Consider the following 57,671-nt stretch of genomic DNA (forward strand, 5'->3'; position numbering starts at 1 on the left):
CAGGTGGAGTCGTTGTCGCCTGCGGTGCTGGAGTGGCTGAGGTAGCAGGTGGAGTTGTTGTCGCCTGCGGTGCTGGAGTGGCTGAGGTAGCAGGTGGAGTTGTTGTCGCCTGCGGTGCTGGAGTGGCTGAGGTAGCAGGTGGAGTCGTTGTCGCCTGCGGTGCTGGAGTGGCTGGTGTTGATGAGGCGGCTGGTTTAGAGCGCTGCTGCTGATAAAAGTTGAGAACTCTTTGAGTATAAGCCGTCGTTGGTGCGTTGTTGTAACGGGTAGCATCGCCCGTCATCCACCAAGAAGCTGTGCGCTGCACGGCAAGGGCTTCGTTATTACCACTGGCTTGATACTGCTGGCGCAGGACATCGCCCATCACGCAAACAAGAATGCTGCGGGCTGTGACGGGGCTAGCTTCAAAGTCGGCAGGGGTGAGTTCTCGCCCAATGCATTGTCTAGACCAACGGGGTATATTAGCGGCTTTGATTTGCCAATCGCTGTAGAGTCCATCGTCTTCTCTCCCGGTTTGGGGAGCAGCCAGCCGCAGGGCTTCTACTAGTGATGCCACTTGAGGGTTGGAAATTTGCGCTGACGCTGGCAAAGGAAATAGTCCCAGGCTGAGGACTACTCCACCGATCAGCAGCTTTTTGGTTTGTTTAAGGATGTTAAAACTCATTGGCATTACATTAAGTTAAAGTCTGTTTGCTCTCCAAGGACTTTACACTCTTGCTTCAACCTGAACTTCCGTCTAAGGAGTGTCGCGCCATCTTCAATAATCTTTCAACCCATTAACAGCATGGATTGACAGCGTTGACTACGGCACATCTTTTTGACTAATTATTTATGAAGAAATCGGTGCTCCGTCTTGGCGATCGCCAATCGCTAATTACTGCTGAGGAACTGCCTTTTCCACGGTGGGATGGGTGCTAATGCCATCCACTCCGCTAACGCCGACTCCTAAAGTAAGCTGCAAGGGCGTTTGTGAAGGGTAGGCTTTCACAACTTGTCGATAGACGGAGTAGTTGGTTGGTCGGGTGACTCTCTCACCATCTTTTGTGAAGGTAATCTGATAATCTACAGAGCGCAATAATTCCGGTCTGGTGGCTTTCTCGTTGAACTTTTTTCGTTGTTCCACCTCATCAACAGTTGGACGTGGAGGCGAAATGGGCCACCACAATCCCTGGTCATCGGGGCCGATTACCCTACCTTCGGGTTTTTCGCCGTTGCGGTTTAGTAGAGACGCGGAGGCAAATTCTTCAAAGCGAGGCTGCTTAGCGGTTGCAGGGTTAATGCCATACTGAACCTGCCAGGTTACGGTTGTCCGGGCTGTGGCTTCATACTGGTTTGTTGTGGTGGTTTGGCAACCAGACAGCACCACGACCATAAAAAAGCTCGTTAGGATTGAAAAGATTTGGCGATGTCGCGAGTAACGATCGAAAGACACAAGGGAAAAGTAAAGATAAAACAATGCAGCTAGCTCCGCTCTATCCTATCGTTTACCGAATTCTTCAGCCCAGTTTTCCTAGCTGTCTCTGGACGGGGGCAACAAATTCACGGGCGATCGCGCTGACCTTTGATGATGGCCCTCATCCTCAATACACGCCCCAATTGTTACCTGTACTAGAGCGTTATGGAATTCAGGCGAGTTTTTTCTGGTTGGGGTCTTGTGTCGAGCGATCGCCTAGTATAGCCAAACAAGTCTATCAGCAAGGTCACTGGATCGGGATACATGGTTACTCCCATCACAACTTCGCTTTCCTGAATCCCGCAGAACTCAAGCAGAGTTTGACAAAAACTCAAGCCGCGATCGCTTCTGCTTGCCAACTCAACCCAGAGTTGGTTCGCGATGTTCGCCCTCCCAACGGTTTATTTACCCCCCAAACCTTAAAGTACTTGCACTCTTGGAACTACCGTCCTGTGATGTGGAGTGTTGTTCCTGAAGACTGGGAACGTCCTGGCATCTCTGTCGTCATCCAGCGAGTGTTAGAGCAAGTTCAAAATGGCTCGATTGTTGTTCTGCATGATGGCTACTATGGAGGACAGGATGTCGCCCAAACAGCAGCGCAACTGATCCCATTACTGTTGCAGCGAGGCTACCATTTTGTGAGCGTGGAGCAACTCTGGCAGCAAAGTCTGAGCCGTGGTGTGGGCAATTAATTTAGAGAAACACCCTTGATGTCCCAGTTCAATCGAGTAGAGAGTGCTTTTTCGGGCTTGCACCGAGGACAACATCAAGGCTTTTTGATTTCAGTTAGTATCAGCAAGTTTCATGCTGAACTATTGTGAAGAATCTATCTGAGCCAAAAAAATTTCGCTAACCTGATAAACAAGGGAGGTTCAGTAATATAGTACCCGTGTACTATTATCGATCTGAAATCTCTGTTGTAATTTTTTCGCCCATTAGCTGTCATAAGCCGAGAGAATTCATTAAAATAGCTGAGTATAATCCTCTCAGATTTCTGGTACAAGCAAATTCAGACTCAGACTAAGTTTAGAGAAGATTTATTCAGCCACAGACAACGCTGCGTTTTTAACTGGGATCAGGTGCCATCTTGACATGGCTAGCCTTGTCGATCTTCCATGACACTCTAATCCAGTTAAATTCAGGATGTTGCCAAGTGCGGTTGATATTAAAATCTCTGCCTAAACACTCACTGAGTCATGCCTGTACTGCACAAATTCGATCGAGCAATGGAGTTGGACATGGGTTTATTGATCTCAATAGCAGAAAGTTCAGATCAAAGCCACCTAAAGTGAATTTTTGACCCTAGACAATTTCACTGATTAAATTACGTGCATTTTTTGTAAGAGAGGCTACAATCGGAAAAGTTTGCGACATAGTCAGTCTTAAACAATTACCGATCACGCTTTTACTGAAGGTTGAGTTTAAGAATAGAACTCGGATCTAATTTTCCAGTTCACCTCCTATATCAAGGAATTGGTGGTGCAGGAAAGTGTCTCACTGGCTAGGCTATCTTAAGTAGATCAACTAATACCATCTACTATTTTTTTTTACTGAAGGAGCATGAGGAAAACGGCATGACCCAGGCTAACGACGTACTCTCAACACTGACTCAGCCCGAAAGCGAGTTGGAACTCTTAATAGAGGAGGACGCGAACCCAGACGAGCTTGCGGATGTTCAAGCAGAGGAGGACGATAGTCAACCTGGCAAGACACGTACTACTCGTCGTAGAGCGCAAACCAAAAAAAAGCACTATACAGAAGATTCAATCCGCCTCTACTTACAAGAGATTGGTCGCATCCGCTTGTTGCGTGCTGATGAAGAAATTGAACTCGCTCGGAAAATCGCGGATCTATTGGAGCTAGAACGCATTCGTGATCGCTTGGTCGATCAGCTAGAGAGGGAGCCGCAAGATAGCGAATGGGCAACCGAAGTTAACATGGCGCTACCAGCTTTTCGTCATCGCCTCTACCTGGGTCGGCGGGCAAAAGACAAAATGGTGCAATCCAACCTGCGACTGGTTGTCTCCATTGCCAAAAAGTACATGAATCGGGGACTCTCCTTTCAAGACCTGATTCAAGAAGGTAGCTTGGGTTTGATCCGCGCCGCCGAAAAATTTGACCACGAAAAAGGTTACAAATTCTCCACTTATGCTACTTGGTGGATTCGTCAGGCAATTACCCGCGCTATTGCTGACCAGTCTCGTACCATCCGCCTCCCGGTTCACCTCTACGAAACGATTTCGCGGATCAAGAAAACCACCAAAATTTTGTCTCAGGAAATGGGTCGCAAGCCCACTGAAGAAGAAATCGCAGACCGCATGGAAATGACCATTGAGAAACTGCGCTTCATCGCCAAATCTGCTCAATTGCCCATTTCCCTGGAAACCCCCATCGGTAAAGAAGAAGATTCCCGCCTCGGAGACTTTATCGAAGCCGACGGCGAAACCCCCGAAGACCAAGTTTCTAAAAATCTCCTCCGGGAAGACTTAGAGAGCGTCCTCGATACCCTTAGCCCTCGCGAACGCGATGTTCTACGGCTGCGTTACGGCTTGGATGATGGACGGATGAAGACACTAGAAGAAATCGGTCAAATCTTCAATGTCACCCGCGAACGGATTCGCCAAATCGAAGCCAAAGCGCTTCGCAAACTGCGCCATCCTAACCGCAACAGCATTCTCAAAGAATATATTCGCTAACACCTCAACCTCCGGCGTTTAGCAACAATTTCCCAAAAGCAAAGAGCAACATTTAAGTTTGTTCTTTGCTTTTTTTGGGATGAATGTATTAGAAAAAAGCCAAAACAATTGGCTTATCGCTTTATTTATGGAGTGACAAAAATCCTAGATTAGTGAACATCTAGAGTTTAAAGTGTATAGCTAGCTATACGCCCCTACCAAAAGATTCAGGAATGATTAGGACGGCTAGAATACTTTTCCTTCTTCTCCCTAGTCCCAGCGCCCCCTAACTAAGTCTCTACTGGCTTGCCTAAGGCTTGGGTTCTAGACGGTTTTTGCTGCGGCTGTAGGGGAATTTCAATGATAAACTCTGTCCCTTGACCGAGTTGACTGTTGCAGTACAAACGACCGTTGTGTTTTTCAGTCACTATTTGATAACTAATTGATAATCCTAATCCGGTGCCAATGCCAAGGGGTTTAGTGGTAAAGAAAGGGTCAAAAAGTTGGGAGCATGTCGTTTCACTCATCCCCGAACCATTATCAGCGATCGCGATCGTGACTTGATTATCCTCTCTTACTTCAGTAGAAATCCGAATCTGACCAGGATGCACTTCAGTGTCTTTCAACAACCGTCCTTTGTAGCATTCATCAATGGCATCAATGGCGTTGGATAGCAAATTCATAAACACCTGATTGAGTTGCCCCGCATAGCACTCCACTAATGGTAATTTGCCGTATTGTTTGACAATCTCGATCGCCGGATGGTCGCCTTTGGCTTTGATACGATTGGCAAGAATCATCAGTGTTGACTCAATCCCCTCGTGAATATCAACCGCTTTCATTTCGGCTTCATCGAGGCGAGAGAAGTTGCGGAGACTGCGGACAATTTCGCGAATGCGTTCGGCACCGACTTTCATTGAAGTCAGCATTTTTGGCAAGTCTTCGACGAGGAATTCTAGATCGATCTCTTCTACTTCGTTTAAAATCTCTGGCGTGGGATTGGGAAAGTGTTGTTGATACAGTGCCAGCAACCCCAATAAATCTTGTGTGTATTCGTTCGTGTGCGTTAAATTGCCGTAGATGAAATTAACAGGGTTGTTGATTTCATGGGCTACTCCTGCTACAAGCTGACCTAAGCTCGACATTTTCTCATTTTGTACGAGCTGAGTTTGTGCTTGTTTGAGTTGGTGTAGCGTTTGCTGAAGCTGTGTCGTTTGGGATTGAGCCGTTGCGGTGGCTTCCTGAGAGCCGGAATACAGTTCGGCTTGATTAATACCGATCGCCAATTGGTCAACTACCGCTTGCAACAGTTCCACTTCACTATCAGTCCAAGGGCGAGAGGAGTGGCTGTGACCGCAACTGAGCACGCCAATTTCACCCGAACGAGTTTGAATCGGCAAACAAAGCAGCGAAATGTATCCAGCAGTTTGTAAAAATTCCTGCAAACTTGGCTCAGTGCAAGAGAGGTGATCATCAATGCGGAGCACTTCTCCACGCAAAAGCTGCTGACTTACCGGATCGGTTTCGGTAGTCGGGTAGGAACCAAGCGTGCTAGGGATAGCTGAAGTTCTAGCTTCCTGAATTATCTCCCAGGTGGGAGGAGCGCTCTGCTTTACGTACCAAGCGAAGGTACAGCGGTCGATTTGCAACAAGTCACGAATTTCGCTGACAGCCGTTTCTAAGATCGTCTCTACATCAAGGGTGTTACGAATTTGGCTAGAGAGGCGGTTTAATAAAGCTTCCCGTTCGGCTAAGGCTCTAAATCGCGCTTCTGAGTGCCGCAGTGCTTCCTCTGCGGCGACGCGATCGCTAATATCAGTATGAACTCCCACCCATTCCCGAATACTGCCATCTGGCTCTAATACAGGCACCGCACGAACGCTCATATCCCTGTACTCGCCATCGTGGCGTCGCAAGCGATGTTCGATCTGGCAAGAGGTGCGACTAGCAACAGCAGCCGACCACACCTTTAATATATAAGGTTGATCCTCTGGGTGAACGGCATTTAACCATCCCCACACCTTCAACTCCTCAAACGTTTGTCCAGTGAAGGCGCTCCAATCTGGCTGTTCGGTAACAAATTCCCCTTCTGAGTTAGTGTCCCAAATGATCTGAGACGTTGCCTCAACCAGCGAACGATATCGCTCCTCCGAGTGTCGCAGCGTCTGCTCTGCCTGTTTAAGGGCGGTAATAACATTTGATGTACCGATAATCTTGATGATTCTCCCTTGCTTATCCCGTATGGGATTGAGGGTAGTAAGTGCCCAGACTTCTCCGATTGGAGAGGAGAGGCACTCTTCGTAGGTAATTGCCCTGCCAGCCTTGAGACACTCCACATAATGTTGCCGCATTTGAGTGCCTGTTGCGCTGTCAAATATTTCTTCCGGGGTTTTGCCGGAAATTTCCCAAGATTTAATACCAATACTCTTATCGGTGACTGGGTTCCAACCCGCAAAGCGGAAGTCGCCATCCTCTGTGACGTTGACAACGAAAATACTTTGTTCGACGCCATCGTAGATGGAGCGTAAAAACTGTTCACTCTCTCGAAGGTCGGCTTCTGCTTGTTTGCTCGCGGTGATATCATGAGCAACGGCATAAATCATTTGCCGATCTATGGAAGACGCTGAATTCCAGGCCAGCCATTTATAAGAGCCGTCTTTGCAGCGGTAGCGATTCTCAAAGCTAATGCCTTCAGCACCCGTAGATAGTGCTTGGGCTTCTTGTAGAGTTTTTTCTCGGTCATCGGGATGAACAAATTCAATGAACGGAGAGGCTTTCAGTTCCGTTTGCGTCCATCCGAGGGTTTTTTCCCAAGCTGGGTTAAGTTGCTTAAAGTAGCCATCAAAGCTAGCGATCGCTAGCATATCTAAAGAAAGTTGGAAAAAGCTATCTCGCTGTTGTTCGGCTTGAATGCGATCGCTAATATCCAGGAGCAAGCCACCCCACATAATGTTGCCGTTGGCTTGCCTTTCTGGTCGGGAACGACCTTGCAACCATTTGAGGCGTCCCGATGGCGTAATCATTCGCCACTCATGACTCCAAGGCTGTAACGTTTGAGCAGAAACAATAATGCTCTGCTCTAGTTCTCGTCGGTCATCCGGATGCATCACGCTAAATAGGCACTCCGCATCCTGCTTAACAGCGTCTGGCTCTAATTCGCATAGCTCAACACAAGCCTGGCTGACATAGGAGAAATAGTGACGACCATCCGGACACAGCACATACTGATAAATCATCCCCGGTATGTTGGCTGCTAGTTGCTGAAATCGCATTTCGCTTTGTTGCCATGCTTCTTCAGCTTGCTGACGCTCGGCAATTTCCGCCCGCAGTTGCTGGTTTGTTGTCACCAGTTCAATTGTTTGTTGTTGTACCAGTTCTTCTAGCGCGATCGCTTCGCTGTAAATAATCATGCCGCCAATTTCCCCCTCGGCTTGTTTCCAAGGATGAATCTCCCACCGCACGCGCTTTTGCGAGCCTCGGATCAAAGCCTCGACCGTTTGCCGTTCTATCGCTCCGGCTAAACACCGTTGGCAGATATTTTGCCAATCATCAGGAAGGTTAGCAAAGACCTCATAATCACCAGACGCGACTTCTAGAAGCGATCGCCCGATAATTTCTATCTCATTCAGCTCATAATCAAGCAACCAGCGACGATTTACCAGCATGTAGTGCATCTGGCGGTCAAACATCGCTACCCCTGATGGGATACGCTCAATTAAGAGCTGTAATAGCTCAGAATTATTCAAGATCTGCATGAGCTAGAAATTGACAATTTATGAACACCGAAAAAGCCAGCCTAAAAGCATTCTAACGATCCCAACGCTACATTTAGGACGTTGAGAATACGGAAGTTTGAGGGTTGCTGTTGTCAAGGGGAAGTCTGTGTGTGATTTCAATTTACCAGCAGTATCTTGTCAGCTACCTCACACCCATCAGTCTTCATGATATCTTTGCAACCAAAAACAATTCTTAGATGTCCAACAACAGACTACTGACTGTCACCTACTAAAAAAAGCTGGGATTCTTATAAGAACTCCCAGCAACATGAATTGAGGTTGTCAGATTAATTTGAGGTTTCGCGACAGAGAAGTTAAATCAAGCCCCAGAAGTGTAGTACACCCTGACCGCTAACATATTCGATAATCAGAGCCGCAACAAAGCCGATCATTGCCAAGCGACCATTCCAGTTTTCCGCTTGAGGGGTAAAGCCAAACTTAACGTCGTTACGGTTTTCAGTTTGCATAATTCTTATTTTCTGAGGTTACATTTTGTAAATTTACCTGTAAATTAATGTAACTGGAAATTAGCAAAACTGCAACAATCTGTACCGACGCGGTTCATGGGTTCTGCTTAGACTAAGATGGATTCCTTTCACGGCACACTCTGCCGCACCTCAGAGCGCCCTGTAATCCTAGTTATTGGAGAAGGCAACGCGGCGATTGCCCGTCGTGAAGGGGTAAGATTTTCGGAATTATTCACATCAAGGGGATGTCATGATCGCCTCCCGGCTGCCAGAGCGACTAGATAGTTACTACCACCACATCAAGACAGTCATTTTGAGTCGTCAAAACCCGATTACGGGGCTTTTGCCCGCTAGTACCGCAGTTAATGCCCACGGCGACTATACCGATGCCTGGATGCGGGACAACGTTTACAGCATTTTGGCAGTCTGGGGACTAGCATTGGCGTACCGCAAGCTAGATGCTGATAGCGGACGCCTGTTTGAGTTGGAACAAAGCGTGGTCAAGCTGATGCGAGGGCTGTTGTTCTGCATCATGCGACAAGCGCCGAAAGTCGAGCGATTCAAACAAACTCAATCCCTGATGGATGCCCTACACGCCAAGTACAACACCCACACGGGCGATGTGGTTGTGGGGGATGACGAATGGGGACACCTGCAACTGGATGCGACCTCGCTGTTTTTGTTGATGCTGGCGCAGATGACGGCATCGGGGTTGCACATCGTTTACACGATTGATGAAGTTAACTTTGTCCAAAACCTCGTTTATTACATTGGTAGGGCGTATCGGACGCCGGACTATGGAATTTGGGAACGGGGTAACAAAGCCAATCACGGCAATCCGGAACTCAACGCCAGTTCTGTAGGTATGGCAAAAGCCGCACTAGAAGCGATGAACGGGCTAGATTTATTTGGGGTGCGGGGTTCCCAAGCCTCGGTGATTCATGTTTTACCTGATGAAATTGCGCGATCGCGAATTACCCTCGAATCCTTACTTCCTCGTGAATCTAGCTCTAAAGAAACCGACGCCGCCCTCTTGAGCGTGATTGGTTTTCCAGCGTTCGCGGTCGAAAACACAGAACTAGTGGAACGCACCCGCCAAAAAATCATTGATAAGTTGCAGGGAAAATATGGCTGCAAACGCTTTTTGCGGGATGGGCATCAAACGGTTCTAGAAAATACAACTCGCCTGCATTACGAACCTTGGGAACTGCAAAAGTTTGAGCATATTGAGTCAGAATGGCCCTTGTTTTTCACTTATTTGATGTTAGACGGACTATTTCGAGGAGACATCAAACACGTTGAAAAATATCATCAGTTGTTAAAAGATTTACTAATCGAGCGTGATGGGATTGGGCTACTTCCAGAATTGTATTATGTGCCTGAGGAAAATATTGAGGCAGAACGCAAATCTCCCCACAGCCAGCTGCGTCTTCCCAATGAAAATGTCCCCTTAGTCTGGGCGCAGAGTTTGTATCTTCTAGGTCAATTGCTGAATGAGGGCTTACTGGCACCAGGAGATATTGACCCATTGGGGCGGCATTTAGGGGTGGGGCGTCATCAAGACCCGATGGTGCAAATTGCCCTAATCGCAGAAGATGAAAAGCTTCAGGCACAACTGGGGGCTTACGGAATCGCTACACAGACGCTGGCGCAGGTAGAGCCACTGCAAGTACGTCAGGCAACCGAACTGTCTGCGGCGTATGCCCAAATTGGGCGCAATGACGCACTGAATTTAACGGGACGCCCAGTGCGACGCCTGCGGAGTTTGATGACTTCGCGCATCTTTCGGATTCAGGGAGAGGCGATGGTCTTCTTGCCATCGTTTTTAGACCAGCAGCAGTTTTACCTGACGCTGGATTACCATTTTTTGGTGGATCAGATTAAGAGCGAACTGGCTTATATTCAGCGTCACTGGTGGGAGTTAGGGCGTCCGACGATGACGTTGTTGTTAACTAAGACGATGTTGGAGATGGGGTCTGAGAAGACGGATGATGGTGGGATGGATGAAGATGCACCGATGCAAGTCTTAATCCAGGAAATGAAGAGCGGTATCTGTAATGGTGTGTCGGTGAAGCTGGGGCGTCTTAATCAACTGATGCTGAAGGCAGGAACGGAACGGATTGATTTTTTGCATGATTTTGAACTGACGCGATCGCCGATTAATACCACCACCAACCCTGACTATTATCTCCATAGCCATTCCCATAAAAATGGCCCCTTAAGCCATAGCCAGGAGTTTCTCTTAGAGTGCGAAACGAATCTGCAATTTTTGCTCGATAGCCTCCGGGATTCTCAGAATCTCTACGAGCAAATCGAGTTACTGCGGACGCTGCGACGGTTGCAAGGATGGCATTTTGATACCGGATTTGGCGGGCCAGGAAAACCTGTCACTGTCACCGATTTGCTGAATGAGGTGTACGTTAAAGCGGCAAGTGAAGGGCCATCGCCTTACTGGACTGTTGTGCGTCTAGCGGCGGGTTTACTAAATAAAGTAGACATCGGTTTGTCAGACGCTGTCACCGATATTTTGATCCGTGGGAAGCAAATTACCGTGGGAAAGGCTTACAGCGAGGCATCACTGATTAAAAAGCCAATGCCCCACTTGGAGATTCAGGCGAAGATCGATGAGTTTTGTGGAGAAGATATTCGCGATCGCGTCCTCACCCAAGAAATTCTCATTTACCTGGGCTTATTGATTAAAGCTCAACCAAAGCTATTTCAAGGACTGCTGACTCTGCGCGTAGGGTATATGATTCTCCTGATCACCAGTGAACTGGCAACAGAGTTAGGCATCACCCAGGATGAAGCTTACGAACAGCTCATGTCTTCTAGTCCAGTTGAAGTCAAAAGGCGCTTACGTTCCTGTTTAGCAGGCTACGACGACATTCACCAAAAGCTGCGGCAGCAAGAAGCCTTGCACCTCAAGCAGCCGAAACAAGCTATTGATTGGGCAACCGTCACAGACAGCTCGGAACGGGAAGATCTCCCCGTAGCAGGGAGTTGGGTCAAAAAGCGGCAACTTGACGGCACAGCGGGTCGAGTTCCCAAATACTTCTACCCCAGCGTCTGGCAAGTGATGAAACACTGTAAAGGTTTGATTATTGGCGACAAATTAGAACGCCGCAATCGCCTGGATAGTCAACTGCTGCTTTCGGAGATGACTCCTGGTGAGAAGAACTTTGCCCTACGCGTCGAGCATTTGCTCAACAAAATTCAGGCTCCAGAATATCGGCAAGTGAACATCGAAGCCTTGATGGAACTTGCCGCCGTTGTTGAACGCAACCCCGAACTCCAGATTGAAGAATACATTGTACTAGATGTACTCGTTGGTCATGCTGTGCGACTAACATGGCTAGAGCGTTTCCCCGAACACACCAACCATTACGACGAGTACAAAGCCGCCGCGTGGCGTTCCTTCTACAATACCTCGCCCCAAGAGTGTGCCAGCTTCATCCTCAAAGCCTTCCGCTTCCTCACCCAGTTTGAACCAGAACGGGCGGCTTAGAGTCGGTGAGTCCTGAGTCCTGAGTCCTGAGTAGGAAAGAAAGTATGAAGTATGAAGGGTGAAGTATGAAGGGTGAAGTATGAAAGGTAAGAGGTTCTTCCCTGCACCCGTTCGGCTGAGCGTTCGACTGCCCTTCGGCAGGCTCAGGAACCGCGCTCACGCCGAAGTCTCACGTCGAAGCCTGCACCCCTGCACCCCTGCACCCCTGCACCCCTGCACCCCTGCTCCCCTACTCACTGACTCTTTTCCCAACTGCCATTAGCATGTTTCAAGCGACGCGTTGCCGACTTGCCCTTTGGTATACCGGAGTAACGGCTGTATTGCTTTTATTCTTTGCCACAGGTGTTTATGTATATGTCCGTAGCACCCTGATTGAGCGGGTGGATGACACATTGAAGCATGTGGTGGAAGTAGTAGAGCGATCGCTGATTATTCAACCCACCCCAGGTTCTGATGTTCCCTATCGCGTTAATATCGAAGCCAGCTTTCGAGACAACACCAACACTGTAGATGACGACCACATCGACCTGGAATGGTTTAGCCCCAATGGCGAGCTGCTGTGGTCAACCTTATCAGAACCCCTGGATATTCCCCTCAACCTCAACCCGATGGGAAAAACCGTGCATCTTGCCGCCGATCACCTGTTGCGCCAGGTAACCGAGCGCGTGGAAACTGAGCGTCACGTTCTGGGTTATCTGCGGGTGAGCCATCCTTGGTTTGAAGTCACAAAGCCTATCCAGCAATTAATTATTGACTTAACATTAGGCACCCTAATCATGGTGCTGTCGGTGGCGGCAATTGGCTGGTTCCTGTCGGGAATCGCGATGGAGCCTGTGCGGAAGTCTTACCAAAGCCTGAAGCAATTCACGGCGGATGCTTCTCACGAACTGAGAAACCCGATTGCAATGATCCAAATGAACGTGCAGATGGCGCTGTCCTACCCAGATTTAGACACGCATCTTCAGCGGCAACAGTTGAAGGTGATTGAACGACTGACTCAACGTTTAGGGCGCTTAGTCAATGACTTACTGTTTCTAGCGCGTTCCGATAGCGGTATGGTACAACTCCAGCAGCAATCTGTACCTCTAGATGCCTTACTGATGGAGGTGATTGAAGAACAGCAGCTAGTGGCGGCAGAGAAGGGTATATCCCTCTCGCTGAATCTGCTAGAGACGCCGACGAGTAACGAACTACATAAGTCAGACAATGCCTTCACTCTTCTAGGAGACTGGGATCAATTAGCACGTCTATTTACCAACCTGGTCAGTAATGCGGTGCAATATACTCCCACCTCAAAGGAAGCCTCTGTGCAGGTGGAATTGCAACAAACCGAACGCCTTGGCACCGTCGGCGGACGACATCCTCAGTCTTTACTGCAAGTGCAGGTGCGGGATACAGGAAGTGGTATTTCTGAGGAGGCGCTCTCTCACATCTTTGACCGTTTCTACCGCGTAGACCTCGCCCGCACTCACGATACTGCTGCTGGTTCAGGATTAGGGTTAGCGATCGCCAAAGCCATTGTCGAAAATCATCACGGTAGCATCCAGGTTGCCAGCGTTCTCAATCAAGGCTCCACTGTCACCGTTAGCTTGCCCGCCTATCAAGGAAGTTTGAAGATGGAGTCCTGAGTCGGGGAGAAAGTATGAAGGGTGAAGTATGAAGTATGAAGGGTAAGAGGTAAGAGATTCTCTTCATCTCCCCTGCACCCCTGCACCCCTGCACCCCATCTCCTCATCTATCTACCTTCAGAATGCCACTTGTGACAGATGCAGGGGCTTGCAACACAACCTAATTTAATAAAAGGCTGGAACATTCAGCGACATCTAGCTACTCGCTGTCAATGAAGTTTAGTCACCACTACAGCTGTAGCCTACTTGGGTCAATTGTGCATTGAAACCGTGGTCACCGCTGCTCCAGCCGTAATCACTGTATCCCAAAATTGAAATTTTTAGGAGACGAATATGCCAATTGCCTTAAGAGAAGATGTCACCTATATCATGTTAAAAAAAATTCATGAAGGTGATGACCAAGGTAAGCACCCAGTAGGGTTTACAAAATCCGACTTTGTGGGTCGTAATCTTTCACAGTCAGACCTGTTGGGTCATCTTGATTACCTTAATCAAAAACAGTACATCGACGCTGAGTTTACCGGGAACGCCTACGCCAACCAGGAAGATGTTCCTAGCGTCATTGATTCCGAAGAGGTAGACTTTCGCGTCGCTAATAGCTTTGGAGCAGAAGACGGCCCATTACCCCATTTAATCACCTTTAAACGGGCAAAACTGACCGATAAAGGTCTAAAAATGCTGGAGAAAATGGAAGCCAATCCTCCTAAGGCGCTAGAAAAAGGGCCAGTAGTCCCAATTGCTACCAAGGACATGCCTTTCCTAGAAAAGGTGATGCTGAAAGCAGAGCTAGAGGATATTTTTGACGCCAGAGACCTCACCGAACTAGTCTTCCGCACTATGCGCGACTTGATGACCACAGAAGCGCAAGACCACGTTGCTGAGGAATTAAAAGGAGAGGAATCTCTACCTACAGACGACAAAGCTTTACAAAACGACCTTGTGGACCTTTGGAAAGATACGAACCCAATTGTCGCGTGGCTCAGTCGAGTTCGCCCCCCATTTGATGGTCCTGCTCCCTTTGTTATTGACGACGATCTCTTTGTTTTTCGAGTTGAACAAGAAGGAGGAGCCCCTCCGGGAGTCAGCGGCGAGAAAATTGTTAACGCCGTCTTTTCAGCAACTAAGGACGAACTGTCTGAAGAGCGAATTCAGGAAGTTGCTGGGTTTCTCCCCGGTAGAGTCAAAACTATGTGGGAGCAAGCCTAAACTTGCAAAAATGCGGATGTAAATTTTTCAGGCGACTACTGCTGAAAAACTAACTTTTGCTGTCCGACGTTCATAATTATAAGCGTCGGACAGAATAACAATTTAAAAAAAGGAGAAATAAGATGCCTTTTATAGACACAGTAATGCAGAAGGGACATTTAGAAAATGCCTTTGATGCTAAACAGGTTAGTGAACTGGTGTTTCGGACAATGCGGGATTTGATGACCAGGGAAGCATCGGAGCGAGTGGCAGCAGAGCTTCCTGAGGAAGAAGTTCCCACAAAAGATAAACCTATTCAAGATAAGTTAACCGATTTGTGGCAAGATACCGACCCGGTTGCTGGTTTTATGAGCAAAGTTAGAGAACCGCAGAAGTTTGATGCTGATTCTTTTCTATTCCGGATTCGACAAGAAGCCGATTTACCTCAAGGAGTGGACGTAGAAACAGCCGTTTCAGCAGTTTTTAGTGCCACTAAAGAGAAACTCTCACTAGAGCGCAATGAGGAAATAGCCACTTGGTTACCGGACAAAATCAAACAAATGTGGGAAGCCGCATAAAGGTCAGTCAATTTATACCTTGGCAATAATGCGCTCGCGTCCTTCAGCTTTGGCTTGATAAAGGAAGTCGTCAGCTATAGCAATCAAATCTATCGGTGAAGTATCGCCGGAAGGAACAATGCGCTGGCGACGCCTAAACTAACAGTGACGTACTGGCTGACGGAGGATTGGGTATGGGCAATTTTCAAGCCTCGAACGATCCGATGAATTGCCTCAGCCACTTGTATCGCCCCAGCTTTATCTGTATTGGGCAAAATTATGGCGAACTCTTCTCCTCAATTTCTTGTAGATTCAGGGATTGGCGGATGCGATCGCCAATCACCCCAATTAGCTGTTCTTTCTGAAATTGCTGCCGTAGTGCTAAGTCCTTTAGCTTCTGCTCAGTAATGTCTGTAAACGTCGCCACCGCACAACGCTAATGTGGGGGCGTTAACCAAACCCTGGGCGTCAGCGCTGGCGGTTCGCCCCTACCAGAGGTATCGAACTCCTCACTTAAGTGCCTGCACGACGATAGATAATTTGTGCCAGCTCGTTCCGTAAGAGCGCCTCTTGTTGGGTATCGCCTAATGCTGTGGCAAGAGCGATCGCCCGTTCGTAGAAATTCCGAGCATCCACGGTATTTCCTGATGCCCGATACAATTGGGCATACATGCGGAGGGTAATTAATTCTTGACGCCGATTTTCCTGTTCCTGTGCTAGAGCAATGCGTTGATCGAGGGTTCTAAAAGCTAAGAGATATTGTCCCTGAGCGCTATAGGAACCGAAAAGACCGTTCAAGGCGCGAAATTTATTGGCAGGGTCGCGGCTGTTTTGGGCTAGCCTCAAGGCGAAGCGATAGGAAGCGAGGGCGTCTCTGTGGCGATTTAGCGCCCGGTAAGCATCTCCCAAGTTATTGCGAGTATTTGCCTCTCCCAAGGGATCACCTGTGCGACGTCGCAGTGTCAGCGCGGCTTCGTAGCGTTTGATCGCTTGCTGGTAGTCTCCCGCACCAGCGGCGACTAAACCAAGGTTACTCAGACTTAGTCCTTCCCCGGTATCGCTGTCAATGCTCCGGGCGATCGCCAGTGCTTCGCCAAAGGTTCTGGCGGCTGCCTCAAAACTCTCGCTCTGCAACAACACTGTCCCCAGATTATTCAAGGCATAAATCTGCCCCAGGAAGTCTTGGCGGGAACGAGCGACTCCTAAGCGCCGCCGTAGGGCATTTTCTGCCTCAAGGTAGCGCCCTAACTGGGCATAGGTAAGCCCCAGGTAGTCGTAGGTTAAACCAATGCCTTCATAGTCTTCTGCTTGCTGATAAAGCAAGAGTGCTTGCGTCCAGTAGTCAATCGCTTTCTCTAGATTGCCTTTCTGCGCTGCCTGTCCGCCAAAGCGCAACAAGAGGTCAGCTTCACTTCTCACTTCCCCAAGCGTGTCGTTGTAGCGGCGGATATCGAGTTGTTCGTCGAGACCGAGCGCACCTAGACTAGCAGGATTGAGCTGACCAAAGGCACCCGTGTCAGTCAGTATGACTGGTGCGAGTGCTAGTACGGCTGACAGCCACCATCTTTTCATCAAACCCTCCCCTAGGCTTTACAAAAACCAACTCAAATGATGCCCACAACGTCTAGCTGTGAAACCTTAGACCCGCCGTAACTCAAGTTACTTGACTTAAGTCTACTGGCTTAGAGTCGGCATCGCATACCTCTGAGATTGTGGTTCAGAAGTTACTTCCTTACCGAGATAGATCGCGCAGATATCTTCTGGTAAAGCGGCTTCTAGGAGTTGATAGCCTTGCTGCAAGTAAATCCGCACTTCGGCGGGAGCGATCGCTTCTCCTTCTGCCTGTAGATAAGCGGCAATGCGGGTTTCGCTCCAGTGGAATGTTTGCGCCATTACCACCATTAACCGAATTTCAGGCGGCAGTTGTTCCAATGCCTGTTCTAGGTAACACCAAAACGGTGGCGAGGAGGCTTGCAGGTTGTATTGAATCGATTCAACGGGAGGAAGTTCGAGTTGGTTGATGCAGTAAGCCGTTATATTAATCAACCAATTTTGGAAGGAATTTGTCCCGGATGCCATTTCTGCACGTAAGTCTAAACCTCGCAGTTCGTAGTAGATATGACGCCAGGTGAGAGCAAACAGGTAATCGGCTTGTACAGGCGATCGCGCTGAATGCTGAATTAAGGTATAAACAATCGGGCTATAGCGACAGAAAATCGCTGTGAAGTACTTCCCCTGCTCTGGATAGTGCTGAAACAGGGTTAGCAATTCCTGGTCACTGTGAGGAAACAGTGACTTGACCATCGGATGACTGGATTCAGGAAAATGCGGGATTTGCACTGGTTTTAATATTACGAGCTGGAATTAAGAAAATTAAAGTAGATACTTCCCTTAATGTCTACTAGTAGCATCAGTCACAAATTGCTGGTGAGTGTCCTACAGAGCGCTGCAATTTTACTATAGTTGTGCGTAGCTACTTGTGTTCCCAAGTCAGCGATCGCTTTAACTTGGTTAAAATAAGTAGCATCACTCTGGCAGGTAGGCGTGGTTTAATCTTACCTGCAACTGGACATCGGTTATACACACTTTGTCAGTTCATGATTTTATCAATTAGTATCAACACTTTGCTTCCTTCATCCTTGACCCTGGGCGCGTTTTTCCCCGCTTTAGATAGTCTCCTTTCTACTCAAGGCATCATGGTGATGCTGCTAGCCGCCTATGCGGGTGCTATGTGGATGTTTCTCACTAGCGCCCCAAAAGTCCATACCGTCATGGTGACGGATTTGGAAGTGGCGCGGCAATTCTATGAAGGATTGTTGGATTTGTCAGCCGCCGAAGTCCCCTTGCACTACTACTACAACTACGAGCAAACCTTAGGAGTAACGGGTATCGATCCGTTGTATATGTCAGCAGGAATGGGAACCACCAGCGCCACCAAGCTCAATGGTTCAGATGGATTGTGGTATCAGCTTAAAAAGAGCACCCAACTACACGTCATTTCGGGGGCAAGCTTTGGTAGCAAAAATCGCCATCGCCATGTATGTTTTGATCGCGAATGTCTTGAACAGGTGCTGATGCGCGTGCAGATGCGGCAATTGAAGTACAAAGTCCGCTCTCAAAAACCCTTTAATTTCCTAGTGAAGGATATTGAAGGGCGCGTAATTGAGATGGTGGAGGTTTCGGGTTAGGGATTGGGGAAATTCATCGATCTTTCGAGCTTTTATAGAAAGAGATCCCCCCAACTCCCCTTAAAAAGAGGGGCTTTTCATAAGCCGAGGATATTGTAGGGGCGCTCTTGCTTTCATTGGTGTCAACTTAAGCCCATTTTACGAGCTTCTTCCCTTAGTCCAAGCGCCGTTAGCTATATCACCCGATCGCATCCGTACTTTTCCCGGATGTGGGTATTAAAGTATTGACCAACTGAGGTAGCAATTTTTAGCTCGTGATGGATTTTTTCCGGGACATCGTGATATTTGTAGATGCTGCCGTTGGTAAATTCTACTTGCAGGGTTTGGGTATTTTGGTCATAGTCGAAAGACTTCAGCACCTGGCTAGAGTTTTTCAGTAAGGGGAAAGCGATCGCATCCCGAATACTGGCACAATCCGTTAGTAGCATCACCAAGCGATCAATGCCAATTCCCAAACCGCCCGTTGGTGGCATTCCATACTCCAGCGCCGTCAAAAAGTCTTCATCCACGCCTTGCGCTTCCAAATCCCCGGCGGCTTTCCGCGCCGCTTGCGCTTCTAAACGTTCGCGTTGATCGATGGGATCAGTCAACTCAGAAAAGCTATTTGCCAGTTCTCGCCCGACAACAAATAACTCAAATCGCTCGACTAATCCCGGCTTTGAGCGGTGCGGCTTGGCAAGGGGCGAAATTTCTACCGGGAAATCTAACACAAACGTCGGCTGAATCAAAGTTGCTTCGCATTTTTGCTCAAAGGCTTCATTTAGCAACTTTCCGAGGGATTGGCATTCCTCAACATTGGCAATCCCCGCTCCTTTTGCTGCGGATATTGCCTCTTCCAGGGTTTTGAACGAATTGAAATCTAACCCCGTTTGTTCTTTCACCAACTCGTGCATCGTCACGCGCCGCCAAGGGGAAGTGAGGTTAATCTCCTCACCCTGGTAGGTCACTTGTAGCGTTCCCAACACCTGTTGCGCGGTGGTGGTAATAATGCCCTCCGTCAGCGCCATCATGTCGTTGTAGTCGGCGTAAGCCTGGTAAACCTCAATTGAGGTAAATTCTGGGTTGTGGCGCGTAGAGATGCCTTCATTGCGGAAAATCCGTCCTAGTTCAAATACCTTTTCAAACCCACCGACGATTAGCCGCTTCAGGTGGAGTTCTGTGGCGATTCGCAGGTACAACTCCATTTCTAAGGTGTTGTGGTAGGTAATAAACGGACGTGCATCTGCACCCCCGGCTTCTCCTTGAAGTACGGGGGTTTCAATTTCGATGAAGTCTTGCTCTTCTAGGTAACGGCGAATCGCGGCGGTAATTTTGGCACGGCGGCGGAAGGTTTCCCGGACGGTAGGGTTAACAATTAAGTCAACGTAGCGCTGGCGATAGCGCTTTTCGGTATCGGTTAGACCATGCCATTTATCCGGTAAGGGTAAAAGAGATTTTGTCAGCATGGCGTATTGGCTGACGTAAACGGAGAGTTCGCCTTTTTCCGTGCGCTTAATTGTCCCCTTGACGCCGATAATGTCCCCAATATCGGTAAGCTGCTTGAGGTGGTTAAAGGCATCGGGAACGTCTGCCATGCCTTCTGTAATTTTTTTCTTTTCTAGATAAAGCTGAATTGTGCCTGTTTCGTCTTGCAGGCTAAAGAATGCCAGTTTTCCGAACACTCGCCGTGCTAAGATGCGCCCCGCGATCGCTACTTCAAAATCTACTTCTTCGCCAGCAGACAAATCAGCAAATTTCTCTTGGAGTGGGGCGGTATGGTGGGTAGATTCCCAGCGATAGGCATAAGGGTTAAACCCTAGCTGCTTAAGCTGTGCGACTTTTTCTAAGCGTGTGGCACGAATTTCTTCTAAAGGGGACTGATCGGCAGACATAGCGACGAATAACTATAAAAATTGCGTAGACAGAGTTTTAAGACATGGCTCTACCGGATTGTTTTAGGTAGAGGCACGCAAAGTTAAATTATAGAAACGATTTGGCGATCGCAGGTGTTTCGGCAAGTCACCTCACGAGCCTAAACTGAGATTTGCACGCCTGAGGTGACAGTATGGATCAACTAGACCGCTTGATCAAAATGGCAGAAGATGAGCTGACGGAGTACAGCACCGATGCCCGCAAAATGGAAAAACTCCGCCGCAAAATTGGTCTATCTGTCCCCATAGCAGAACAGCGTCGTTGTCGTGAAGCTTTGGCTGTGCAACTTCCCAAAAGTGGCTTTCGCCAAATCCTGGAGGAACAGCGCCAAGCGGTGGCTTTGCCGTTTTGGGGGCTGGCGGGATTAGGGTTATTAGCCGGGGTTTCTCTATCGCAAAGCTTAGGCTATGTCGCCGCCGTCATCGGAACTGTAAGCGCCTATCGCCTCCAGAAATGGGGCTGGGAGTTGCAAGCAAAACGCCTGCTGCTCAATACGCTGGAGGATATTGAAGCCCGGATAACACAACCGCAGCCTGAGTCCTGAGTTAGTTGGAGTTTAGCCGCTTAGAGATTTGGCTAGCGATCCCGCTGATTAGCGCTCCTGCCATGAGAATGCCGATAGCAGGGGTAAAGACGGGTTGCCAAAGGCGATACCAGAGATCGAGTCCTAAAGGAACGCCCAGGGAATGACCGATAACGGCGATCGCTAACCAAAAAAAACTCAACAGCACTAGGAAAAAATCGATCGCCAAAAGTTGGTTGAGCCACTCGGTCAGTTTGTCTTTCATTGTGCGATCGCTAACTAATTTTAGGTACCCTCGAATAGTTTTCGTTACTTTTATCACTTATGCGATCGCCTAGAGACAATTTTTAACACTATTCGTTTGTAACGGTGAGAGTACGAGGCTGACCTTGCCACAAGGAAACGGTAACAATTTTTGCTCCTTCCTCTTCTAAGTCTTCAATGTACCCTGAACGCCTCAGTTCCGCTTCGTCATTGCTTTCAAAAGGGCCAAAATAGTAGGTACAGTGAGGCATTTCTGTCATCACTTTTAGCCACCAAGGTTGAGCGGGGCGAGGGCGATAAGAGCTGATGAGCAGGCTGAAGAAAACCAAGTAAACGCAGAACAAAAAAACTCCAACCATGAGAGAAATCCGCGATTGTAGGAATGGACTGATTCCCTCGGTATCTTTTATGAATGGAAGTGCCTAAACGTCTCATTCATAAAAACTCCGTCAGGCAAAGCGGGCATTTTTTTCAGAGGCTGTCTTGGCAATTGGTAAGTTAGGAAAATTTTTATCTTTTGTTCCTTAAACTCCAAATGTTGAAGAATTTTTAAGATCGAGGTGAATTGACTTTTTGTAGTACAACGGCAACAATGTTGAGCGATCGATGACCCGTGCTCCGTCAATATATAGTTAATGGTAAGACTCTCTCTCGAAAAGTTGCCAGTTAAAATTTTTAGAGTTCACTAACGCAGGGCTTGCTAGAGAGTCAATACAAGGCGCGTCACTTACCCCCCCATAACGTTTATGCAGAGATTCTGCCGCCAACGTCCAGCCATCACCAGCAGCCTAAAAGCCTGTAGTGTTACCCTTCTGTGTGCGTTTGTCGCTGGTTGTTCTTCCTCGTCAGCGCCCAATACTACCGCACAATTTATTTCTCGACTGACTTCAGGGAATCGCCCTGTCGTCTCGGAAGCCCCAGCGACTTGTGAGCTTGCCGTTGATCCCTTCTCTGAGGCAATCAACCAGGCGATGAACGCGGCGATTCTCGCCCAGTCTGCCGAATCTGATCGCCAGTGGAATGCCGTCTCATTAGAGTGGATTCAAGCGATTGAGAGGATGCAGGCGGTTCCTTTTAATAGCCCGAAGAAAGCCTTTGCCCAGAAAAAAGTAACAGAGTACCTGAAAAACTTACAAGTTGCTCAACAGAAAACGAGTACAACGCGATCGCAACTTCCCTTCAACAGTTTTGACAACGCCCTCCTAGATGAGCAGTTGCTGCTGTACTTATCCTACGTTGAGGCGGTAGGAGCACCGGATATCCTCATCGTCGGCAGTTCCCGCGCCTTGTTAGGCGTTGATCCTAGTCAGCTACAGCAATCGTTAGCCGCCAAAGGCAACGCGGGTTTAAAAATCTTTAACTTCGGCGTTAATGGAGCAACAGCGCAATTTGTTGACTTACTAATCCGACAAGTTTTAACACCAGAACAACTGCCCCAAATGATTGTATTGGCAGATGGCGTGCGGGCATTTAATAGCGGACGACCGGATAAAACCTACAGCGCCCTCGTTAGCTCTCCCGGCTATAAGAGTGTTGCTACAGGTAGCCGTCCGAAGCTACCGCCCCAAGAATTAGCACCGGGTGCTACTTGCGGAAAAACACGCCCAGAGGAAGCTGTGATTGTCCCAACGGACGAGGCTAAGAATTCCCAGCCTTTACAGGTAGCCCAAGCCGCTGAAGCTGAGGATACCGCCACTACTTCCCCTCTCCCTCCCGAGCGCTGGCTGATCCGCCAGGTTACCATTGCTCAGGCAAATACTCAGGCAAACACCAGTTACCAAGGCTCTGCAATTGACGCTAACGGCTTCCTGACGGTAGAAGAGCGCTTTTCCCCAACGGAGTACTACCAGCAAAAGCCACGGGTTGCAGGGCGGTACGATGCGGACTACCAACCCTTTAGTATGGCAGGTCAGCAAGCAACGGCTCTCAAGCGGCTACAAGCCTTTGCACGGGAAAAGCAAATTCCGCTTGTAGTGGTTAACCTACCCGTTACCAAAGATTATCTAGATACGGTGCGCCGCAGCCGTGAACAGCAGTTTCGGCAATTTATGCAGCAACGCGCTAGTCAAGAAGGATTTATCTTCGTTGACATGGGCGATCGCTTTCTCAATCAAAATGAATACTTTACTGACCCCAGCCACCTCAACCGCTACGGAGCCGCAGCGGTTTCCAGCCAGCTAGCGGCAGAAAGTAGAATTCCCTGGCCGATTTCAAGACCACAGTAAGAATGCTGTACTGAGAAGTTAGTGGAGGGTTACACTTAAGCTAACCCTCTCTAAAATTTGCTGCGTAGGCAGTTTCAATCCCTAATAGGGATTAGTAGAAGTTTAAACCTGTGATCGCTAGCTGTCGATCGGATCTCGTAGGTGGTTTTCCTATGTGATCTAGAAAGCGACCATCTAGATCTTGAGCAGGCAGAGGGTTTACCCTATCAACACTAAAGGGCGTAAGTCTTTAATGTTTAAGCCTTGCAGCAATCTAAGTCTATACTCACTTCAGCCCTCCCTGTTTTTCAAGGGACTACGGAGGCAGCAGTTTGCTTAAATACCTTGGGGCGCGATTGGTTATAGTCTCAGGGAGTCTATAAGCTTCATTTCCTCTAGCTCATCCTGTAGTATAGGTTATCCCTCAGAGGGTGTCTAGTGTTTATGTTTCAATCCCTAATAGGGATTATTGGTATTTGAAACTAGGTTAGTATGTTACTGCCTAAGGTATAAGCCAGAGTACTCTGTTTCAATCCCTAATAGGGATTATTGGTATTTGAAACGAAAAAGCAAAAAGAGGAGGTTAAAAAAAGCGTAGTTTCAATCCCTAATAGGGATTATTGGTATTTGAAACGAAAATGCAAGTCTGGGTTTAAATCTGAGAAAAGAAGTTTCAATCCCTAATAGGGATTATTGGTATTTGAAACTTTCATCTACTCTCCTTTAGCAGCTTGGAGGAAATAGTTTCAATCCCTAATAGGGATTATTGGTATTTGAAACAGTTGCTAACAAAATGCGTTCGACAATTGTTACTGTTTCAATCCCTAATAGGGATTATTGGTATTTGAAACCTTGAGTGATTGTGTTTTGGTAGCTACTGAGCAACGTTTCAATCCCTAATAGGGATTATTGGTATTTGAAACTCAGTTGGTGAATGTGAACGAGCGATTCCTTGATTTGTTTCAATCCCTAATAGGGATTATTGGTATTTGAAACATAAGTGGTTTTGCCGATCGGATAAAAGAGGCTGGTTCAAGTTTCAATCCCTAATAGGGATTATTGGTATTTGAAACCTTGGTGGTGCTGGACGACTTGATTAAATCCCCGTTTCAATCCCTAATAGGGATTATTGGTATTTGAAACTCATTCTTTGAAAGAAACCCCTCGCTAGTCTGGAGTTTCAATCCCTAATAGGGATTATTGGTATTTGAAACCCGATCCACGTAAACGTGAGTAATTGGATACAGGCGACACGTTTCAATCCCTAATAGGGATTATTGGTATTTGAAACCTGCTCTTTCCCTAAACCGCGCCGCGCTTCCAAAAGAGAAGATGTTTCAATCCCTAATAGGGATTATTGGTATTTGAAACACTTATAGATTGGTGATCTATGGTTCCCACCGTTACCGTTTCAATCCCTAATAGGGATTATTGGTATTTGAAACCACTTCAGCTAATATGCTGGATGCTACCAGAAGCAGGTTTCAATCCCTAATAGGGATTATTGGTATTTGAAACTGGCTGGAAATAAGCCAGGAAGCCTTACGGGAATCCCAGAAGCAGGTTTCAATCCCTAATAGGGATTATTGGTATTTGAAACGGATGTAATTGGGGATGATGATGATAGCTATTCATGTTTCAATCCCTAATAGGGATTATTGGTATTTGAAACGATTCAATGCTTAAGGGTAGTAGAACGAACTTAAACGTTTCAATCCCTAATAGGGATTATTGGTATTTGAAACTGTAGGTAATAGGGTTTATACGATTTAGTTAAATGTTTCAATCCCTAATAGGGATTATTGGTATTTGAAACTAGCTTGCTTTTGTTTCAATGCTAATAGATAGTCTTGTTTCAATCCCTAATAGGGATTATTGGTATTTGAAACGCAGCACAACCAAGCCGGGGGGATGTTTGAATGGTTTCAATCCCTAATAGGGATTATTGGTATTTGAAACTCAATCCGTTGACCGCTAAAGTAACCAATTTAAATGTTTCAATCCCTAATAGGGATTATTGGTATTTGAAACCTTATCTAAAGTTATTAGTACGGTGCCAGGATATTTATTAGTTTCAATCCCTAATAGGGATTATTGGTATTTGAAACTAATATTTTGATGGTGAGTAGTTATCTTCCTAGTTTCAATCCCTAATAGGGATTATTGGTATTTGAAACAGGGAAATAAGCCCTACTTCTCCCCCCTCCTCCAAGTTTCAATCCCTAATAGGGATTATTGGTATTTGAAACCTGTGGTTCCTTTTGGAATCTCCTTTGCTCTCAAGATTGCCGGTTTCAATCCCTAATAGGGATTATTGGTATTTGAAACGATTCTCAGCGGTCTGTAACCTGCTGGGCAAGGGGTTTCAATCCCTAATAGGGATTATTGGTATTTGAAACACCAGTTGCAAGAGATTTTTAAAGCTTCCTTCTCTGGTTTCAATCCCTAATAGGGATTATTGGTATTTGAAACGTCCGGGTCTTTGCCCCGGCATAGCAATCGCTCTGTTTCAATCCCTAATAGGGATTATTGGTATTTGAAACCATTTAGGTCTTTGTGAAGAAGTAAGGCATCATCATCCAGCGAGTTTCAATCCCTAATAGGGATTATTGGTATTTGAAACGTCGCCAGTCGCAACCATTGACGACGCAGCAGCTCGTTTCAATCCCTAATAGGGATTATTGGTATTTGAAACCGGATAGCCTTTTCCGCTTCACTCACCCAGCTAGGGTTTCAATCCCTAATAGGGATTATTGGTATTTGAAACTCGCTGAGTCCAACCGAAGCGTTGCCTCAAGCATTGCTAAAAGTGCGTTTCAATCCCTAATAGGGATTATTGGTATTTGAAACCTCGGATCTCTGGGGGCAAATCTCGAAGGATGGCGTTTCAATCCCTAATAGGGATTATTGGTATTTGAAACCCGCGTTCACCCGGAGCAATGCCCGTAAATATTTGGTTTCAATCCCTAATAGGGATTATTGGTATTTGAAACCTGAGCTGGATTGTGGGTAAGCAGTACTCCCAGTGTTTCAATCCCTAATAGGGATTATTGGTATTTGAAACCTACAGACTGATCGACTGACCTAGCTCCCTTCAGGTTTCAATCCCTAATAGGGATTATTGGTATTTGAAACAGGCGATCGCTTAGAACTTTTAGTAGCCAGCCTCATTCAAGGTTTCAATCCCTAATAGGGATTATTGGTATTTGAAACTATTTCCTCCAAGCTGCTAAGGGGGAATGATGAAGTTTCAATCCCTAATAGGGATTATTGGTATTTGAAACCGCCTACATTAAAGGCATCTATAAGGTACTTTTCATGTTTCAATCCCTAATAGGGATTATTGGTATTTGAAACCTGACTTGGCGGCAAGTGCTTCTTGCACCTAAATAGTTTCAATCCCTAATAGGGATTATTGGTATTTGAAACTATCCCTCAACAACATTGGCGAATTGAGAAATATTGTTTCAATCCCTAATAGGGATTATTGGTATTTGAAACGCAGAGTGTCATCCAGCATTCCATAGAGCCTGTCTCCTAGTGTTTCAATCCCTAATAGGGATTATTGGTATTTGAAACGGCGGTTGATCAATTCCTGTCCCCTCTCTCTTGAAGTTTCAATCCCTAATAGGGATTATTGGTATTTGAAACAACTGTCTGTTCTCGCTTTTGGCGGGCAGTATTTTCTTTGGTTTCAATCCCTAATAGGGATTATTGGTATTTGAAACCCAACGCATCGTGTTACTAGGTGGTGGTACACCTCGACCTGTTTCAATCCCTAATAGGGATTATTGGTATTTGAAACTGCGGCAGCCTGAAAAGCTTGGTGTATTTAGTTTTCGAGGTGCAGTTGCGCGAATGGAAAATATTATAGCATTTGAGGGAGGGAAGCGCCAAAAACCTGAAAAAGACTCTTGGCGAAAATCACCTTCAGACAAGGGTTTCAGCCACGGCGCGGATCGGTTTTGAGGTAGATAGGGGTGAAATCCTTGTAGCAGGAGGGATAGAGGCAGATCAAAACGCGATCGCCTCCCAACACCTACCCATCCGCGCTCGGAACCGTTCAAACTCACAAGATCAAAGCCGAAACATTCTGAGGTTGGTAGTCAGTTCCTAGCTTATTTGCACAAAAGCCCATATCAACCGTTTGATTTGGCTCAAGAACTCGTCCCCAATCTGGCGGAGTCACCACATACTGCGATCCTTGGGGAGCAAAACTGCCATTCCAACTGTTATTGATCGCCGCCTGATTCATCCGGAACTTCAGTTGCCAGTTTTCTGCCTTGGTATTACCTTGATTAGTCACGCGCATACTAACGCAAAAGCCACTTTGCCAATCTGACTGAATATTAGTCTCTGTTTTCAACTTCAGTCGAGAAGGTGCAGATTGGTTAACCCTAAACCGTTCAGGGCGGCGAGGTGTCTCAGAAGTACTCGGTTGAACCCTAACAGAGGGTTGAGGTGAGGGAGTACGAGGAGAACCCAATTCAGATGAAGGTTTTGCCAGCCGAGTATCTCTGCTAACCGACGGTTGAGATGAGGGAGTACGAGGAGAACTTTCCAGCGCACTTTGCCGAGGTAACAAAGTACTGAGAAGTTCTTGCTTCGGTTGCTCGACATTAAGCCAATCCTCTTGCAAAATGCCCCCCGTATCACCACTATTGGGATTCCAACTCCAGTAAGTAAAGCTGAGTTTTTCGCGATTGATGAAATTTACTAACTTTCGCTGCCAAATGCCCTCTTTAGAAGTGCTGTCTACCTGACGCCCTCCAAACTCCCCAATTAAAACAGGGGCAATCTTTTGCCTAGCAATGTAGTTAAATCCAATTTCCCACCGTCTTTCAAGATTGTTAGGAAAACTGGCTTCAGAAAACCAAGGTTGATCGAAAACCCCAGGCCCATATTCATGGGGAGAATAAACTAGCTTATTCTTAACAGACAACCGTACAGGATAGCGCTTTACCCCTTCTAAATTACCGCCCATCCAATGAATGGGTAATTTTTGTCCGGGGACATTATTTTCCACCCCTTCCACCACAATCAACCAATTGGGATTGATCGACAAAATCGCATTACCAGCCCGTTCTGCTGCCAGTCGCCAATCGGTTTGGCGATCGCCAGTACCCCAACTAGCTCGCCCATGGGGTTCATTTTTCAAATCTGCCCCAATCACATTCGCCTGATTTTTATAGCGAGTGGCGAGCATTTTCCAGGCATCAATCCAATCTGCCTCACTAAACCCATCACCATACCAAAGCTCAGGAATGCGTTTGTTGTTGAGCTGATGACTGTCGAGCAGAACTAACAACCCCTGCCGTTGAGCCTCCTGAACAATCAAATCCATCACCTCTAGAGGCGTTTTCCCCTCTAGCTCGTTGTTGCTGCCAATGCTGAAGTCAATCCCAGTCACCTCTTTCTCTTTGAGAGCTTGCACCGAGTAGGGTAGCCGGATGATGTTGTAGCCCAAGCTTTTAATTTGCGACAACATCTCCTTGTAATCTCTCGCCCATAACCCGTGGGGGGCGTGGTTTTCTGTCTCTATCCCGAACCAGTTTACCCCTCTGAGCAAGATAGGTTTCCCGGAAGCATCGACAATTTGGGAACCGCGAGTAGAAAGGGGAACCGGAATGGTTAAAGCCGCCTCTGCTCTGTTTACTGAGTGGTGAGAGTGCAACAACAACGCCGTCAAACCCAACAATAAAGCCAGACTGAACCCGCGCCAAAATTTTCTCAACTTCACAGGCTGAAGTGAAATGGCTCTGATATAACGCGGGTTTGTCCTCTGCGCTGTCTTCGCCGCCGCACTGAAGTGCTGACTACGAACCCTTAAATCAGTACTCTTTGGCTTAGGTGCAGTTTGGCGCGAAAAAATTGTTCGCCTTCGCCTATAGAGTCTGAGAACCGTCAGTCTTAATGCCTGATAGACAAAGTTCAGTAACTGCAAGCTCTGTTGGAAAAACTTAGCCATCTGCATTGGTTTTTTTTAAAGTTCAAAGAAGTAGGTTCGACTCCGCCCGCGTCCAAGGGGATGAGGTAAATCTGTCAAGTTTCTACCCCTTAGGCACTTCTTCATTCATATATAACTCGACCAAGCTGATAGAAGCGCTAAACAATCAAGCCCTCTGTATCCTTAATCAAAATGCTCAAATAGCTGTAATAGAAAGCATTCTGGTATTACTGCTACTCAGTATATTCACCGATTGCTCAGTAAAATTTACTAAAACTTTATACTTTTTCGAGCTTCTTCACTAATCCTATAAGGAAATTTACTGTATATCTGGTTAAGTTTAATCAAGGAGCACCTGTTCAGTAATGCTGCTGGTTAGCTAAAAGCTATCGCTTCTCAAGTTTATTCAATCCTCGTCTATCTTGTGGAGGTTTCAGTCATGACGGTTTCCCCTCTCAAACGGTTTATTTTACCCTCAGTAGTGCTTTCTGGTGCAATCTTTTCTTTGTTAACTTTGCCCTTGACGGTAATTGGTTCTGAGGACGTAGTTATCCAACTTCGGGAGGAACCGATGTTTCATGGCAAGGTTCGGGATGTGGCGGCTCCTTACTTGGGCTTTGCTACAGCACTGTCCTTGGGAGTTGCAGTTGGCAGTGTAGCGATCACAGGATGGCGTGAGTCTAGCCGCAAGTCAGCTCAGATTGACGAAGAATTGTCTACACTTCAAGACAATTTAAAGAAAAAGGAAGGACAAATTGAGGAGCTAAAACTGTCAGAAATGCAGCTACAAGCTTCTGGATTGAACTTCTTTGTAGATGATGAAGTTTCTGACAGCCCCCAGCCAAAAGTTTCTGCTATCAAGGCTACCGAAATCACAGATGCGCCTTGCCAGCAACAAAACAGAAATATCCAGTCAAACGCCCCTGTTAAGGCTACCGAAAGCAAGGTTGAACCAGAATCCGTAGGATATCATCTAGACCGTTGGTCTTTTACCCCTAGGGAACAAAAGCCTGCCATGGCTTATGCGATCGCTGATGAAACAACTTATTCCACGGCTGGCAAATCTTTAGCCGTCAGTGAAAGAAATGGCAGGAAAGAGCAGCCCTTGATGCAGATTCAAGAGCTACAAAGTCAATTTGAACAAATGATGTCTCAACTCCAGAGCCTGCAAACGGTTCTGCAAGACCCGGATGAATCCACCCCTCTCCAAGAGGAAGTAGAAAGTCCTCATCCTATTCTAGAGGAGATTCATCATCGCTTATTAGTTCTAGAATCTCAGCGGCAACAACACCAAGCAGTTTCCCAATCTTCACCAGAGCAACCTGAAAAAAAATCTTCAAGAAGCCGCAGAAGAGCCCCTAGAAAAACGGCTTAACCCCTTTTATCTAAAATGCTCAGGTATGGGAGCGTTGCTATAGGGATTTCTTTACAAAGTCCGAGTCTTAACGTAAAAACTCTGAAGATGAAAGGGGAGCGTTGGTCTGAGTTTCGCTAGCCGGTGGCAAGTTAGCCGGTTGAGCGTTCGGTGGTTCCTCCTTAATCAGGAAGCGATCGCCCCAGCCCCCATTTTCATCCTCTGCTCCTAAAACTGGAGGTGTGGTTTTTCCGGTCGGAAGTGGAATCAAGAGAGTTTTTGTTGCTTGTATATATTGATCATCGGTTGTAAATCGGACGAGTTCGCCAGAGGGATTGGCGAGTAGTGTTTCTAGCTTTTGTGCTAAAGCAGGAGACTGAATTGCGGGTTCGACCAGAGCGACAAAGGTCACCTCTGTCTCTGGGTTCACAGAAACTCCCATCTCAGACTGATTGAGTTGCCAAGCTTCTTGAAACTGACCATTGGGTGCAATTTGCCAGAGATTCAACGTAGCTTGCCAGTTTCCCTGCTCTACCTTGACAATTTGTCGAGCCAGGATAGAATAAGTTGCGTTTTGTTGAAAAACCCCATCCGGCGTTGAACCAGGACGAAGCGAGCGAGTCGCTGCTACGGCAATCAGACTTTGCTCAGGTAGATTAGTACTTCCAGCAACCAGATAAGCCCCAGGACGGCTTGATGGTTGCACTTGCATGTTCAACTCAACTTTCGGCGATCGCTCTTGGGTGCATCCAGTAATAAGAATTAGAACTAAAATCAGACAAACGCCTACTGTCCGTAAATATACGAACCTACGGGTCAATCTCTGAGGGAAAGTTAGTGGACAAAATAGATTTGGCATGGGTGAATGATCAAAATAGCGACGAACGGCTGAGGGATAAACTCGAACGATCTGATAGCGGTTGGGGCAATTTAAACTCAGGATATTCGTCAATATATCAAGCCAAGCTTAGTGATGCATCCAATCTTTCTTGATTTTCGCCGCTCTACCGTCTCAGACTCGCGACGGTTTGCTAGCTCGCTTTCAGTGGGGTCAGTATTGGTTCTCTTGGTCATGGAGTTGTTGGCAAGCCAACCCACCCCAGCTAATCCGCCGCCACAACCCCAAAATTCTGAGCCGATTCCGGCATCAGCATTGGCACAACGCCGTCCGGAGACGCCTCAAGCCTTCGTTCCCAGACCGTCAGAACGGCAGATACCAACGCCTTCAACCTTCCAATCCATTGAGCAAGTTGAAGACGCCTTAATCCAACAGATGTCAGGCAATGCGGCGGTGGCTCCGGCTGCTCGTACTACTGCGTCCAGCCCGGTCTTTACTCCTCCTAGCCCAGCGCAAACCTTCTCCGGACGCGAGGGGGGTATTCCGGCATTGCCTCCTAATCCAACCGGGGCGATCGCTGAACCCCCACTTTTAGTGACAACGGGAAGCAATTCTGACGTAGGTTTAGGGTTATTAGCCCCAAGACAGCAGGAGTGCCTAGGGACGAGTTGCGATCGCCTCCAACCCTCGACAGCGCAACGGGGAACCCTCACCCCAACCATTCCCACTCTCCCTCCTAGCAATTCCTCCCCTAGTGGTAACTTTGCTGCGCCAGCGCTGACTCCTTCTATAGGGAATCCTTCCGCTCAGTTCCCGACTATCGACCCACCAGCGGCGGTACCGTCACAACAGGAACCCCTGCAGCGCAGTACGGCTTTGAACGAGCCAAGCTTGCAGTTACAAGGCGTCTATTTGCTCCAGGGCGATGATTCTTCGGCACGAGCTAGGCTAGCAGCCGTTTACCCCCTGACCCCCCGCGTTTTAGCGGGTGCCACCCTGGATTTAACCGATGGCACTGCCTTTGATGATTCTCGCGGACAGGGACTGCAACTGAACGAACTGTATTTAGCAACCTCGCTGCAAGATTTGCCGAATCTCCGCTTTGTCATCGGACAAATCGATTTAACGTCTTACTTCGATCGCAATAGCTTTGCCAAAGACGGAGCCACGCATTTCTTCAATCCCGTGTTTCAGACTAATCCTGCCCTCAGCGCCACGGGAATTGCTCCTCGTACAGGTGCCTTAGTTAACTGGACTCTGACCGATAACATTGAGGCGAAGGCGGCGGTTTATTCTTCCGCGCGGAATATTGGCGGCTTCACCTTAGATGGATTTGCTGGGGAAGTGGGCATCAGGTACGGTAACGCCATTATTCGTGGCACCTATGCCGCCAGCCGCGATGCCGGACTCAACGATGGATTCCAGGGAATATTTCAACTCCCCAGGGGAGATGATCGTTTTGGCATTTTGGAATCTGACCGAGAGGAATCCTATGGTGTGAATGCGGAAGTATTTGTTCCTAATCTCAATTTAGGGTTATTTGGTCGCTACGGTCGGTACGAAAATCAAGCCTTAGGTTTAGGGGGAGATACGTTTAATTTCGGGGTTAGCTTTTTAGACTTATTTACCCCAGAAGATCGGCTAGGTATCGCTTATGGTCGCGCGTTGTCTAACGAGCAACTGCGGCAACAAGCAGGAATTGAGCGACCGGATGTATTAGAGGTATTTTACGATTTTCGCTTTTTATCTAACCTCCGGCTCGGTTTTTCAGTTCAGCAACGCAATGACTTTTCCGAGACAGTCTTAGGTGTTCGAGTTAAAACTGAGTTTGATGTAACTCCAACTAATAGAGAGTTTCGATAATGCAACAGGATTACTCTATTGGCACTGGCGTTCGGCGAGAACACAAGACTCGCCCTGGATGGCGGCGTTGGATTGCGGTTGTAAGTTTGGGGTTTTTGTGGGAACCAATGCTCTGCCCGGTGGTGGTTCCCGCCGCTTACGCCCAAACTGTACCCGCAGACATCCAGCGTGCCTATACGCTTTTGGGTCGAGGCTGGATTGATGATGCGATCGCTGCCTTTGAGCAAGCCGTGCGGCGTTACCCTCAGTCGATACCCGCCGCTACAGGATTGGCGATCGCTTACCGACGGGCGGGACAAGATGAAAACGCCTGGAAGGCTTATCAACAGTTAATCACCCTCGAGCCAGACAACCAACTGGCACTAAAAACCGTGGGATTTTTGGGTGCTTATCGCTCAGAGTGGCAACCTAAGGGCATTGAGGCACTCACCACTTTATTAAATTTGAATCCTGGTGACACCGAAGCCCGCGCCCAACGCGCCTTACTTTACGGTTACCAAGGAAGATTTTCGGAAGCGCTGGCAGACTATCAGGTGGCGCTACAAAGTAATCCCACTCCTAATGTTTTGCTAGGGGCAGCCCAGACTTACACCTACAGCGGCGACTACCAAAGAGGACTGGAACTATTTAATCGCTATCGGGCGACAGGGCAAGCGATTGATGGGTTTGCCGCGATCGCCTATTCTCGTGCTTTACGGGAAACCGGGACTCCCGCCGTTGCCGTACAGGTTCTAGAAAGTCAGTTACAAGCTTCTAACTCAACCACATTAGATGAGCGCGGGATTCAGACGCGGGCGGAATTATCCAGAGCTTATCTAGCGAATGAACAACCCGCCCAAGCCTTAGCAATTCTCGACCCCTTGAGAAGTAGAGCCGAGGCAATTTTACCGTTAGCGCGATCGCTCAATGAAATTGGTCGTCGTGCCAACCAACCCACCCTCTCCGCAGAAGCCGCCGACCTCTACAAACTGGCACTAGACCAGTCCTCCAATCCCTCCCCCCAGTTAGTTCGAGAAGTAGCGGATGTGTTGAGTGGCGTTCCTGCAGAGCAGGAATTTGCCCTGCAACTGTATCAACAACTAGCGAGAAGCCAACCGGATGATAGCAGTCTGTTGGTGCAGCAATTAGCGCTAGAAAATCAACTCGGTCTCATCTCGCAAACTGACCTCAGACAGCGCTTGCAGACCGCCTTGCAAACGCTCCCCACCGATTTCTTGCAACAGCGGCGAATCGCTCAATCGTTGCTCCGAGTAGACCCTCCCATTCCAGAACTGCTGCCGATTTACCAAAATCTGCTGGCTACAGGCGTAAATGAACCGTTCTTAAACTTCCGAATTGCTCAAATCTACATCCAGAATAACCAGTTAGCGGCGGCAAGAGGTGCCTTAGCCGCTTACAACGCCACCAGCGAGGGCGTTGACGACCAAGCCCCAGAGTTGCTAATTGCAGACATTGAGCGTCGCGAGGGCAACTTAGAAGCTAGCGCCCAACGTTATCAAGGATTGATTGCTAGTAGCCCCACCGATCCAGACATTCTCAGTGGAGCCTTGCAGGGACTGGCGGGAGTCCGCATCGCTCAAGGTCGTCCTGACGCGGCGCTGGATCTGTATGACCAGCTCATTGCCCTCAACCCTCAAGACTCCACCCTGCAACTGGGACGAGCAAGTCTTGCCTACCAAGCTAGACGCATTACCCAGTCAGAGGCGGAGGCAATTCTCAACAACTGGCTAGTCACCCAACCTGCAACCAGCGCCCCTCCGGAACTATTTAGCTTAGTGGCTACCCTCCCCGCCAATTCACGACTGGAGCCTCTGTATAACACCCTGCTTGAGATTGACCCCACTAATATCCCGGTACAACTGCGATTAGTTCAGGCGATCGCTACCCGTAACCCAGCCGAGGCAAGGGCGCGAGTGGCGCGGTTGATTGCCAACGATCCAGACAACCTCGGTGCCTACTTCGTACAAGGAGAATTAGCGCAAGCCACGGGCGATTTGGAACTGGCTGACCGGGCTTACCAGAGGATTTTGACTCAGGAGCCGGATAATACTGGAGCCTTAGCCGCTTTAGGGGGCGTTCGCTTTCGACAGCGGCGCTTCGACCAGGCGGAGGAACTGTATTCCCAAGCTCTGGCGGTCAATCCGGATGATGTGGGAGTGCGCCGCGCTTTAGCCGGACTGTCGGCGGCACAAGACCGACCACTAGCGGCACTACAGCAACTGGAAGTGCTACAACTCGAACAAGTCGCCAACGGGACATCCGACAGCGAATTGTCTCAGCAAATGCAACAGCTACAAGAGGGCTTTCTCAGACGCAGAGGCTTTCAGCCGAGTTGGGAACGCTACTAGCTAAAGGATGAACCGATGAATAGAAGTCGCTGGAATCTATTGAAAATTACCGCCGGGTGTAAATTCTTATTCATCTTTCCCGCTTATACTTTCATCCTGTTTTCTCTGGCGGGCTGTTTTTCCGACTCCCAGGTGAGACAGCCAGAAACCCCACCAGAAAGCACTCCAGTTGCTACCGTCTCTCCTGTGGTAAGTCGCACCCCGTCGCTGCCTTCAGCAACGGAAAACCAGGAACTGCTCCAGCAAAGTTGGGAGGTTTACAAACAGCGCTTTATTCAAGACGATGGGCGAGTCATCGATCGGGAAGCTAGCGATCGCTCGATTTCCGAAGCCCAAGCCTACGCCATGCTCCGCGCCGTGTTAATTGATGACCCAACGACCTTTGCCAAAACCCTCGACTGGGCAGAGAAGAATCTCCGGCGTCAGGAGGCAAATGGACAACCCGGCGATCGCTTGTGGGCATGGAAGTGGGGACGCGACAAAACGGGGAAGTGGGGAGTTATCGACCGAAATTTTGCCAGTGATGCTGATATCGATGCGATTACCGCCCTGATTTTTGCGGCTCGTCGCTGGAATCGTCCGGAATACCTGGAGTTAGCTCGCGGCAAGCTACAAGATTTGTGGGAGTACTCTACAGTGACTACGGCTAATGGCAGGCGCTATTTGCTACCAGGGCCACAGGAGGCGTTTGTGAAGCCGCCCTTGGTGAAGCTTAACCCCTCCTACCTTGCCCCCTACGCCTTCCGCCTATTTGCTCAAGTCGATGGCGACCACGACTGGATGAGTTTGGTAGACAGCAGTTACTACGTGCTAGAAAATGCTGCTCAGATTTCCGCTGTGAAGTTGCCGAGTGATTGGGTTGCCCTAGATACCGAAACGGGTCTATTCCAGAGCGTACCCCAATCCAGCCCGCTGCACTCGCAGTATGGCTTTGATGCTTACCGCGTTTGGTGGCGAGTCGCTTTAGATGCTGCCTGGTTTGAGTCTCCGGAAGCTTTGCAGTTTTTGCGCCAGCACTTGGGCGATTTGCAGGAGCGCTGGCGCAGCGAAGGAAAAATTCCCGCTCAGATCAATTTACAAGGGCAACCAACCGTTGATTATGAATCTACTTCGCAATATGCCATGCTTTATGCTGCCTTGCGCTTAATCGACTCGGAAACAGCCGAACAGATCCGACAACGCAAACTGCTAACGTCCTACAAAGAGGGGGTTTGGGATAATGACATGGCTTACTACGTTCAGAATCTTGCTTGGTTGGGGTTATTGCCTCCTACTACCGTGACGGCACAGCTTTTAGACCCGGACGAACGCTAGCGATCGCGCGCACAATCTTTCAATTAATAGTGCAATTTTCTGACCCTCGCCAGATAATGCACAGCAAACTCAATCCAGCTAAACCAGACGAATTAGTGTATGCAACGCTTTCTTCGCTACTTGTTCCGCCATCTACCTTCCTCTGGAAAACGACAACGCCGCCATCAAAGCAAGACTGCCGCAGGCATTTTTCAGCGCCGTTTGCTGGTGTTGCTGCTGGCGATCGCTTGTACTTGCACGGTGATTGGGTTGGCTCCCGCTCTCGTTCAGGCTCAAAGCGAAAACGAGATTAAACAGTTAGAAGACCAGCAAATTAAAGAGTTCTCTTTACCGAGTCCGCCGCCCAAAGCTCCCGTTTACAAACCCCGTCCGGCGGCTCCCTCTGCTCCTGCCAAATCAGCATCGCCGCCTCGAAGACGACAACCCGCCGCTCGTCCCGCCGCTCGTCCCGCCGCTCCTCCCCCCGCCGCTGCACCGCCAAGGCAACAGCGTCGGCAAAGCTCACCCCCCGTAGCGTCCCCTGCTCCTAGACCCGCTCCTCAGCCTGTTCGCCCTGCCAGAGCAACGCCGCCAGAGGAGCCGAATCGTGTTGTTGAGGATGACACCACACCGACCAGTCAGTACGTCCTAGAGTTTAATCGCAGTCCGGTTGTGGGTGAGCGCTTCCGCTTGGAGGGCTTCTACTCCCAAGCTCGGCTAGGGTTTACTCGCCCCCGTAATTGGGATGTGCAATCGGCTAAAGCCTTAATTCGCTATCAGCACTCGCCAGCGTTGTTAGCGAGTCGCTCTAATCTGACAGTGATGATGAATGGTGCCAGCATTGGCAGCATCCCCCTCAACCGCAAGCAGTCTCAAATCGGCAGCGCCCTATTCAATATTCCCCCAGAGCGGATTCGGGATTTCAATAACATTTCGCTAATCGCTCAACAGCACAACGCCCAAGACTGCAAAGATGAGAACGCCAGCGATCCTACCTTATGGACTGAGATACTTCCCGATTCCAAAGTAGTTTTTGAATACCAGCCACAACCTGTTGCCCTAAACTTCAGCCGCTATCCCTATCCCTTCTTTGACGACCTCAGCTTAGATCCCAATCAAATCGCCTTTCTAGAACCGCAGAAGATCAGCGATTCTTGGCTAACGGCATCGGCTCGTTACAGTGCAGCGTTAGGTAGGCTGGCGGATTATCGTCCCGTCAATACCCGCTTAGTCACCGACTTCGACGAGGTAGACGGGAACGAGCGCTTAGCAATTATTGGGACGCCAGAGGAGCAACCTGCCCTCCAGTCCTTGGAACTGCCCTTTGAAATTAGTGGCGGTCGCGTTCTTGATGGCAATCTTGCACCTTTACCCCCAGATGTTGGGGTGTTGATGGTGACTACCACCGAGGATAGCGGCTCTCCCGTGCTAGTGGCGACGGGGAACGGGCCGGAGGGTGTAGCTAAAGCCGTACAGTTTTTGATTCAGCCTCAAGATCGAAAACTCGGTACTAGTCAAGGGATATTGGTGACGCAAGTTAGCGATGTGCCAACCCCAGCGCCTCAGCAGTGGCCCGGTTATCTACCGCAGGAGAAGAGTTTTAAACTCAGCGACTTAAAAACGTCCAATGACGCGCAGCCGTTTAAGGATATAACCGTTCGCGGTTCTAATGCTCCCCCCGTTGACATTGACTTCCGCGCTTTGCCCAACAATGATTTTAAACGCGGCAGTTCGATGAATCTGCGTTACAGCTACGGACCGCAAGTCAATCCCCGAACCTCGGCGGTAGAAGTACTACTGGATGGCGTGTTCATTGGTGGGGCGCGATTGAGCGAGGAAGCCGGAGCGACGCGCAAATCCCTAAAGGTGAATTTGCCGGAAAACTTGATTCAGCCTAACTCCAAACTGCAAGTTGCCTTCCGTCTCAACCCCAGAGAACCGGCTGATGCTTGCGGTCGCGCCACCGATGGGCAACTAACGGGTACGGTTCATGCCGATACCAGCTTTAACCTCAATCGGGAAAACTCCGTTCAATTGCCGGATCTGAAGTTGCTGCGCTTTGGTTTTCCCTTTGCGGCTCCGCAAGACCTGTCCCAAACTGCAATTGTGGTGCCCCAGAACCCTTCGCCGACAGACTTGCTCACCCTGTTGGAGTTTAGCGAACGCTTAGGCAGGCTCTCAAAATCAGAATCGGTGAAGCTTCAGGTTTATACCACTGACTCGTTACCCGAACAGGTGCGATCGCAAGCTAATTTAGTGGGAATTGGCGTGCGAGAGCAATTTCCCTTCCCGGAAGTTTTTCAAGCGGGTGCCTTGAAACTGAAGAATGTCTTCGGGCGTCAGTGGCAGCAAGGTAATATCCAAACCTTGTCGGATGAAGAAGGAATAATTCAAGAAATTATTTCTCCCTGGAATAGCGATCGTGTCTTGCTGGCTTTGAGCGGTCAGACCGAAACAGGTTTGGAGCAGGTGCAACAGCTACTGGATAAAGACCCTTGGTTCTTCCAGCTTCAAGACGATACGGTGCTGGTCAGCTCCAACTTAGAAAATACTTCCGCCTACGACGAAGATGCCTACAACCTGGAGTTTTTGCAGAAATCCCAGCCCCGTCGCATCGAAGATACCAATCTGTTAAGTAAGGTAACGCGCTGGCTCCAAGAACACTGGTTCCTGTTACCCACAGGCGTTGTCCTCTTTGCCCTCGTGCTTTACGGCATTTCCCAACTGTATCTCAAGCGGATTGCTATCAAGGATAAACCATGACCAGTCGATTAAAGTTCTGGAGGAATCGTCAGGGTAACCGCTCCTTGCGCCCCCGCAGGGAGCACGTCACTCAAGGGCTGGTTGATTTGCTGCCGCATTTTTTCGATCGCACGTTGAGCAGAGCAACGCAACCGCAGCTTAAGTGGCTGATTTTTGTGCTGCTATTTATGTCAGTTCCTTTAATCATTACCCCCCTGAAGATTTGGCAACAGGGAGTAGTGGCGGTGCTGCTGGCAATCATGGGCTGGCTGGTTGTGGAAGTGGAAAAAACACAGACCAGTAAAGATACCTCGGAGTATCTCCATTTGTTTCTGGTTTGGCTCAGTAGTGTCACGACGCTGCGCTATCTGTATTACCGCACCAGCTACACTCTCAATTTCGATACCTGGATTAACGGGATAGCCTGTGTGTTGCTGTATGCAGCAGAGCTGTATGCCATCCTGACGCTGTTTCTCGCTTATTTTCAAACCCTGAAGATTAAAGACCGCGAACCTGTCGATCTGTCGCTCTTCCCTGAGGATCAGTGGTTTAAAGTTGATATTTACCTTCCCACGTACAACGAAGATGTGGAGATTGTTCGCAATACGGCACTGGGTGCTTTAGCCCTGGATTACCCGGCGGATAAAAAACGAGTCTATATCTTAGATGACGGCAGGGCAGAAAAATACAAAGCCCGTCGCGAACAGTTGCGCCAAATGTGTGATGAACTAGGTTGCATTTTGTTGACGCGGGATAACAATGACCATGCCAAAGCCGGAAACATCAACACCGCCTTTCGTCGGACGGATGGCGATTTAGTCCTGATTCTTGACTGTGACCACATTCCCTCCCGACAGCTTCTTCAGCACACGGTCGGCTTCTTTTTTGATGAGAAGGTTGCCTTTGTGCAGACGCCCCACTGGTTCTATAATCCCGATCCCTTTGAGCGCAATTTGTTAACACGGGGTAAGGTGCCTGTGGGCAACGAGTTATTTTACAAGGTGCTGCAAAAAGGGAATGATTTTTGGAATGCGGCGTTCTTCTGCGGGAGTGCGGCGGTGATTCGCAAGGAGTACGCCCTGCAAGTAGGGGGAATTGCCACGGAAACCGTTACGGAAGATTGCCATACGGCGTTCCGGCTGCATTCTCTGGGGTACAAGTCGATTTACTACGACAAGATTATGGTGGCGGGGCTAGCCCCGGAGAAGTTTGTTTCCTACGTCGGTCAGCAGGTGCGCTGGGCGCGGGGGATGGCGCAAATTCTCCGCCTAGAAAACCCGATGTTTAACCGGAAGTTGAATCTAACGATTCCTCAGCGGCTTTGCTATCTTTCTGCGACGTCGCATTTTTTCTACGGCTTTCCCCGGTTGATGTATGCGATCGCTCCCACCCTTTATCTGTTATTTGCCATTAATCCGATTCAAGGTTTGGGGGTAGAAACCTTAGTTTACGCCTTGCCTCACATTCTTCTCGCCCTCAATACCAACTACATCACCTACAAGGAAGTTCGTTATTCCTTCTGGAACGAGATTTATGAATTTGCGATGGCGTACCAATCGGGGATTGTCACCTTCATGGCGCTAATCAACCCGAAATTGGGTTCGTTTAATGTGACCGACAAAGGATTAGTCGTCACTAAACGCAGCTTCGATTGGCAATCTTCGCGAGTGCTGATTGGGGTAGCGGCTCTGATTGTCACTTCTTTAATTGCTGTGCCATTTTGGCTAATTCTGCGACCAGAAGACAAACAGGCTGTCTTGGTTAACGCCCTGTGGTGCGGCTTTAATCTGGTGCTGATCGCCGCCGCCCTACTCGTTGCCTTCGAGCAACCGCAACTGCGACGCGCCCACCGCCTGAATCGAGAGTTAACAGCAATCATTTATAGCAATGAGCGGACTTGGACAGGCAAAACTACTGATGTGAGCGAAACGGGTGCCCAAATCGTACTCGATAGCTGGCCCAATATCCCGGATGAAGTGGAAGTAGAGCTGGTGGGAGACTTTGGAGCACGCGCCTTTTTGTCCGCACAAATTGTTCGGGGTTTACCTCTCAATGAATCGCAATCTGTACTAGCGGTTAATTTTATTAATGCGTCACGCCCTCAACTTGATGCTTTATCGTTGGTACTTTATTCGGACGTAAAGGAGTGGTATTCCCAGAAGCGGGAAGAGGTTGATGATCCGTTGGGTTCCCTCAGGTTCTTGGCGACGGGATTAATGCGTGCTTTCCGTGAGACTAAACCTAGCAAGGGGGTGAAGGTACGCCAGCGCGTTCAAGCGTTGACGCAGCTTTACTGGGAAGGTGATTACTACCTTGGGCAGGTAATTGAGATGGGAGTTAGTAGCATACGACTAGAAATGGATGGCAGTTTGCTTCCCCATCTAGACCAATTGCAGCGCACTAAACCTGTCGTGGGATTATTGATCAGTCAGGGGGCGAATGATGCTACACCCACACGCTTGCTTGCTGGGGTGCAGGCTGTAGAGGTAGTATCTGAGCCGACAAGCGAGGCTCTAAATAATCGGATCTTGCTGGAGTTAAGCTTCCCGCAGCCTTTTCAACAACGGCAGCAAGCTAAAATTCAACAGCTTCTAAAGAGGCTGGCTTGATCACAGTGCGATCGCTCCCTACAGGTGAATGCGAGATCCCCAACTTCTCAGAGGCTGTCTCTAAAGAATTTAAATCCCTGGAGATCCCCCTAAATCCCCCTTAAAAAGGGGGACTTTTAAGAGATTTTGTTCCCCCCTTAAAAAGGGGGGCTAGGGGGGATCTATCCAATCGTTAGGCAACCTAGCCAGTTAACATTACTTTAGAAACAGTTTCTTAGAGAAGTCGGGGATCTGAGGCGATCGCATCTCACAACTCAAATAAGATGCTATAAATATCAAGGCTATTAGCCTCGTTTCAATCCCTAATAGGGATTAGTAGAAGTTTAAAGCGCGATTGCCCCTAGCCGGAATCCAATTTCTGATCCGTTTCAATCCCTAATAGGGATTAGTAGAAGTTTAAAGCTATTCTACTAGCTGGTAGCTCTTTAGCCCTATCTCCTAGTTTCAATCCCTAATAGGGATTAGTAGAAGTTTAAAGGGATTAGTACCCATTCCTTCCGCCGAACATTCATGTTTCAATCCCTAATAGGGATTAGTAGAAGTTTAAACTAAAGGAGGAGTACATCAAATTGTAGCGGGCGGCAATGTTTCAATCCCTAATAGGGATTAGTAGAAGTTTAAACTGGCTAAAAAATAAGGCAAAAATCGCTGTTATGTTTCAATCCCTAATAGGGATTAGTAGAAGTTTAAAAATCCCTGATAGGGAATAGCTTAGAGAAAGATTTGTTTCAATCCCTAATAGGGATTAGTAGAAGTTTAAAATTTTCTACTGGGCAGTAGATTCTAGCGACGCTCCCGGCGTTTCAATCCCTAATAGGGATTAGTAGAAGTTTAAAACCCAATTGTCTGTCTCCCAATGCATCCGGAATTGTTTCAATCCCTAATAGGGATTAGTAGAAGTTTAAAATGATTTCTACCATTTTCTTGGTATGTATGTAAGAGTTTCAATCCCTAATAGGGATTAGTAGAAGTTTAAACCAACCTGCTCAGACCAGGCGATCGCCCCGTTGATGTTTCAATCCCTAATAGGGATTAGTAGAAGTTTAAAGTGACTCTTCTCCTTTTTGGCTGAGGTAGCTATCGTTTCAATCCCTAATAGGGATTAGTAGAAGTTTAAACTATGCTCTATGAAGTTTGCGCGGTGGAAGTACAGTTTCAATCCCTAATAGGGATTAGTAGAAGTTTAAACTTTGCTCTCTATAGATGAGGAGATTTCGTATCGAGCTGTTTCAATCCCTAATAGGGATTAGTAGAAGTTTAAAAATGTGCCAGGGATGATAAAAGTTTGCGTTTTCTGTTTCAATCCCTAATAGGGATTAGTAGAAGTTTAAATTTAGGAGGTACTTGGAGAGCTAAAGTATCCCCCGTTTCAATCCCTAATAGGGATTAGTAGAAGTTTAAACAGGCTGCACTCCTGCCACATCTGTTTTTAGCATTGACTCAGCATATGTTTCAATCCCTAATAGGGATTAGTAGAAGTTTAAATGAGCAATCTCTAAGTGACGCCTTCCTTACCCATGTTTCAATCCCTAATAGGGATTAGTAGAAGTTTAAATCTATCCGCCTGCACCTTACACCATCTATGAAGGAGTTTCAATCCCTAATAGGGATTAGTAGAAGTTTAAAGGATTTGCGTCCGAGGTGATCGAAGTAAAGCCAGAGGGTTTCAATCCCTAATAGGGATTAGTAGAAGTTTAAAGAAAGAATCCGGGCGATCGCCCCTACCCAAAACCCAATGTTTCAATCCCTAATAGGGATTAGTAGAAGTTTAAAGTTACAGGATTGATTGCGGTTGGGGCTGCTGTCCTGGCGTTTCAATCCCTAATAGGGATTAGTAGAAGTTTAAACTGGGAGAACGCGGCTACCCGAATTACTGACTTTATGTTTCAATCCCTAATAGGGATTAGTAGAAGTTTAAACGCGGCAGCCTGAAAAGCTTGGTGTATTTAGTTTTCGAGGTGCAGTTGCGCGGATTGAAAAAATTATAGCATTTGAGAGCCAGAAGCGCCAAAAAGCTGAGAAAAGCTTTTGGCTAAAGTGCTCACAGAATAAGCATTTCAGCCACTGCGCGGGTCGGTTCTGAGGTAGATAGGGGTGAAATCCTTGTAGCAAAAGGGATAGAGGCATATCAAAACGCGATCGCCTCCCAACACCCACCCATCCGCGCTCGGAGAAATCTACACACTATCCGTCACGCTGCTAAAATTAAACTCTTTTACCCGTACCCCAGGCACAACACTATTACCGAAGCGATGCACCATACTCACGGCATCGATATCCCGTAACATCTCTGGCAAAAGCTGATTGAAACGCAAATTTTTAATCGGGTAAGCAATCTGCCCATCCTCAATCCAGAACGTGCCATCACGAGTCATACCCGTGACTTCCAGCGTCCGAGCATTAACATAGCGCACATACCAAGCGCGACTAACCAGAATTCCTCGCTCTGTGGAGGCGATTAAGTCCGTCAGCGATTGAGAAGAACCCGTCATTACAATGGGGAACATCGCACCTGTCGGTTCCTTACCCTGCTGGGCAGCCCAGTAACGGCTGTATGCCAAAAATTGAGGAATACCGTCTTTAATTACTTCTAAGGAAGAATTGCTTAACCCATCGCTAAAGAACGTCCCCATTTGTAACAAAGGATGGGCAGCATGGCGTTGTACCTGTACTAAAGGACTGAATAACGGCTCACCTAAGCGATTGCCCACGGGCTTGCCAGATTCATCAGTCCGGGACATAAACGATCGCCCCTCATCCGCTGCTCGTGCTTCTAGATTCCACATCACCCAAGGCAGCAAATCCGCAAGCGCCGCACCGTCGAAGACAACAGGATATTTACCGGGCTTCACATCGCGAGGCTGGCGAGAGGCTAAGGCGCGTTCAATAATCTGCTGAGTCAGGGAGGCTATCGGCAACTGCTCTACCGCCCAAGCTGTGCGTTGACTCCAGCTTGAACCATCTTCAATTCGGGCAGTGTAGCTGTAACTTACATTTGTTCCCTGGTTATAGGCTCGCAGCCCTTGAGAGTTGCCAATTGCCTGCACAGAGGTTTCTGTACTCAGGGTGCCGGAACCATCCACCTTCGCGGCGGCACTCTCAGCACACACCCGCTGAATGAGTTCTCCCCGTTCTAAAGGCGAGAGCGTAGCTGTAGCCGTGTCAAACGCTGGGGTACGATCTTCGTAGGATTGGGGCGGAAGTAAAGGCACCCACTCCGGATCTTCTGGGGCAATTTGGGCGAGTTCTTCTGAGCGTCGTAGTGCGGCTTTGATAGCGTCGGGTTCAGTTTCGGTAGTGGAGGCGGAGGCGCTACGGGTGCCGAAGTAGCTGGTAATGGTGAGGCTAAACTCGCTTTGACTGACATTCTGGCTAATTTGATTTTCCGAGAAGCGGCTTAAGGCAGATTCTTCAGCACCGACACGAACAAAAACGCCCTCGGCTTCCGATTGGTTGATCACTGACTCAATCAGGGAGAGGGCTTGGTCTTGATTTAGGGGTGTGGCGGCAGTGGCTAAGGACATCGTAGGTTTGGGGTAAGCTTTAGTTAGTGTTGACTTGCCTTAGCGATGGGATATCAAGGGCTGTGCGGCTGTATCTATTTAGCGATCGCGTTCGTTAATGCTAGCTTAACAGCGACTTACCAAGGGATTAATATCCAGTTGCTAAATAAGTAATAAGTAATGCTCTTAAATAGCGATGAGCTTAATCAACATCCGTTCCTGGTTAATTATTGGCGCGTTATCTCTAGGTTTAGGGATGGGAGCGATCGCCTCCCCAGCTTTTGCCCAAAGCGATCGGGCTAACTTGGTTATTGATGGTTCTAACCATCCCACTCTAGAGTCCTTGCTCCAGCAAGCAAAAACTCAAACCCAGACCTTTGTTGAACAAGCATTTGCCAAAAATCCTGAGCAAGGAGAAGTGCAAGTCACGCTCATGGTGGAGAGAAATGGTCAGGTTGCTCCTTTGTTTTTAGTGAGAGTTTCTCGCCCTGATTGGCAACAAAACCCGCGCCTTGAGCAATGGGTACAATATTTTAACGGTTCTGAAGTGCTGCTAGGATTCCGCACTCCTCCTTCCTCATCTCCAGCAGTTGCTCAAAGGACTACTCGCAGTAACAGCGATGATGGTCGTAGTTTTGATGGTTTGCCACTAGTTCCACCAAACCTCAACGAAATTCTTGCTAAAAGTCCCCCGCTTTTGCATTAGTGGCGAGATGAGTCGGAGTCGAAAACTTGCTTTCTCGCTCATCTCTTTACCTAGTCAGTAAAGAGATGAGCCAGCGGAGGACTTTTGCTATTAATCAGGGAATTGATTCCCTGGCGATTAGTCCGGACGGCTATTGATGTTTGCGCTTCAATACAGAAACTGAACCGAAAGCAGCAAAAGCTAAAACTCCCAATATAGAAGTGGGTTCCGGGACGCTAGCCAACTCGCCGACGCGGACATTATCAATACCGATAAAAGCACCATTATCATCACCAGAGCTAACTAAGCGGAGTTCGTTAAACTGTACGCCGGAGATTGCTAGGTTTTGATATAGCAGGTCATCAAAGGAACCAAACACCTCAAAATCAGCTAATGCGACTTGCTGGCTCGCCACTAAAGCGCCGTTTAGGAGAGCCTCCAGCGTCAGCACGTTACTCGTTGGCTCAAAAGGTAATAGGCTAAAAACATCTAGGCTGGCGGCTGATTCGATTTTCCGATTGGTAAAACGTAGCGAGTTAATCGCTCCAAAACTGAAAGCAGAACCCTCGGCAAAACCTCCCGCCGTTAAGTAGTTGGGACGAGAGAAGAACGGCTCAAACTCATCCGTACTTTCTACCACAAACTCTGGAAAGGGTTCCCCTGGTGCTGAACCTACATCTAAGTCGAAGAAGGTAATCCCTCCATCTGTAATTGTTGTTCCCGAAGCGCCTTCAGCGAAAGAATCAAAGGTAGCTATTGCGGCGAGGACGGGAGCAGGAAGTGCCACCGAAGACACCATGGCGATCGCGGATAATCCTAGATAAAGAGCGCTTTTGTTTTTTAGCATGGCAATACTATTTGGGATGGGTACAAGTTTTATCAGTAGGTTGTTGCAACGTTGCAAGCTGTAGCAAAGACAAAACACTTCTGGCTTAGTCTTCGGGATTTAATACCTTTTCGTACACCACTGCCCCATCAATGTTGTGGATTCGTGCTGTTAACTGAGCGGTTCTAGCATCTATCTCCATCGCTCCAAAGAACTGGAAATATGGCGGTGGCAGATTAAGAGGAAGGTTTTGGGTACCTGGTGCTCTGACAAATTTGTACTCAGGGCCGAAACTCGGATCGAGCTGTCCGGGGCCAAAAGCTCCAGCGTGAATGGGGCCGATTACAAATTCCCAGAAGGGATCGAAGTTTTGGAAAACAGCTTTGCTGGGGTCGTAGAAAATCGCCGCTGCATAATGTACGTCGGCTGTGACGTAGACGACATTCTTAATCCCTTCGTTTTTGATGAAGGCAAGCAGGTCGCGCAATTGCGCTTCGCGCCCTAATACGCGCGGATCGTTCTGTGACCAAGCATCCCAATCGCCTTCGCCCCCCGTAACGATGGACAGGGGATCGTCGGTGGCGATGACTTTCCATGTTGCAGACGAAGCCTTGAGGCTACGCTTAAGCCACTCAAACTGCTCCTGCCCCAACATTTGCAAAAATGGCTCGGTGTTCTGAGGGTTAGGCCCTCTGTAGGAGCGCTCGTCCAGCACAAATAACTCACAATGCTTACCCCGCTGAAATTTGCGGAAAATTTCATCGCCTCGGATGGGGTTGTACTCAAAAAATGCCTGCCTCGCTCGCTGGGCGAGAACGGTGGCTGACAAACCGTTATAGGGTGCCGTCAAAACTTCGCCGGGATACCAGTTGTTTGTGACTTCGTGGTCATCCCACTGAACGTAGACGGGAGTTTCGGCAAGGAAGCGGCGGAATTTGTCGTCGCCGAGATTGTATTTCCAGTTTGCCCGAAACTCATCTAGGGTGATCGCTACAAAATCCTTAGCGGGTGAGTTGATCCAGGTTCCGCCTCCCACGGCTTCAGGAATTGCTTTAGTTGGCGGAATGGCGTTATCGGCGTAAATCATATCGCCGGAGAACAGCGCAAAGTCTGGCTTGAGCTTACGCATGACCTCAAAGATGACATACCCTCCCTGAATGACTTCGCCATCAAAGGCAGTAATCTTCAGTTCGGGATTGCGCCCCCAACCCTGTCCAGCCAGATCTGCTGCCCAGACGAACCGCACCGAGCTATCTGCGTCGGGAGCGGCAGCTGTACGGAAGCTACCCACGCCTTGGGGAGTGGGGCGACGCGATCGCACGCGATAATAGTAAGTTGTATCGGGGCGCAAACCACCAACGTCAACGCTACCTGTATAGTCGGTGCTTGCCGTCAGTTGGGAGCCGCCGATAATCTGCGTCTTTTGCCTAAAATCGGGCGAAGCGGACAGCTCAACCACCAAGCGAGAATTCCCTTCGTTACGCGCCCAAATTATGGCGCTAGTAGCCGTTACATCTCCCGTTTGCACGGCAGAGATCGACTCAGGAGTCAGCTGGGCGATCGCTGGTTTCATCCAACGGGAACCTACAACGACACCAGCACTCGTTGCGCTGAGGGTCAAAAATGAACGTCTCGTTAATCGGCGTGCCATAGGTAAAAAAGTAAAAGAATTCTTTATTGCCGTTTGGAAACTAAGGCAGCCTCTCAACTTTTTGTAACAACAGCACGCCGGAACGTTCGTACAGGCACAATTTCTTATTTGCAAGAATACATATAAGAAAGTACCTATACTGTGCGAGCCTATATATACAAAGGGATTGGAGATGCACCTCAGTAACTTCTCGGAACAATCATAGAGCTTAGACTGAAAGTTCTAGTTAAGGTGAATTAAATATCTTGTAAACAAAAAGTTATCGATAAAACTTGTTCAATTTATTAACTGCGTATCGGCAAACAAAAAATATCAACTAATTTTTCTCAACTCAGCAATCTTCAAAAAATGCCAATTTTTGTACTAGCGATGTCTTTTTCAGAAAAAAGGAGCTTTCTGTAGTTCTTGTTACAGAATATATATTCTGTATCCTTAGGCACAAAATGCTTGCTAAGTTAGAAGAAAATAAACTATTTTTTTATGACTTGGGAGCCTTAATATGCACACTAGAGAAAAAATTGCAATCGTCAAAACCTCCTATCCTCAACCGAATCAAGTATTGATGATTTTTTTGATTATTCTGGGTTCCTTTGCCGTTGGGTTGATGCCCATTATTTACGGAATCGGTGGGCAAGAAACCCAAGGTGTGATTCCCTCCGAGGCAGCACTGTGGAGTGTCTTCGGGGAGCGAGAGAGTTGGTGAGAAAGTATGAAGTATGAAGGGTGAAGGGTGAAGGGTGAAGAGTGAAGGATGAAGTATGAAGGGTGAAGTATGAAGTGTAGTTATCCCCTGCACCCCGGCTCCCCCGCACCCCTGCACCCCATCTTCCTACTCAGGACTTACTCAGGACAAGGTTTTAGTAGCAGGCGATCGCGTCCTTGTGCTTTTGCCTCATACAGCGCCTGATCAGAGGTTGTAATTAATTGTTCTAGTGAGCTTTTAGGAGAAGGCACAGTGACAGTAATGCCCAAACTCAGCGTAATTTCCTTGGCGGGTGAATGGGCATGAGCAATATGCAGCCGTCTGACTAAGGTACGAATTTTCTCTGCTACAGATATTGCTCCATGGGCTTTGGTGTGGGGCAAAATTACGGCAAACTCTTCCCCGCCGTATCGTGCCACTAAATCCGCTGGACGCTTGACGGCGCTGTTAATTGCTTGGGCAACTTCTTGCAAACAGCGATCGCCAACCAAATGACCATAGGTATCGTTATAGAGCTTAAAGTAGTCGATATCGCACAAAATCAAGGCTAAGGGGGCTTGCTCCCGTGATAGCCGCCGCCACTCGTACTCTAGATGCTCGTCAAAACGGCGGCGATTAGCAATTTGCGTCAACCCATCTAAGGAAACTTGACGCTGTAGCTCTTGATTGGCTGCTTCTAAGCGTTGATACAGTTGTGCTTGCTGAATCGCCACAGAAAGCGAGGTAGCAAGGGTTGACAGCAAATGCTCTTCAAAAGGCTGCCAGAAACGGGGCGCTGTGCATTGATGGGCAATTAGTAATCCCCAGAGTTTATTATTTTCTAGCAACGGCGCTCTGAGGGCAGCTTTAACGCCAAAGGGATGCATTTGCTCAAATAACTTTGAATCGCTATCGTAATGCCCTAACTCATTGATAACCCGCAGTTTTCCCTGGCAGTAATATTGATACCAGTTCTTGGAAATCGCTTCTTTGGGAAACGTCGATCCTATAATCGCTGGATAATCGGATAGTACCGCTTCGGTGGTAATGCTACCCGTTTTGTCGGGTAAGAGTCGATAAATAACAACGCGATCGCATTCCAACAACTGCCGAACTTCCACCACAGCCGTATTAAGAATTTCCTCCAAATTTAAAGAAGCGCGAATCCGTCCTTGAATTGCCACCATCAGTCGCTCGCGCTCAGTCTGCTGTCGGAGCGCGGCTTCTGCTAGCTTGCTCTCAGTAATATCGGTTAGCGTACCTACATAACCAACGACGGTGCCTGAATCTCCAACCTCTGTAACCGCTTGAGTAACAATCCAGGCGATCGCTCCGTTAGGGTGAAGCAAGCGCCACTCTGACTGAAAGCTCCGCTGCTCTCGAACAGCCTGCTGCCACTCGCTCACAACCCGCTCTCGGTCATCAGGATGTACCGTACATAACCACCCATCCTCCAGAGCCTCTCCCAGAGTCAGCCCTGTCATCTCGCACCAGCGTTTGTTGACATACAGGCAACCTCCTTCAGCATCGGTGCGATATATCCCCACCGGAGACAATCTCGCTAGAGAGTAATAGCGGTACTCGCTAATTCGCAATGCCTCTTCCACTCGTCGCCGTTGACTGATATCTTGCGCCAAGGAAGCAATGCCGACAACGTTTCCCTCCTGGTCAATTAAGGGCGTGTTGTACCACTCACAGGTAATCGTTCTGCCGTCTTTAGTCAGATTCTCATTGGTGCACTGAATGCTTTGCTTTAGGGTTAGCAAGTCTTTAAACACTTGCAAAACCCTTTCCCTCGCTTCTAGGGGGACAAGAGCTTGCCAGGAAGATTCTATAATTTCCGCTTTTCTATAACCGAAAATCGCTTCAGCCGCAGGATTCCATTCCGTAATTTCTAAATCAATATCCCACTCAATAATCGCTAAGGGTGTTTGTTGCACATGAAGCGACAGCTTTTCTTGAGATTTGAGTAATGCCTCTTGAACTCGATGAAGTTCTGTAATGTCGCGAGTGACGCACAAAATCATTTCGACTAGTCCTGAGTCGGAAAATTCCGGAACAACGCGAGCCTGATAAAACTTTTGTCCGCTAGGGGTGAAAAATTCAAACTCCATCACCTCTTCGCAACCGCTAGCGAACACTCTCTGCATGACAGTTTCCCACAAAGAGACTTGTGGCTCCGGTAAGCCTAACTCACGATTAGTTCTACCAATAAACTCTTGGGGAGACATCCCACTAACGCCTTGAGCGGCTGGATTGACATACAGATGACGCAATTGTCGATCGAAGCGAGTAATAATATCTGGGGCATTTTCAGCCAGTGCTCGAAAGAGTTGATTGCTGTGGTTTAGTACGGCTTCTGCTTGCTTTTGCTCTGTGATATCAAAGCAGGAGCCAGCGTAACCCTCAAAGCTGCCATTTGGTTTCCATAAGGGAGCGCCGCGATCGCGAATCCAGCGATATTCTCCATCGGCACGTCTCAAACGGTATTCCATCTCAAAGTCTTGACGGGCATCAAAGGCAGACTGGTAAGTACTTAGACAGTACTCCTTGTCTTCAGGATGTACGCCTTCTAGCCAGCCTTCACCCAGCTCCTGTTCTAGAGTCCGTCCTGTAAAGGTAAGCCAGCTCTGATTGAAAAAGTTACACAGCCCGTCACTGGCGGATGACCACATCATCAGAGTAGCGCTATTGAGCAGGGTACGACAGCGTTCCTCCATGGCTTTGATGGGGTTTGAAGCCTGTTGGCATAAACAACGGTAGTGTTCGGGCTGCGCCTCCGAGTCATTGGCTGGCTCAGAGCAAGACTCCTCCGGGAAATCCTGCCCTGATAAAACGCGATCGCAATTCATTACAAAAGTCCCGTGCAACAAGGAAAAAAGCGGTCGATAAGGTCACTATCTTTTTTTGGGGTAGATGCACAAAAAGCGTCCTTTCCCCCTTACGAGTTACTATTTTTCTCAGTGGTAACTCAAAGCGAAGAAAGTCACAATACCTATGTTGATCTGTTCTTCTACCAGAGAGAAAAACATTAAGCTATTGACATAGGGATAAATGAATCCTGTTTGGCGATGTCTCCCACCCAGTGCAGCTTCTCAATGAGTAGGGGAGATTTCATTTTTTCAATACAGGTTATGAAAAATAAACAAGTATAAAAGACTGGATTTTTCCCTGAGCAACCCTGAAACTATTCCTAGTACCAGTAACTATTATAGTAAATTGCTTAATTATTTTAAAAGTTTTCAAACTAAAATCTGGCATTATAAATCCCTCGTTTAATTCCTGCCAAATAGCGAATCATAGTGAAAATTAAGCAAACATTGGACAAGTGAAAACCAAACTTGCCTGTTAATTGGCTCCTGCTCCTGGTGTTACCTCTGCCTCCCTTGAGACTGATAGCAACAGGACAACAGTTCCACCGACGGGGCGATAAATCAGTAAAATTGGGCTTGTCCCACTTTTGTTAGGCTTCCATGTCCGCTATTCCCAGCGTTCCCTTTTCCTCTGAAGAAATTGCTGCCGAAGGGCTAAAACCCGAAGAATACGAAGATATTGTCCAGCGGCTGGGGCGTCATCCCAACCGAGCGGAATTAGGCATGTTTGGGGTGATGTGGTCAGAGCATTGCTGCTATAAGAACTCCAGACCACTGCTGAAGCAGTTTCCCACAGAAGGCTCGCGCATTCTGGTTGGCCCTGGAGAAAATGCTGGCGTTGTAGACGTGGGCGACGGGCTGCAGCTTGCCTTCAAGATTGAATCCCATAATCACCCCTCAGCCGTAGAACCGTTTCAAGGTGCCGCAACAGGAGTCGGTGGCATCCTGCGAGACATCTTCACCATGGGAGCGCGTCCGATTGCCATTTTAAACTCCCTGCGCTTTGGTTCTTTAGAAGATGCCCGGACTCGCCGCCTCTTTGCAGGCGTTGTTGATGGCATCGCCCACTATGGTAATTGCGTCGGGGTTCCCACCGTTGGCGGTGAGGTTTACTTTGACCGCGCCTACTCTGGCAATCCCCTAGTTAACGCCATGGCCCTGGGGTTGATGGAGACACCGGAAATTGTCAAGTCTGGTGCCTCTGGTGTTGGTAATCCGGTGCTGTATGTGGGTTCCACCACCGGAAGAGATGGCATGGGGGGGGCTAGCTTCGCCAGTGCGGAACTGAGCGATGAATCGATGGATAATCGCCCAGCCGTGCAGGTAGGCGACCCCTTCCTAGAAAAGTCATTGATTGAAGCGTGTTTGGAAGCCTTTAAAACTGGGGCAGTTGTGGCGGCGCAAGATATGGGAGCCGCCGGAATTACCTGCTCAACTTCAGAAATGGCAGCCAAAGGCGGTTTAGGCATTGAATTCGATTTGGACTGTATTCCGGTGCGGGAAAGTGGCATGGTGCCCTACGAGTACCTGCTTTCAGAATCCCAAGAACGGATGCTCTTTGTTGCCCAAAAGGGGCGGGAACAGGAACTCATTGATATTTTCCACCGCTGGGGCTTACAGGCGGTTGTAGCAGGCGCAGTGATTGCAGAACCGATTGTGCGGATTCTCTTCCACGGGGAAGTCGCCGCCGAAATTCCTGCCACCGCCTTAGCAGACAACACGCCGATTTATCATCGCCAACTCCTCTCGGAACCTCCAGACTATGCGCGGGAAGCATGGAAGTGGTCTGTGGAGTCTCTCCCCCCTGGTAACAGTTCCGGCATGATGATTGCAGGAAGCGATCGCACTTGGAGCGATATTCTCCTGCAACTGCTCGATACCCCCAGTATTGCCTCAAAGCGTTGGGTTTATCGTCAGTACGACCATCAGGTACAAAACAACACCGTCTTGCTGCCCGGTGGTGCGGATGCGGCGGTTATTCGCCTGCGTCCTATAGACGCGGTTGCCAATTCCTCATCCCGCTCCGGTGTCGCCGCGACGGTAGATTGCAATTCCCGCTACGTGTATCTCGACCCCTACGAAGGAGCAAAAGCGGTTGTGGCAGAAGCTGCCCGTAACCTCAGTTGTGTGGGGGCAGAACCTCTCTCCGTTACGGATAACCTCAACTTTGGCAGTCCGGAAAAACCGATTGGTTACTGGCAGCTTGCAGAAGCCTGTCGCGGCATTGCTGAAGCTTGTCGCGAGTTCAGCACGCCTGTCACGGGTGGCAATGTCTCTTTGTACAATGAAACCCTTGATGCCAACGGCAACCCGCAACCGATTTACCCGACGCCTGTTATCGGTATGGTGGGGCTAGTTCCTGACATTACTCGGATTTGCGGTCAAGGCTGGCAAACCCCAGGGGATGTGATCTATTTGCTCGGACAATTAACAGGAACGTTAGGTGCATCGGAGTATTTAGCCACGATTCATCAAACGGTGGCGGGAAAACCGTCCCGGGTAGATTTTGAGCAGGAGCGGCAGGTACAAGCGGCTTGTCGGGAGGGAATCCGCCAAGGTTGGGTACGTTCGGCCCATGACTGTGCGGAAGGGGGATTAGCCGTAGCGTTGGCGGAATCCTGTCTAGCAGGGAATTTGGGGGCAGATGTGACTTTATCGGCATCCGGACAGCGTTGGGATGAAGTGCTGTTTGGGGAAGGTGGCCCGAAAATTGTGGTGTCTGTCTCTCCGGCACAACAAGCTGATTGGGAGTCTTACTTAAATCAACGCTTGGGCTTGCACTGGCAAGAAATTGGCGTTGTGCAAGAAAAACAGGCAGATTTCCGCATTATTACCCCTGACAACTTCCCCGTGGTGAACGCTAGCATGGCAGAGATGGGCGACGCTTGGCATGATGCCATTGAGCGACGCTTGAGGGTGTAATCCAGCTTTTACCACTGAGTTGAGACAGCTCAGTTTGTAATTACCACAACTTAGCGTCTCAATCTACCCTTTTTGGTAGTATTGTTAAGAGATTGTTAAGCTGGGTTAACATTTCTCCCTAATCCGCTTACATACAGGTCTCACTGAATTAATGCCGCTATCAGGAGCAAGCCGTAGCATGATTCCTCTCCACCACCTTTCCTCTGACGAGAATTTTGCTCAATCCCCCAATGGGTCTACCGAGCGACCAGACAAGCCAGAGGAAGCCTGTGGCGTCTTTGGTCTCTATGCACCGGGGGAGGCTGTTGCCAAACTCACATATTTTGGGTTGTATGCTTTGCAGCACCGGGGACAGGAATCTGCCGGAATTGCCACCTTTGAAGGGGGTAAGGTGCATCTGCATAAAGATATGGGTTTGGTGTCTCAGGTCTTTAATGAAGGCATCTTGTCTAATTTGGTAGGGGACATAGCGGTAGGACATACTCGCTACTCCACGACGGGTTCTAGCCGAGTGGCGAATGCCCAGCCAGCGGTGGTTGAAACTCGCTTAGGGAAGTTGGCTCTAGCACATAATGGTAATTTGGTCAATGCTCAGGAACTGCGGGAGCAATTGCTCAAGCAGAACTGTGACTTTACAACAACGACCGACTCAGAAGCGATCGCGATCGCCATTGGTGCCGAAGTAGACAAAGGTAAAGACTGGTTAGAAGCTGCCATCAGCGCCTTTCACCGCTGTTCTGGTGCCTTCAGTCTGACCATTGGCACTCCTGTTGGCTTGATGGGTGTCCGCGACCCCAACGGCATTCGTCCCCTCGTCATCGGTATTCTGAAGGGAGAAAAAAACCGCTACGTCCTTGCTTCTGAAACCTGCGGCTTAGACATTATTGGGGCGGAGTACCTCCGGGACGTTGAACCGGGAGAATTGGTTTGGATTACTGAAGAAGGCTTGGCGTCCTTCCATTGGAGTAAGAAACCACAACGGAAGCTGTGCATTTTTGAGATGATTTACTTTGCTCGACCCGATAGCGTCATGCACGACGAAACGCTCTATAGCTATCGCCTGCGATGCGGTCTTTATTTAGCAAAAGAGTCCTTCGTTGATGCGGATATTGTCATTGCTGTGCCGGATTCTGGTATTCCCGCCGCGATTGGCTATTCTCAGGCTACTGGCATTCCCTATGCCGAAGGCTTAATCAAAAACCGCTATGTTGGTCGTACCTTCATCCAGCCCACCCAAGCGATGCGCGAGTCTGGCATTAAGATGAAGTTGAACCCCTTGAAAGATGTTTTAGCAGGAAAGCGCATCGTGATGGTGGACGACTCCATTGTCCGAGGAACAACCAGCCGCAAGATTGTCAAAGCGCTGCGGGATGCGGGTGCAACGGAGGTACACATGCGGATTTCTTCACCCCCCGTGACTCACCCCTGCTTCTATGGCATTGATACTGACAACCAGGATCAGCTGATTGCAGCAACTAAGTCAGTCGAGGAAATCGCCGAGCAAATCGGTGTAGATTCCCTTGCCTATCTCAGTTGGGATGGAATGCTGGAAGCAACGAACGAAGACCCCAATAGTTTCTGTTCTGCCTGCTTCACTGGAGATTATCCCGTGCAGTTACCAGAAGTTCTGAAGCGGTCGAAGTTAATGTTAGAAAAAGCGGCGACGGTTTAGTGATTGGTCGTTAGCAGTCTTCGGTAATCTTTGTCGGGCGGGCATCTTGTCCGCCATTTATGGAAAATTTGGGAAAGGGCAGTAGCACTACATCTTTAAGGGAGTTTATTCTTTTTTCTCCCAGCGATCGCTCCTTAAAAAGAACAGCGCGATCGCGTACAGATGTGGCTTCAGTCCCAGCAATATGCTCTGCTCCACTCGCTAATTTTATCGCCTCTTCCTCGTTACCTTCTGCCCCAGCCAACTCAGCTAAACAGAGCGATCGCCTTAATCTTCTGTTCTTAACCAATTCTCTACAGTAACTCCCTGAACTCTCAGTAGATCGGAGTCATTCGAGACAAGAATTAAGCCGCGTATTATTGCTGTCGCGGCGATCAATATATCTGCATCTTGTATAGGTCTACCCCTTTGTTTCAAATCTGCGTAAATTTCTGAAGCTTTTTCTAGAATTTCTATATCGTCTAGTAACAATAGTCGATAGGTCTGACAAAAAGTATTAAAAATAGACAGCTTCCTTGTTGCATTCA

At 48.4% G+C, this 57,671-nt stretch carries 37 protein-coding genes, 1 pseudogene and 2 CRISPR repeat arrays (1 of these 40 running past the window's edge); of the genes and pseudogenes, 19 read left to right on the forward strand and 19 right to left on the reverse strand.

Annotated elements, in window-relative coordinates; all coding sequences use genetic code 11:
- Positions 1-664 (reverse strand): annotated as a pseudogene (locus tag AC5JR3_RS08705) (hypothetical protein); the annotation flags it as partial.
- A 210-nt stretch (positions 665-874) separates the two neighbouring features.
- Positions 875-1,372 carry a hypothetical protein gene (locus AC5JR3_RS08710; RefSeq protein WP_495845072.1) on the reverse strand — a complete coding sequence of 166 codons (498 nt, stop codon included), beginning with the start codon at positions 1,370-1,372 and terminating at the stop codon, positions 875-877.
- Between the two features lie 83 nt (positions 1,373-1,455).
- Here AC5JR3_RS08710 and AC5JR3_RS08715 point away from each other — a divergent pair, with 83 nt between their 5' ends.
- A complete protein-coding gene (locus AC5JR3_RS08715) occupies positions 1,456-2,145 on the forward strand; it encodes a polysaccharide deacetylase family protein (protein ID WP_495845000.1) in 690 nt (229 codons plus the stop codon).
- 882 nt (positions 2,146-3,027) lie between these two features.
- The gene (gene rpoD / locus AC5JR3_RS08720) at positions 3,028-4,149 is read left to right on the forward strand and encodes an RNA polymerase sigma factor RpoD (protein ID WP_495845002.1); all 1,122 of its coding nucleotides are present in this window, start codon (positions 3,028-3,030) and stop codon (positions 4,147-4,149) included.
- Positions 4,150-4,418: 269 nt separating this feature from the next.
- Here rpoD and AC5JR3_RS08725 read toward each other — a convergent pair whose 3' ends face one another.
- Together AC5JR3_RS08725 and AC5JR3_RS08730 are read right to left on the reverse strand one after the other, a co-directional pair.
- Complete coding sequence (locus tag AC5JR3_RS08725) at positions 4,419-7,874, reverse strand: PAS domain S-box protein (protein WP_495845004.1); 3,456 nt, start codon at positions 7,872-7,874, stop codon at positions 4,419-4,421.
- Between the two features lie 344 nt (positions 7,875-8,218).
- A complete protein-coding gene (locus AC5JR3_RS08730; protein WP_495845006.1) occupies positions 8,219-8,371 on the reverse strand; it encodes a chlorophyll A-B binding protein in 153 nt (50 codons plus the stop codon).
- A gap of 250 nt (positions 8,372-8,621) precedes the next feature.
- Between AC5JR3_RS08730 and AC5JR3_RS08735 the strand changes: the two genes are divergently transcribed.
- The 4 genes from AC5JR3_RS08735 to AC5JR3_RS08750 all read left to right on the forward strand — a co-directional run bounded on the left by AC5JR3_RS08735 (position 8,622) and on the right by AC5JR3_RS08750 (position 15,267).
- Positions 8,622-11,876 (forward strand): phosphorylase b kinase regulatory subunit alpha/beta, encoded by a 3,255-nt coding sequence (locus AC5JR3_RS08735; protein WP_495845007.1) that lies wholly within the window; start codon positions 8,622-8,624, stop codon positions 11,874-11,876.
- Between the two features lie 263 nt (positions 11,877-12,139).
- Positions 12,140-13,504, forward strand: a complete 1,365-nt coding sequence (locus tag AC5JR3_RS08740; protein ID WP_495845009.1) for a sensor histidine kinase — start codon at positions 12,140-12,142, stop codon at positions 13,502-13,504.
- Positions 13,505-13,837: 333 nt separating this feature from the next.
- Positions 13,838-14,710, forward strand: coding sequence for a DUF2267 domain-containing protein (locus AC5JR3_RS08745; protein WP_495845012.1), 873 nt, complete (start codon positions 13,838-13,840; stop codon positions 14,708-14,710).
- A gap of 122 nt (positions 14,711-14,832) precedes the next feature.
- A complete protein-coding gene (locus AC5JR3_RS08750; RefSeq protein WP_495845014.1) occupies positions 14,833-15,267 on the forward strand; it encodes a DUF2267 domain-containing protein in 435 nt (144 codons plus the stop codon).
- An 89-nt stretch (positions 15,268-15,356) separates the two neighbouring features.
- Here the strand turns inward: AC5JR3_RS08750 and AC5JR3_RS08755 are convergent, their stop codons facing one another.
- The 4 genes from AC5JR3_RS08755 to AC5JR3_RS08770 all read right to left on the reverse strand — a co-directional run bounded on the left by AC5JR3_RS08755 (position 15,357) and on the right by AC5JR3_RS08770 (position 17,586).
- On the reverse strand, positions 15,357-15,521 hold the full coding sequence (locus AC5JR3_RS08755; RefSeq protein WP_495845015.1) for a diguanylate cyclase domain-containing protein: 165 nt from the start codon (positions 15,519-15,521) through the stop codon (positions 15,357-15,359).
- Positions 15,522-15,523: 2 nt separating this feature from the next.
- Complete coding sequence (locus tag AC5JR3_RS08760; RefSeq protein ID WP_495845017.1) at positions 15,524-15,673, reverse strand: hypothetical protein; 150 nt, start codon at positions 15,671-15,673, stop codon at positions 15,524-15,526.
- An 86-nt stretch (positions 15,674-15,759) separates the two neighbouring features.
- Positions 15,760-16,818, reverse strand: coding sequence for a tetratricopeptide repeat protein (locus tag AC5JR3_RS08765; RefSeq protein WP_495845019.1), 1,059 nt, complete (start codon positions 16,816-16,818; stop codon positions 15,760-15,762).
- A 102-nt stretch (positions 16,819-16,920) separates the two neighbouring features.
- Complete coding sequence (locus AC5JR3_RS08770) at positions 16,921-17,586, reverse strand: RNA polymerase sigma factor (RefSeq protein WP_495845021.1); 666 nt, start codon at positions 17,584-17,586, stop codon at positions 16,921-16,923.
- Between the two features lie 257 nt (positions 17,587-17,843).
- Here AC5JR3_RS08770 and AC5JR3_RS08775 point away from each other — a divergent pair, with 257 nt between their 5' ends.
- Positions 17,844-18,434, forward strand: a complete 591-nt coding sequence (locus AC5JR3_RS08775) for a glyoxalase-like domain protein (protein ID WP_495845073.1) — start codon at positions 17,844-17,846, stop codon at positions 18,432-18,434.
- Positions 18,435-18,607: 173 nt separating this feature from the next.
- Here AC5JR3_RS08775 and lysS read toward each other — a convergent pair whose 3' ends face one another.
- Positions 18,608-20,305, reverse strand: a complete 1,698-nt coding sequence (gene lysS / locus AC5JR3_RS08780; protein WP_495845023.1) for a lysine--tRNA ligase — start codon at positions 20,303-20,305, stop codon at positions 18,608-18,610.
- 173 nt (positions 20,306-20,478) lie between these two features.
- Between lysS and AC5JR3_RS08785 the strand changes: the two genes are divergently transcribed.
- Positions 20,479-20,889: a hypothetical protein gene (locus tag AC5JR3_RS08785; protein WP_495845024.1), complete on the forward strand. Its 411-nt coding sequence runs from the start codon at positions 20,479-20,481 to the stop codon at positions 20,887-20,889.
- A gap of 1 nt (position 20,890) precedes the next feature.
- On the opposite strand, the gene AC5JR3_RS08790 is transcribed toward AC5JR3_RS08785, so the two are convergent.
- On the reverse strand, positions 20,891-21,133 hold the full coding sequence (locus AC5JR3_RS08790) for a DUF8620 family protein (RefSeq protein WP_495845026.1): 243 nt from the start codon (positions 21,131-21,133) through the stop codon (positions 20,891-20,893).
- Between the two features lie 88 nt (positions 21,134-21,221).
- A complete protein-coding gene (locus AC5JR3_RS08795; protein WP_495845028.1) occupies positions 21,222-21,491 on the reverse strand; it encodes a DUF1816 domain-containing protein in 270 nt (89 codons plus the stop codon).
- Positions 21,492-21,878: 387 nt separating this feature from the next.
- Between AC5JR3_RS08795 and AC5JR3_RS08800 the strand changes: the two genes are divergently transcribed.
- The gene (locus AC5JR3_RS08800) at positions 21,879-23,357 is read left to right on the forward strand and encodes a hypothetical protein (RefSeq protein ID WP_495845029.1); all 1,479 of its coding nucleotides are present in this window, start codon (positions 21,879-21,881) and stop codon (positions 23,355-23,357) included.
- Between the two features lie 425 nt (positions 23,358-23,782).
- Positions 23,783-27,141: direct repeats of the CRISPR family, unit length 37 nt; unit sequence GTTTCAATCCCTAATAGGGATTATTGGTATTTGAAAC.
- A gap of 264 nt (positions 27,142-27,405) precedes the next feature.
- Here AC5JR3_RS08800 and AC5JR3_RS08805 read toward each other — a convergent pair.
- On the reverse strand, positions 27,406-29,310 hold the full coding sequence (locus AC5JR3_RS08805; RefSeq protein ID WP_495845031.1) for a cellulase family glycosylhydrolase: 1,905 nt from the start codon (positions 29,308-29,310) through the stop codon (positions 27,406-27,408).
- A 412-nt stretch (positions 29,311-29,722) separates the two neighbouring features.
- On the opposite strand from AC5JR3_RS08805, the gene AC5JR3_RS08810 reads away from it, so the two are divergent.
- Entirely contained in the window at positions 29,723-30,658 is a 936-nt protein-coding gene (locus AC5JR3_RS08810) for a hypothetical protein (protein WP_495845033.1), read from the forward strand.
- Between the two features lie 67 nt (positions 30,659-30,725).
- On the opposite strand, the gene AC5JR3_RS08815 is transcribed toward AC5JR3_RS08810, so the two are convergent.
- A complete protein-coding gene (locus AC5JR3_RS08815) occupies positions 30,726-31,349 on the reverse strand; it encodes a hypothetical protein (protein WP_495845035.1) in 624 nt (207 codons plus the stop codon).
- Positions 31,350-31,610: 261 nt separating this feature from the next.
- On the opposite strand from AC5JR3_RS08815, the gene AC5JR3_RS08820 reads away from it, so the two are divergent.
- The 5 genes from AC5JR3_RS08820 to bcsA all read left to right on the forward strand — a co-directional run bounded on the left by AC5JR3_RS08820 (position 31,611) and on the right by bcsA (position 42,330).
- A complete protein-coding gene (locus AC5JR3_RS08820; protein ID WP_495845037.1) occupies positions 31,611-33,338 on the forward strand; it encodes a carbohydrate porin in 1,728 nt (575 codons plus the stop codon).
- Complete coding sequence (locus AC5JR3_RS08825; RefSeq protein ID WP_495845039.1) at positions 33,338-35,686, forward strand: tetratricopeptide repeat protein; 2,349 nt, start codon at positions 33,338-33,340, stop codon at positions 35,684-35,686. Before AC5JR3_RS08820 ends, AC5JR3_RS08825 begins: the two co-directional genes overlap by 1 nt.
- A 15-nt stretch (positions 35,687-35,701) precedes the next feature.
- On the forward strand, positions 35,702-37,000 hold the full coding sequence (locus AC5JR3_RS08830; protein WP_495845042.1) for a family 8 glycosyl hydrolase: 1,299 nt from the start codon (positions 35,702-35,704) through the stop codon (positions 36,998-37,000).
- Positions 37,001-37,099: 99 nt separating this feature from the next.
- Positions 37,100-39,742, forward strand: a complete 2,643-nt coding sequence (locus tag AC5JR3_RS08835) for a cellulose biosynthesis cyclic di-GMP-binding regulatory protein BcsB (protein ID WP_495845043.1) — start codon at positions 37,100-37,102, stop codon at positions 39,740-39,742.
- The gene (gene bcsA, locus AC5JR3_RS08840) at positions 39,739-42,330 is read left to right on the forward strand and encodes a UDP-forming cellulose synthase catalytic subunit (RefSeq protein WP_495845045.1); all 2,592 of its coding nucleotides are present in this window, start codon (positions 39,739-39,741) and stop codon (positions 42,328-42,330) included. Before AC5JR3_RS08835 ends, bcsA begins: the two co-directional genes overlap by 4 nt.
- A gap of 292 nt (positions 42,331-42,622) precedes the next feature.
- Positions 42,623-44,249: direct repeats of the CRISPR family, unit length 36 nt; unit sequence GTTTCAATCCCTAATAGGGATTAGTAGAAGTTTAAA.
- 258 nt (positions 44,250-44,507) lie between these two features.
- Here bcsA and AC5JR3_RS08845 read toward each other — a convergent pair.
- On the reverse strand, positions 44,508-45,854 hold the full coding sequence (locus tag AC5JR3_RS08845; protein WP_495845047.1) for a TldD/PmbA family protein: 1,347 nt from the start codon (positions 45,852-45,854) through the stop codon (positions 44,508-44,510).
- Between the two features lie 175 nt (positions 45,855-46,029).
- Here AC5JR3_RS08845 and AC5JR3_RS08850 point away from each other — a divergent pair, with 175 nt between their 5' ends.
- Complete coding sequence (locus AC5JR3_RS08850) at positions 46,030-46,539, forward strand: hypothetical protein (protein ID WP_495845049.1); 510 nt, start codon at positions 46,030-46,032, stop codon at positions 46,537-46,539.
- 130 nt (positions 46,540-46,669) lie between these two features.
- On the opposite strand, the gene AC5JR3_RS08855 is transcribed toward AC5JR3_RS08850, so the two are convergent.
- On the reverse strand, positions 46,670-47,365 hold the full coding sequence (locus tag AC5JR3_RS08855) for a PEP-CTERM sorting domain-containing protein (RefSeq protein WP_495845051.1): 696 nt from the start codon (positions 47,363-47,365) through the stop codon (positions 46,670-46,672).
- An 85-nt stretch (positions 47,366-47,450) separates the two neighbouring features.
- The gene (locus AC5JR3_RS08860; protein ID WP_495845053.1) at positions 47,451-48,995 is read right to left on the reverse strand and encodes an alkaline phosphatase D family protein; all 1,545 of its coding nucleotides are present in this window, start codon (positions 48,993-48,995) and stop codon (positions 47,451-47,453) included.
- A 499-nt stretch (positions 48,996-49,494) separates the two neighbouring features.
- On the opposite strand from AC5JR3_RS08860, the gene AC5JR3_RS08865 reads away from it, so the two are divergent.
- On the forward strand, positions 49,495-49,698 hold the full coding sequence (locus AC5JR3_RS08865; RefSeq protein ID WP_495845055.1) for a hypothetical protein: 204 nt from the start codon (positions 49,495-49,497) through the stop codon (positions 49,696-49,698).
- A gap of 137 nt (positions 49,699-49,835) precedes the next feature.
- Here AC5JR3_RS08865 and AC5JR3_RS08870 read toward each other — a convergent pair whose 3' ends face one another.
- Positions 49,836-52,529 (reverse strand): sensor domain-containing diguanylate cyclase, encoded by a 2,694-nt coding sequence (locus AC5JR3_RS08870; protein WP_495845057.1) that lies wholly within the window; start codon positions 52,527-52,529, stop codon positions 49,836-49,838.
- 621 nt (positions 52,530-53,150) lie between these two features.
- Between AC5JR3_RS08870 and purL the strand changes: the two genes are divergently transcribed.
- Together purL and purF are read left to right on the forward strand one after the other, a co-directional pair.
- Positions 53,151-55,472 (forward strand): phosphoribosylformylglycinamidine synthase subunit PurL, encoded by a 2,322-nt coding sequence (gene purL, locus AC5JR3_RS08875; RefSeq protein ID WP_495845058.1) that lies wholly within the window; start codon positions 53,151-53,153, stop codon positions 55,470-55,472.
- 178 nt (positions 55,473-55,650) lie between these two features.
- The gene (purF, locus tag AC5JR3_RS08880; protein WP_495845060.1) at positions 55,651-57,144 is read left to right on the forward strand and encodes an amidophosphoribosyltransferase; all 1,494 of its coding nucleotides are present in this window, start codon (positions 55,651-55,653) and stop codon (positions 57,142-57,144) included.
- Between the two features lie 10 nt (positions 57,145-57,154).
- Here the strand turns inward: purF and AC5JR3_RS08885 are convergent, their stop codons facing one another.
- Both AC5JR3_RS08885 and AC5JR3_RS08890 read right to left on the reverse strand, forming a co-directional pair.
- The gene (locus AC5JR3_RS08885) at positions 57,155-57,433 is read right to left on the reverse strand and encodes a hypothetical protein (protein ID WP_495845062.1); all 279 of its coding nucleotides are present in this window, start codon (positions 57,431-57,433) and stop codon (positions 57,155-57,157) included.
- A protein-coding gene (locus AC5JR3_RS08890; protein ID WP_495845063.1) for a type II toxin-antitoxin system VapC family toxin crosses the window boundary here: on the reverse strand, positions 57,412-57,671 show its 3' portion. 151 nt of this gene lie beyond the right edge of the window; the window shows 260 of its 411 coding nt (coding positions 152-411); its start codon lies beyond the right edge, outside the window — the gene reads right to left on this strand; the stop codon is at positions 57,412-57,414. The genes AC5JR3_RS08885 and AC5JR3_RS08890 overlap by 22 nt, the downstream gene beginning before the upstream one ends.

It is taken from the genome of Kastovskya adunca, assembly GCF_059505785.1.

What these genes read in the sequence shown, in the direction of transcription:
- AC5JR3_RS08775 (WP_495845073.1), top strand. Translation starts at nt 17,844, where the DNA reads ATGATTTTATCAATTAGTATCAACACTTTGCTTCCTTCATCCTTGACC.
- purF (WP_495845060.1), top strand. Translation starts at nt 55,651, where the DNA reads ATGATTCCTCTCCACCACCTTTCCTCTGACGAGAATTTTGCTCAATCC.
- AC5JR3_RS08735 (WP_495845007.1), top strand. Translation starts at nt 8,622, where the DNA reads ATGATCGCCTCCCGGCTGCCAGAGCGACTAGATAGTTACTACCACCAC.
- AC5JR3_RS08850 (WP_495845049.1), top strand. Translation starts at nt 46,030, where the DNA reads ATGAGCTTAATCAACATCCGTTCCTGGTTAATTATTGGCGCGTTATCT.
- AC5JR3_RS08845 (WP_495845047.1), bottom strand. Translation starts at nt 45,854, where the DNA reads ATGTCCTTAGCCACTGCCGCCACACCCCTAAATCAAGACCAAGCCCTC.
- AC5JR3_RS08745 (WP_495845012.1), top strand. Translation starts at nt 13,838, where the DNA reads ATGCCAATTGCCTTAAGAGAAGATGTCACCTATATCATGTTAAAAAAA.
- AC5JR3_RS08855 (WP_495845051.1), bottom strand. Translation starts at nt 47,365, where the DNA reads ATGCTAAAAAACAAAAGCGCTCTTTATCTAGGATTATCCGCGATCGCC.
- AC5JR3_RS08835 (WP_495845043.1), top strand. Translation starts at nt 37,100, where the DNA reads ATGCAACGCTTTCTTCGCTACTTGTTCCGCCATCTACCTTCCTCTGGA.
- AC5JR3_RS08785 (WP_495845024.1), top strand. Translation starts at nt 20,479, where the DNA reads ATGGATCAACTAGACCGCTTGATCAAAATGGCAGAAGATGAGCTGACG.
- AC5JR3_RS08800 (WP_495845029.1), top strand. Translation starts at nt 21,879, where the DNA reads ATGCAGAGATTCTGCCGCCAACGTCCAGCCATCACCAGCAGCCTAAAA.
- AC5JR3_RS08730 (WP_495845006.1), bottom strand. Translation starts at nt 8,371, where the DNA reads ATGCAAACTGAAAACCGTAACGACGTTAAGTTTGGCTTTACCCCTCAA.
- AC5JR3_RS08810 (WP_495845033.1), top strand. Translation starts at nt 29,723, where the DNA reads ATGACGGTTTCCCCTCTCAAACGGTTTATTTTACCCTCAGTAGTGCTT.
- AC5JR3_RS08795 (WP_495845028.1), bottom strand. Translation starts at nt 21,491, where the DNA reads ATGGTTGGAGTTTTTTTGTTCTGCGTTTACTTGGTTTTCTTCAGCCTG.
- AC5JR3_RS08815 (WP_495845035.1), bottom strand. Translation starts at nt 31,349, where the DNA reads ATGCAAGTGCAACCATCAAGCCGTCCTGGGGCTTATCTGGTTGCTGGA.
- AC5JR3_RS08825 (WP_495845039.1), top strand. Translation starts at nt 33,338, where the DNA reads ATGCAACAGGATTACTCTATTGGCACTGGCGTTCGGCGAGAACACAAG.
- AC5JR3_RS08860 (WP_495845053.1), bottom strand. Translation starts at nt 48,995, where the DNA reads ATGGCACGCCGATTAACGAGACGTTCATTTTTGACCCTCAGCGCAACG.
- AC5JR3_RS08710 (WP_495845072.1), bottom strand. Translation starts at nt 1,372, where the DNA reads ATGGTCGTGGTGCTGTCTGGTTGCCAAACCACCACAACAAACCAGTAT.
- AC5JR3_RS08870 (WP_495845057.1), bottom strand. Translation starts at nt 52,529, where the DNA reads ATGAATTGCGATCGCGTTTTATCAGGGCAGGATTTCCCGGAGGAGTCT.
- AC5JR3_RS08820 (WP_495845037.1), top strand. Translation starts at nt 31,611, where the DNA reads ATGCATCCAATCTTTCTTGATTTTCGCCGCTCTACCGTCTCAGACTCG.
- AC5JR3_RS08865 (WP_495845055.1), top strand. Translation starts at nt 49,495, where the DNA reads ATGCACACTAGAGAAAAAATTGCAATCGTCAAAACCTCCTATCCTCAA.
- AC5JR3_RS08790 (WP_495845026.1), bottom strand. Translation starts at nt 21,133, where the DNA reads ATGAAAGACAAACTGACCGAGTGGCTCAACCAACTTTTGGCGATCGAT.
- rpoD (WP_495845002.1), top strand. Translation starts at nt 3,028, where the DNA reads ATGACCCAGGCTAACGACGTACTCTCAACACTGACTCAGCCCGAAAGC.
- bcsA (WP_495845045.1), top strand. Translation starts at nt 39,739, where the DNA reads ATGACCAGTCGATTAAAGTTCTGGAGGAATCGTCAGGGTAACCGCTCC.
- lysS (WP_495845023.1), bottom strand. Translation starts at nt 20,305, where the DNA reads ATGTCTGCCGATCAGTCCCCTTTAGAAGAAATTCGTGCCACACGCTTA.
- AC5JR3_RS08715 (WP_495845000.1), top strand. Translation starts at nt 1,456, where the DNA reads ATGCAGCTAGCTCCGCTCTATCCTATCGTTTACCGAATTCTTCAGCCC.
- AC5JR3_RS08830 (WP_495845042.1), top strand. Translation starts at nt 35,702, where the DNA reads ATGAATAGAAGTCGCTGGAATCTATTGAAAATTACCGCCGGGTGTAAA.
- AC5JR3_RS08805 (WP_495845031.1), bottom strand. Translation starts at nt 29,310, where the DNA reads ATGCAGATGGCTAAGTTTTTCCAACAGAGCTTGCAGTTACTGAACTTT.
- AC5JR3_RS08740 (WP_495845009.1), top strand. Translation starts at nt 12,140, where the DNA reads ATGTTTCAAGCGACGCGTTGCCGACTTGCCCTTTGGTATACCGGAGTA.
- purL (WP_495845058.1), top strand. Translation starts at nt 53,151, where the DNA reads ATGTCCGCTATTCCCAGCGTTCCCTTTTCCTCTGAAGAAATTGCTGCC.
- AC5JR3_RS08750 (WP_495845014.1), top strand. Translation starts at nt 14,833, where the DNA reads ATGCCTTTTATAGACACAGTAATGCAGAAGGGACATTTAGAAAATGCC.
- AC5JR3_RS08765 (WP_495845019.1), bottom strand. Translation starts at nt 16,818, where the DNA reads ATGAAAAGATGGTGGCTGTCAGCCGTACTAGCACTCGCACCAGTCATA.